At 44.3% G+C, this 57,671-nt stretch carries 34 protein-coding genes (1 of these 34 running past the window's edge); 16 read left to right on the forward strand and 18 right to left on the reverse strand.

What is annotated here, in order from left to right; translation table 11 throughout:
• A partial coding sequence (locus tag R7P72_RS02185) for a hypothetical protein (RefSeq protein ID WP_318110370.1) occupies positions 1-8,087 on the reverse strand: 8,087 nt, incomplete at its 3' end.
• 382 nt (positions 8,088-8,469) lie between these two features.
• Here R7P72_RS02185 and R7P72_RS02190 point away from each other — a divergent pair.
• Complete coding sequence (locus tag R7P72_RS02190; RefSeq protein WP_025998710.1) at positions 8,470-9,444, forward strand: peptidoglycan DD-metalloendopeptidase family protein; 975 nt, start codon at positions 8,470-8,472, stop codon at positions 9,442-9,444.
• 339 nt (positions 9,445-9,783) lie between these two features.
• Here R7P72_RS02190 and R7P72_RS02195 read toward each other — a convergent pair whose 3' ends face one another.
• The 3 genes from R7P72_RS02195 to R7P72_RS02205 all read right to left on the reverse strand — a co-directional run bounded on the left by R7P72_RS02195 (position 9,784) and on the right by R7P72_RS02205 (position 11,667).
• Positions 9,784-10,422, reverse strand: coding sequence for a CatB-related O-acetyltransferase (locus tag R7P72_RS02195; RefSeq protein ID WP_005373432.1), 639 nt, complete (start codon positions 10,420-10,422; stop codon positions 9,784-9,786).
• Between the two features lie 94 nt (positions 10,423-10,516).
• Positions 10,517-11,212, reverse strand: coding sequence for a serine hydrolase (locus R7P72_RS02200; protein ID WP_318110371.1), 696 nt, complete (start codon positions 11,210-11,212; stop codon positions 10,517-10,519).
• Positions 11,209-11,667, reverse strand: a complete 459-nt coding sequence (locus R7P72_RS02205; RefSeq protein WP_318110372.1) for a serine hydrolase — start codon at positions 11,665-11,667, stop codon at positions 11,209-11,211. Before R7P72_RS02205 ends, R7P72_RS02200 begins: the two co-directional genes overlap by 4 nt.
• A 360-nt stretch (positions 11,668-12,027) precedes the next feature.
• On the opposite strand from R7P72_RS02205, the gene R7P72_RS02210 reads away from it, so the two are divergent.
• The gene (locus R7P72_RS02210) at positions 12,028-13,431 is read left to right on the forward strand and encodes a PLP-dependent aminotransferase family protein (RefSeq protein WP_005373437.1); all 1,404 of its coding nucleotides are present in this window, start codon (positions 12,028-12,030) and stop codon (positions 13,429-13,431) included.
• 514 nt (positions 13,432-13,945) lie between these two features.
• Here R7P72_RS02210 and R7P72_RS02215 read toward each other — a convergent pair.
• The 4 genes from R7P72_RS02215 to R7P72_RS02230 all read right to left on the reverse strand — a co-directional run bounded on the left by R7P72_RS02215 (position 13,946) and on the right by R7P72_RS02230 (position 26,707).
• Entirely contained in the window at positions 13,946-23,572 is a 9,627-nt protein-coding gene (locus R7P72_RS02215; RefSeq protein WP_213907156.1) for an Ig-like domain-containing protein, read from the reverse strand.
• A gap of 120 nt (positions 23,573-23,692) precedes the next feature.
• Positions 23,693-24,307, reverse strand: a complete 615-nt coding sequence (locus R7P72_RS02220) for a phage tail protein (RefSeq protein WP_005373442.1) — start codon at positions 24,305-24,307, stop codon at positions 23,693-23,695.
• 146 nt (positions 24,308-24,453) lie between these two features.
• Positions 24,454-25,401: a formyltransferase family protein gene (locus R7P72_RS02225; protein WP_246535126.1), complete on the reverse strand. Its 948-nt coding sequence runs from the start codon at positions 25,399-25,401 to the stop codon at positions 24,454-24,456.
• A gap of 7 nt (positions 25,402-25,408) precedes the next feature.
• Entirely contained in the window at positions 25,409-26,707 is a 1,299-nt protein-coding gene (locus R7P72_RS02230; protein WP_182038394.1) for a hypothetical protein, read from the reverse strand.
• An 868-nt stretch (positions 26,708-27,575) separates the two neighbouring features.
• Between R7P72_RS02230 and R7P72_RS02235 the strand changes: the two genes are divergently transcribed.
• Complete coding sequence (locus R7P72_RS02235) at positions 27,576-30,749, forward strand: AAA family ATPase (RefSeq protein ID WP_017819913.1); 3,174 nt, start codon at positions 27,576-27,578, stop codon at positions 30,747-30,749.
• Positions 30,750-30,883: 134 nt separating this feature from the next.
• On the opposite strand, the gene R7P72_RS02240 is transcribed toward R7P72_RS02235, so the two are convergent.
• The gene (locus R7P72_RS02240) at positions 30,884-31,357 is read right to left on the reverse strand and encodes a DUF1842 domain-containing protein (RefSeq protein ID WP_005373450.1); all 474 of its coding nucleotides are present in this window, start codon (positions 31,355-31,357) and stop codon (positions 30,884-30,886) included.
• A 283-nt stretch (positions 31,358-31,640) separates the two neighbouring features.
• On the opposite strand from R7P72_RS02240, the gene R7P72_RS02245 reads away from it, so the two are divergent.
• From R7P72_RS02245 to R7P72_RS02255, 3 genes are all read left to right on the forward strand, one after another.
• Positions 31,641-33,332 carry an FAD-binding oxidoreductase gene (locus R7P72_RS02245; protein ID WP_005373452.1) on the forward strand — a complete coding sequence of 564 codons (1,692 nt, stop codon included), beginning with the start codon at positions 31,641-31,643 and terminating at the stop codon, positions 33,330-33,332.
• An 87-nt stretch (positions 33,333-33,419) separates the two neighbouring features.
• Positions 33,420-33,746: a hypothetical protein gene (locus R7P72_RS02250; RefSeq protein WP_005373454.1), complete on the forward strand. Its 327-nt coding sequence runs from the start codon at positions 33,420-33,422 to the stop codon at positions 33,744-33,746.
• Between the two features lie 471 nt (positions 33,747-34,217).
• Positions 34,218-35,507: a linear amide C-N hydrolase gene (locus R7P72_RS02255; RefSeq protein ID WP_005373456.1), complete on the forward strand. Its 1,290-nt coding sequence runs from the start codon at positions 34,218-34,220 to the stop codon at positions 35,505-35,507.
• A gap of 146 nt (positions 35,508-35,653) precedes the next feature.
• Here the strand turns inward: R7P72_RS02255 and R7P72_RS02260 are convergent, their stop codons facing one another.
• The 5 genes from R7P72_RS02260 to R7P72_RS02280 form a co-directional block, all read right to left on the reverse strand.
• Complete coding sequence (locus R7P72_RS02260; protein WP_005373458.1) at positions 35,654-36,697, reverse strand: GMP reductase; 1,044 nt, start codon at positions 36,695-36,697, stop codon at positions 35,654-35,656.
• 436 nt (positions 36,698-37,133) lie between these two features.
• A complete protein-coding gene (locus tag R7P72_RS02265; RefSeq protein ID WP_005373461.1) occupies positions 37,134-38,675 on the reverse strand; it encodes a bifunctional ADP-dependent NAD(P)H-hydrate dehydratase/NAD(P)H-hydrate epimerase in 1,542 nt (513 codons plus the stop codon).
• 86 nt (positions 38,676-38,761) lie between these two features.
• Positions 38,762-39,199 (reverse strand): PAS domain-containing protein, encoded by a 438-nt coding sequence (locus R7P72_RS02270; protein WP_005373463.1) that lies wholly within the window; start codon positions 39,197-39,199, stop codon positions 38,762-38,764.
• Positions 39,199-40,203 carry a response regulator gene (locus R7P72_RS02275; RefSeq protein WP_005373466.1) on the reverse strand — a complete coding sequence of 335 codons (1,005 nt, stop codon included), beginning with the start codon at positions 40,201-40,203 and terminating at the stop codon, positions 39,199-39,201. Before R7P72_RS02275 ends, R7P72_RS02270 begins: the two co-directional genes overlap by 1 nt.
• 367 nt (positions 40,204-40,570) lie before the next feature.
• A complete protein-coding gene (locus tag R7P72_RS02280) occupies positions 40,571-41,479 on the reverse strand; it encodes an aldo/keto reductase family oxidoreductase (protein ID WP_005373468.1) in 909 nt (302 codons plus the stop codon).
• A 95-nt stretch (positions 41,480-41,574) separates the two neighbouring features.
• Here R7P72_RS02280 and R7P72_RS02285 point away from each other — a divergent pair, with 95 nt between their 5' ends.
• The gene (locus tag R7P72_RS02285; protein WP_005373470.1) at positions 41,575-41,988 is read left to right on the forward strand and encodes a helix-turn-helix domain-containing protein; all 414 of its coding nucleotides are present in this window, start codon (positions 41,575-41,577) and stop codon (positions 41,986-41,988) included.
• Here R7P72_RS02285 and R7P72_RS02290 read toward each other — a convergent pair.
• On the reverse strand, positions 41,969-42,583 hold the full coding sequence (locus R7P72_RS02290) for a hypothetical protein (RefSeq protein WP_005373472.1): 615 nt from the start codon (positions 42,581-42,583) through the stop codon (positions 41,969-41,971). The two genes, R7P72_RS02285 and R7P72_RS02290, sit on opposite strands and share 20 nt — an antisense overlap.
• Positions 42,584-43,053: 470 nt before the next feature.
• Here R7P72_RS02290 and clcA point away from each other — a divergent pair, with 470 nt between their 5' ends.
• Together clcA and R7P72_RS02300 are read left to right on the forward strand one after the other, a co-directional pair.
• The gene (gene clcA / locus R7P72_RS02295; protein WP_005373473.1) at positions 43,054-44,457 is read left to right on the forward strand and encodes a H(+)/Cl(-) exchange transporter ClcA; all 1,404 of its coding nucleotides are present in this window, start codon (positions 43,054-43,056) and stop codon (positions 44,455-44,457) included.
• A 261-nt stretch (positions 44,458-44,718) separates the two neighbouring features.
• Positions 44,719-45,666 (forward strand): TDT family transporter, encoded by a 948-nt coding sequence (locus tag R7P72_RS02300; RefSeq protein WP_005373475.1) that lies wholly within the window; start codon positions 44,719-44,721, stop codon positions 45,664-45,666.
• A 45-nt stretch (positions 45,667-45,711) separates the two neighbouring features.
• Here R7P72_RS02300 and folE read toward each other — a convergent pair whose 3' ends face one another.
• The gene (gene folE, locus R7P72_RS02305; protein ID WP_005373478.1) at positions 45,712-46,365 is read right to left on the reverse strand and encodes a GTP cyclohydrolase I FolE; all 654 of its coding nucleotides are present in this window, start codon (positions 46,363-46,365) and stop codon (positions 45,712-45,714) included.
• A 287-nt stretch (positions 46,366-46,652) separates the two neighbouring features.
• Between folE and moeA the strand changes: the two genes are divergently transcribed.
• The 5 genes from moeA (at position 46,653) to R7P72_RS02330 (ending at position 52,407) form a co-directional block, all read left to right on the forward strand.
• A complete protein-coding gene (gene moeA / locus R7P72_RS02310; protein WP_005373480.1) occupies positions 46,653-47,888 on the forward strand; it encodes a molybdopterin molybdotransferase MoeA in 1,236 nt (411 codons plus the stop codon).
• A 9-nt stretch (positions 47,889-47,897) separates the two neighbouring features.
• Complete coding sequence (gene moeB / locus R7P72_RS02315; protein ID WP_005373481.1) at positions 47,898-48,647, forward strand: molybdopterin-synthase adenylyltransferase MoeB; 750 nt, start codon at positions 47,898-47,900, stop codon at positions 48,645-48,647.
• A 176-nt stretch (positions 48,648-48,823) separates the two neighbouring features.
• A complete protein-coding gene (locus tag R7P72_RS02320) occupies positions 48,824-50,929 on the forward strand; it encodes an LruC domain-containing protein (protein ID WP_213907154.1) in 2,106 nt (701 codons plus the stop codon).
• A 12-nt stretch (positions 50,930-50,941) separates the two neighbouring features.
• Positions 50,942-51,436 (forward strand): hypothetical protein, encoded by a 495-nt coding sequence (locus R7P72_RS02325; RefSeq protein WP_213906157.1) that lies wholly within the window; start codon positions 50,942-50,944, stop codon positions 51,434-51,436.
• A 140-nt stretch (positions 51,437-51,576) separates the two neighbouring features.
• A complete protein-coding gene (locus tag R7P72_RS02330; protein WP_213907153.1) occupies positions 51,577-52,407 on the forward strand; it encodes a sulfurtransferase in 831 nt (276 codons plus the stop codon).
• Between the two features lie 165 nt (positions 52,408-52,572).
• Here the strand turns inward: R7P72_RS02330 and R7P72_RS02335 are convergent, their stop codons facing one another.
• On the reverse strand, positions 52,573-53,574 hold the full coding sequence (locus tag R7P72_RS02335) for a sugar-binding transcriptional regulator (RefSeq protein ID WP_005387670.1): 1,002 nt from the start codon (positions 53,572-53,574) through the stop codon (positions 52,573-52,575).
• Positions 53,575-54,040: 466 nt separating this feature from the next.
• Between R7P72_RS02335 and tal the strand changes: the two genes are divergently transcribed.
• Together tal and tkt are read left to right on the forward strand one after the other, a co-directional pair.
• Entirely contained in the window at positions 54,041-54,991 is a 951-nt protein-coding gene (gene tal / locus R7P72_RS02340; protein ID WP_005373488.1) for a transaldolase, read from the forward strand.
• 125 nt (positions 54,992-55,116) lie between these two features.
• A complete protein-coding gene (tkt, locus tag R7P72_RS02345; protein ID WP_042522667.1) occupies positions 55,117-57,108 on the forward strand; it encodes a transketolase in 1,992 nt (663 codons plus the stop codon).
• A 141-nt stretch (positions 57,109-57,249) separates the two neighbouring features.
• Here tkt and R7P72_RS02350 read toward each other — a convergent pair whose 3' ends face one another.
• On the reverse strand, positions 57,250-57,671 hold the 3' end of the coding sequence (locus R7P72_RS02350; RefSeq protein ID WP_005389027.1) for a methyl-accepting chemotaxis protein. The gene runs 1,141 nt beyond the window's last position; only the last 422 of its 1,563 coding nucleotides appear in the window; its start codon lies off the right edge, out of view — the gene reads right to left on this strand; the stop codon is at positions 57,250-57,252.

The raw sequence follows: 57,671 nt of genomic DNA on the forward strand, positions 1-57,671 counted from the left end.
TGGCCGATGGCTTGGTGCTCAGGCGTAAACGTCACGTTAGTCAGCGTTGGCAGAGACTGCGCCAGTGTAAAGCTCTGGCTTTCACTCACTTCAATGCCCGCAGAGTTCGTCCCTGTCACAATCACGGTATAAGTGCCGTTGGTTTGGTGACTCATATCAATCGCGTCACTGGTCCAATTGCCACCGGCTTGTACCGTCGCACTGCTGCTTTTCAATACCGTCGCGCTGCCTTGGGCTTTTACTTCAAGACGCAGGGACTGACCGTCAAAACGTGTCGACGTGCCTTCGAATTGTAGCGTGGCGGCATGCGTTTCATCCACACTGCCCACTGGCGCAATAGCTAAGGTTGGCGTGATCGGTAATTCGTGAGCGGTGTTATCCTCACCTATGTTGCCAGTCAAATCTTTAAATTGACTAACAACCAAGTCGACACTTAACAGCGCGGTGCTCGGAACTTGTACATCACCAACCCAGACCTTTTTATCTGCCGTTGCTGACAGAGAACTAATGCGATTTCCGCCAAGCGTAGCGGTCGCCTCTTGGAGCTCTTTATCAAACTGAAGCGAGACACTCACGCTTTGCCCCACGCTCTGATGCTCAGGGTTAAATGTCACATTGGTCAGTTTTGGTAAGGTTCCTTCAACCGCGATATTTAAACTGCTTCCTTTTCCAGGAATGGTGTTGGTACTTTGGTAGCTATCATCCTCTACCTGTATTGTTATGTTTTTATCTTGCTTTTCTGGACTGATGTAATTAACCGTCCACGTAACGTTGTCTGACGTGGACCACGTATCTTGCTTTAACGTTCCTGTTGCGCCGTTATCACTAGCGACAAGGTGGACATCTGAGATATCAAAGTTAGTAACTTCTTCTGTAAAGTTAAACGTAAGTGTAATCTCTTCACCTCCAAAAAGAGGGGCGCTTGAAGCAGTAGATATACTTAGCCCGGGAACGGTTGCCGCTTCCACATGCGCGTCAATAGAACTTTCACTCTTGTTATCCACCTTGTCTGTTGCTGCCACCGTGATCGTATGATCGCCTTTAGGTAACAAATAGCTTATGACATAAGGCCCCGCTTCGGTTGTCGGCTCAGTAATCGCTTGAGGAGCCACAGTGCTGCCACCACTCACCGCTTTTGACGTGACGAGATTTAAATTTTTATCTGTAATGTATGCGCTAATTTCTAGCTGATACTTATCGTTTGTCGGTACCTTAGAAATTTGATTAGCACTTAAGCCCGAAATACTTGGAGCGTCATAATCAACAATAGATTCGATAACCTTTCCATCATAACTTTTGCCCAGTAATTCAAAGCTTGTATTCTCTCTTCCAACTGAGTCCGTCACCGTCACCTTAAGGGTGTATGACCCTTGGTTATCGACGGCAAAGTTCATCATTCCATTACCACTAGATGAGATAACATCACCTGAGTAACGCAAGGAATCACCGAGGCTTGGAATAAGCTCCACAGAATATTGTGAAGCTTTCACTCTTTCTCCTTCCACAGTAGATACCGTAAACGGCTGGCTCGCCTTGGTAAAAAACAGTTTGCCCCCCTGCAAACTCGTAATTCCATCGAAATCAACCGTGACTTTAGGAACACTAATATCAATGACTTTTCTGATGTCTGAATATAGCCCAACACTATCTGTCGCTTTGATATCAACCGTGATTGAACCACGCCCCTCTAACTGAGATTTCGGTAGTTCAAAGTACGTAGATGAACCGTTCCCATCCTCTACTCTTTCTTCTTGATAGCTTGGGTTTAAAATTGAATAGTTTACTTTTGCCAGGCTGCTACCAGTGTCTGTTATGTCGAAACGAAAACGAACATTATCTGGATTTGTTGGCGATTCAGTTACGATAATCTCATCGCCAACACTTGGAGATGTATTGTCAACTTTAATATCAACGGTCGCTTCACCGACTCTCGACCAAACATCCGTTGCTGTAATCGTCGTCCTGATCGTTTTTCCATCCGCATCGCTAGGAAGTTCACTTGTAAATGTTGAACACTTGTAGGTTGGATCATCTGCACACACCTCTAATTGTGCAAACTTCTCCGGATTATCTTTATAGTTGTAGGATTCCGTTCCAAACCTGGCCATCACATTGTCTAGCCTAGAGTTTTCATACAGCTTAATTCTGAACTTGGCGACAAGCTGCTGACCATTAATGGTTGTGTTTCCAACCGGATCAGTAATTTCAACGACTACCGAACCTTTAGGTAATTCAAGCAATAGATCGTGCTCTGGCGTCAAGTTTCCTGCTAAATCAGATAAGTTCTTGATTTTGTATTCTTGAGTTGTACTCAGGCCATCAATAATATCGGCATAGGATTCAGAATACGTACACTTGATATTTCCAACACCTTTGGCACAAGTCGTTGGTGTATAAGCTTTGTTGCCAAGATTACGAACCAACTTTGGATATTCATCTGAACTTTCGGTATTCACGCCTGATAAAGCATCATTAAAAGAGAGCTCAAATGTGAGCATCTTCTTCTTCAAAGCTTCATCAAACCAAACATCACTTCCTTTAAAACTGTATGAGTTACCATCTACGACTGTCGGTGCATCAATATCCACCATCGAGAAATTGAACTTGTTGATCGTTTCACGCCCATTTGTACCCAAGGTTTTAGTGATCAAAGTAACAGGTGCTTTGGTCATGTTTTGCCCAACATTGACACTACAACTGTAAGGTTCTTGCGATACGTTGATAACACCAGAAGTTGGTTGCTCATTAGTTGGTGGCGCATCTAGAGAGTTGTATTCTTCACGAACCCAACACTCTAACGTTTTGGCTTTGACCGCACTCAATGTAGTAAAGGTGACATCAAGAACACCATCAGATAAGTAATTTTGGAAGTCCAGCGGGCTTTCAACCGTTAGAACCACGCCTTCACGCTGTACGCTAAAGGTTTGGTTTACTTTTCCAACCTTTCGGTCTTTTTCATCAAGGTAACGAACTTTGTTATAAACTTTGATATCAAGTTCATAATTACCATCTTTGGCAATTTGTGTAGAAAGCAACGTTGCAGTCCAAGTGCCATCTGCGGTTTCTGAGAACGTAAAGTTAGTCCCGTTTTGCTCTCCAGAGAATCTATACGTTGAGTCAATTCGATCAACGCCACTATCATCAACAATATCAAGCGTAAGTACGATATTCCCATCTTGATAGATGGTGTTGTTTGTAATTGGCGTTCCATCCGTGTAACTCATCGCCAGCGTCACCTGCGGGATTGAGTTGTACACTTTGACGGTAAAATCTTGCTCATCACTGGTTAAGGTTGTGTTGCCACGAACATCAGACCCTTTTAAACGAATCTTGTGTGTACCCGTACCTAAATCACCAAGGCTCACTTTGAGATCCTCATTGATTTTTGTACCAGGAGAGCCAGGTAATGGTTCCAGATCGCTAAACGTCCAATACTCTAGGCTTTCTCTATTTACGCCATTAATTGAAACATCACCGTTTGCATTTAGGTCTAGCGCCGTTAGGTCAAAGACATAGTTACCTAAGTAGTAGTCATTCGCATTGAAACCACTTAATCCTAATGTTGGCCCATCACGATCAAGAATAACCTTGTGCGTGTTAGAACTAGACTCAAAACCATATATATCGGTTGCTTTTACATACAATGACGTTGTTTTTTCATCTTCAGAAATGTCTATTTTATCTGTGTCACTCTTGATAAGAGACATGACAAACTCTTTAGATGAATCCGTTGGCACAATTGTCTTAATTGGCGAATCTTTACCACTTTGATACAGCGAGACTTGCTCAAGGTCTGAATCGTCTATTACGGATTTAAATCGCACATTGAACTCACGCCCTATGACATAGTTCTCTTTAGACAATGTGTCTTCAACCCAAGGCGTATTTAGGATGATTTCAGGGCCTTTGTTATCGACTTGGAAGGTAAATTTCCCTGTTGTACTAACATTGGCAGGGTAAGCGTTGTCCGTCGCAGTGACGTAAAATTCATTCCATTCATCGTAATCAAATGCTTTTGAAACCAGTTGGACTTTGACGTCAGGCTGTTCACCAACTAGGTATGGTACGTCACACGCCTCTGTTAGAGGGTCACAGCTTTCTAATGTCAGAGCCTGACCAGATCCGCGGCGTAAATCTATTTTTACGTTATTGCCTGAGCTTAACGTCCCCCAATCAATGACAGGTGCCCATTGGTTATTACCACCTAAACGGCTTTGAACCTGCTCACTTTTTACAATAGGAGCTTCAGAGTCGATACGAATATTGAATCTCGGAGCGGTGCTAGTTAACTCTGAAACGGAGTTACCTAAGTTGTCCTCTGCTGCTGCAACAACTAACCAATCTCCATCACCAGGATAAATCGTAGAGCCTTGATTTGAACAAATCTCGCCCGTACATAGTTTGACTTTAAACGCGTCTTTCGAGTTACTTGCAAAGTTTTCTGGTGTGTATGTTACTTTTTCACCGGTTTGCTGGTAGAAAACAAGGCCCCTCGAGGCAAGCTTATCACCAACAATATCCTCAACCTTGAAGGTTAATTCATGAGTATTGTTCGCATTTAAATAAATACCGTTTTCTACACGTTTACCATCGACATCATTGGGTGGAAGGTAACTGGCCTTAGGGAAGTCGTTATCAATAAACACCGATTCTATAAACGGAGATTTACCATTGTAACCATACGCATTGCCATGTGGGTCCATAGCACTGGTCTCCACGGCAAACTCTATAATATCTTTTAGTTCACTAGACTGGGAGTTAAGGGTGAAGAAGTACTCTTTTCGATAAGTATTGCTGCTGTCTGAGTTTTCTACGATGTTGATGTCCAGTGGTATTTCAATATTTGGCTCATTGGCTTGATACCACATCGTGCTAAACTTCGGGCCGTGAGCGTCGGTTCCTACAATACCAGAAGGATCGTCTAGGACAATTTTAGAAACAACCTCGCCAGCGATATAAAGCCTATTACCAACCATCGTCTCTCTACCGCTTTCAATGGTTAATTTTGGCTGCGGAGGCAAGGTATCGATACTGCTACCCTCTGTATCAAAAATGTTCTTACCATTTAAGTCAGGATTAGCCATCGAAATATCATCAGCATAGAGCTGCGCGATATTGGTCTCAATACCGTATTTGCTCGCCATGATTTCATAATAGGATTGCGCCAGATCTTTTCGGTAAGTTTCAGCGCCAAACGTGTAAGAATCGAGCGTAACTTGACTTCCTCCTGCCCCTACACCATTTGCTTTTCCATCGTAGCTAAAATCATCGTAAATAGCAGATGCAAAATCTAATGAGTTATTTCTTGGCATTCTCTCGGCAATACTATCAATTGCTTCAACAAGGAATCGGTGTAGATAGTCATTTGATGGCTTGTCTGGAATCGCTTTAGTCGTAAGCATTTCATTGGTTGCATAAGACACAACCGTTGGGTCAAACCCAAAGAATGAGTTGTTATTCGTACCTGATAACGCGTAGCGCACCTCATCAAGAATTTGAATCGCACGTTCTGAAGTTTTCTCTCCCGCTGTCACTTGATCCCACTGGAAATCAAACAAACCAGTCTGATATGTCGATAGTTCAGTAATATAGTAAGTTTGAGAACCTTTGAGCTTAAAATACACACCAATATTGGCCTTGTTTAAGTCAACCGTAACTTTCTTGGTCCCTGGATCTCTTTTCCATTGGTAATAGTATGGCTCACTGCCTTCGATACCAATTAAACGAACACGCATGAAATCATAATTCACTACGTCAGTTGTGGTTTCACAACTCGCTACGTCAAGAGCCATGGACTGGTCACTTTCCAGTTGCTGGATAGTGGTACAACTTGCAAGTGAAGTGAATTCACCACTTGGGCTCAACCCTTCAAGTTGAGCTCGCGCACCAATAAATGGTGTCACCACTTTTATGGTTGGTAGGTCAAAGCTACTTCTAAAATATACTTCTCTTGGAGTGCTTTCGTTATCAGACTCATCGATGGTTTGAATGACTAACTTTTGACTACTGTTTTCTGATACCGATTTAAAGCTGTCACCCAAAATATCTCTTACAAAAGGAATGTAATAAATGACATCCTCTACTCGCCCATTGCTATCTAACAGCGTTTCGTGCGGAATTTTTGCGATGTAATCGTCATCGGATGCGGTTGTGTCAATAACTTGCTGAAGTGAGTAGTTGTTATCGTTGTTTTGGCTTACGTAGTACTTGACGACGAGCTTAAGCTTATTAGCGTTGGAGCCTAAAACCGTATCGGTGTTTACGTCTGAAACTTTCACACGAACATAAGGGATTTTATTCTCTTTCAATAAATTAGCGTTGAAGTTACTAAAATCTATCCCTTTTAATGAGTTCTGAATCCCTAAACTTGCGTACGCATAGTCAATCTTCAGGAAATCGCGGCTTGCTTGAACATTGTCTGGGGTGTACGTATCTTGAGAGTAGATACCATCGTAAGTGGTTCGTTCACCATCTAAACCCACATTTACGTACGTCATTGACGTACCTTCAGGATAGGTTATCGTCTGTGCTGGCGCTTGATCGTCACGACTTACTGCATGCTGCGCAGCGCCCGTATTCCCTTTGCTATCCTTCGCTCGAACCTCAAAGACCGTCGTAGATAGGAATTCATCAGTTGGGTAAGCCTTACTAAACTCACAAGCATTTCCAGACTCTACAGTGACAGGAGAACATGTGACGCCCTCATGTAAGCCATCTTTAAATGAAATACTGACCGAACTAATCTCTTGCGAGCTTTCTTTTACAACCCCTTTCAGAACGTATTCTTTAAGTTGGTTATTAATTGCACTCGCCGATGTAATATCGATAACAGGCGCATCGTTATCCCATTCAAAGTTGATATGAAGACCCGAATGGCTGCCTGGAATTAACTCATTACCCAGTACATCCGCTGTATATAAGACTAACCGTGCTGCTGTTACGTTTGAGAGCCCTGTGGCAGGGTTCATATCTACACTATCGATCTCTTTAGTATTAATGTTAACTTTAACGTTGGTCTCTCGAAGGCCAACTTCAAAATCATCAAATTCAACCGAACAGAATGTGCTTCCAAAATCTTGTATGTCGTTACATTGAAATTCACCAGACCAAGAGCCATTAATCTGATACTGAATAAAGGCGGATACGTCTTCTACACCGATATCATCAACAATTTTTAGGTCAACTTTATCGGTGCCTGCAAGTACATCACGGTCAATGCGTGTCACGATAGGCGCTGTGGTATCAATCTCCGTCCCATCTCGCGGTGGAATGATGCCATCTGTACTGCCATATGTACCTAAGTCATTAAGCTTCTTACTAAAGTCGACATAGTCGGCAGCATCAGTACCAGAAATATTGATACTTGGGTCGTTTACCACGATCAAAACGTGCTGAGATAAGTCACGTGTGTAAACGTCGCTGTTTATCTTTTTCTGTCCAAAGCTGAGGGGAGTCACTGCTCCTGAAGTCTTGCTCACTTCAAGACCATCAAGAACACCATCTGCAATAACATCCCGATATTGGATGTCAGCGAAGTGCATCGAAGTGTAGACGTTATCGCTGTTGCCGTATTTTTTTATAAGATCGTAAGAGTAAGACGAGTATGCTGTTAATAAAGCACCGTATTGATGCCCAGCACTAGCAAAACTGCTTTGCCCACCTTTGGTAATATCAATAGGTTTGGTCTCATTTACGTCAAAACCATACATGCTATTGATACTATCCAAAGCGGTTGAAAAGGCACTTTCATCTGTGGCCCCCTGAGAAATTTTGTACTTTGCCAAGCCTGCTGCCAAGTTCGACAGCGGAGTAAGCATTAACTTTTGCTCACTCCCCTCTTTAAAGTTCACAACACCTTCAAATTTAAGTGTCTTCGCATTGCTCACAGATACCGTTTCATTTGTAAACGGATCGGTATAACTCCCCTCTTTTGCAACAACAAAAAGAGGCATTGACGACGATTCAAACTCTAGCAGATAGTTTCCGAAGGCATCAGACGTCGTGTTAGCCAACTTCCGACCTAAGTTTCCATTTTTGAACTCGAAAACCTCAATCTTGGCGCCATTGACTGGGGCGTCAAACACCATACCGGAAATGCTTCCTTTGCTTCTAGCTGGAGGTGTGTTGTCTCCTCCATCACCACCACCACATGCACTCAATAAAAGAGATGTAAGCGTAAGACCTAATGTTAATTTCAGCGTATTTTTAGCGAACATAGTAATTTGGAAAAATATATTTTCCCGAGATTATATTATTGAAAAATATTTTCTCAACGTGACATTAACACCAACAAAATAGGCATAAACACCAAGCCAACCGTCACTTTGACTGAATTATTAAAATTATTTTTACATCCTATAATTATTAACTTAGTTAAAACAGAGGAATTACTCATGCTTTAATGCTAGTTTTTATTTAAAATATTATACTCTACGCACAACTGTCAGTATTGATAAACCAACAAAACTAATGACTATTTTAATAATAAAAAGAAGTGTGCAAGCTCCTACCGTAGCCCTTATCACTACTGCGTTAATCATATTGATTAGCGTATCGCTTTCTCACTACTTCCTCACTCCTGTGGATAGGCTACCTACCATCAAGCCTTTAGAATTCGAAAGTGAGAATGTGCAGCCATCAATTAAAAAGAAGACTCGTAGGCAAAAAATCACTATCGGTGTTGTTGAATACTCTTTTGTCGCTTCATTATTAAAATCAGGAGTGAGTCAAAAAGAGATCAACTTGCTATTAGCACTTATCAAAAGCAAGTTTAATATTATTGACTCTATTAAAAGAGGTGATAACTTTATCTTAAGAACTAAATTAAATAGTAAAAATGAAACTTACATTAGTTCTTTTTACTATTTAGGCAGTAAAACTGATTTATTTATTATCAATGATGGTCACGGTAACGTATTTGATGAGCATGGTGTGTCGATAAATAATCAGTTCATGTTTTCTTCACCCTTTGATAAAAACTACAGAGTGAGCTCTGACTATGACTTAAAGCGAACACATCCAGTGACCAATATAACGACTCCGCACTTAGGCACTGATTATGCCACACCTGTAGGTACACCGATTCGTAGTATTGCTGATGGCATCGTTTTAAAGTCCCGCTACAACCGTTTTGCAGGCAACTACATTAATATCCGCCACACAAATGGCTCTGTATCACGCTACCTACACTTATCTCAGCGCAACGTCCATGTTGGTGAGAAGATCAGCCGAGGACAAGTGATAGGGAAAACGGGTAACACAGGAAGAACAACAGGGCCGCATTTACATCTTGAACTGCACATCAATGGTGTTCCGGTTGATTACGAGCGATACATTCAAAGGCACCCAAACACTGACGTAAATATAGAAATGCTGATTGCAGCGAGAAAAGAAAAAGCAGAGTTAACAGCGGAATGGCAACGGTATGAGCAGTCAAATAGGTAACAACAGCCACTTCGATTCGCTCTTTCTTCATTTATCTGAAGCGAGTCCTCGTAACCTTCTGAGCGCTTCGTAGTCTGTCGCCACTAACCAATTTCAGGATCAAAAAGAGCCGCTACATGCGGCTCTTAATGATTATAATTTCCCGATATTCCATCGGTTTCCCCTTTACCAAACACGTTGTCCTCTTGTTCTTGAACGCAAATGGTACGCGCCCTATCATGTTCACGTAAAAGATCAATAAAAGAATAAAATGATTACTCATTGTATTGGCTAGATATCTAATACAAAGAGGCCCAACAATACCTCTTTCTTACTTTCTAAACAGTGACGCTGTCACGATTATGAGTGGTTTCTATCATATTCAGCGCTTGCCTTTCTCAGCCCTTCTAAATCGTCTGAACATAAAAACCTCTTCAGGCTGTCGATTTTCTTATCAGGCCAATCATATATCCTAAGAGCAAGCAGTTCGTCTATCGTCTCTCGAGAAAAGCGATATTTGACATGCTTAGCTGGTGACCCCGCAACCATGCTGTAAGGCTCAACATCTTTCGTCACCACACTGTTTGCCGCAACGATTGCTCCTTCTCCGATAGTCACACCCGGCATTATCATGGATCGCATACCGAGCCAGGCGCCATCGCCAATATGAGTATCTCCTTTCCCGACGTACGCTTCTTCAATAAAGTCCATAAATGGGTACAAGGAGAACCAATCAGCTCTATGTGTACTGTTTCCCCCCATAACAATGACAACTTCCGCTGCAATACAGACAAAGTCACCTATATGTAACTTATCAATCTTCCATTTTGGTTCCCAATCTCGGCTGAACTCATCGCCTTGTAGATATCTTACAACAGACTCTTCAAAACCGGCGTCCCAACAATCACTGTAATAACTATGTTTACCTTTAATCGTTATATTTGGGTTCGTAACAACTTCATGTAGCAAAGTCACCTTAGACCAATGCTTAGTTTTCATGAATACTCCTATAAATACTATCTAATAAAACACTGTAGATAGTATGTATCTAAATAAGCTCTAATAATTACGTAGTGCCTATTACCACTAAAATTTACTTCACCACTGAGCTAATAATATGGTAAGCAGCCTCTACTCTTTCTGCATTAGGGTAGTTTTTATTCGCCAGAATCACTATGCCTATTTTTTCAGAGGGTACATACGCGACATATGCCCCAAAGCCACCTGTTGAGCCCGTTTTGTTATACCAAACGTCACGACCGAGAGTACCAGATACACTTGCTTGAACCGGTTTAGCTTTGAGAATTACATCGCTGGAGTTACCCTTCAATAATTGCGAAAGTGAAACGGGGTAATCATAACCCTCCCATCCTACGGCTTGTGTAAACGTGTCGGTATCAAAATACTTAGTATGAGTTCTCTCTAGCGCATTTTCTATATCAGTATTAAGTTGCGCTTGACCCATATTTGCTTCGATATATTGAAGCATATCTAAGCTTGTTGATTTAATACCATAGGCTTGTGCATCAAGAATACCTGGATTAACTCTAACGGGTTTTCCCTCAGAACTATAACCAAAAGCATAGTTGTTAAGCTTATCCTTTGGTACATCGACAAAGGTATTGGTCATACCGAGCTCAGGCAGGATGACGGTTTCCATCATTTCCGTATAGTCTGACTTCATACTCAAGGCACCGATGTAGCCAAATAGACCAATACTAGGGTTTGAGTACTTCCTCTTAGTACCGGCTTCGTACTCCGGTTTCCACGTTTTGTAGTACTGCATCATTTCAGCGTCGTTCGTACTTCGCTAGGGAATTGCAATGGTAGACCACCTGCAGTGTAGGTGGCGACATTAACTAGCTTGGTATTACCCAGAGCACTATTCTCTAATTCTGGAATATAATCTTTGACCTTGTCATCCATGTCTAGCTTACCTTTTTCTTGGGCGTACCCAGTCAAAGTAGCAGCAAAAGTTTTACTGATAGAGCCGAGTTCAAAAATTGTGTCGTTGGTGACTAAACTCCCCTTACTTACGTCAGCCAAACCGTAATTATAAAAATAACGTTTACCATCAATCGTTACTGCAACAGCCAACCCCGGAATGTCGTATTCGTTGATTAATCCTTTAGCGCATTCATCAACTACGCTCTTTAATTGACTGCTAACCGTTAACTCCGTTTTCGCAAACGTGACGAAAGAAGTGAGCGATAAAATGGCCAGCAAGGCATTGTTTAACTTCATTGAACCCTCAATTTTTTAATTTTAACTTATAATTAATTTCTAGTTTATTCCAAGGCTTTTAACTTTTTATATAAAAGTAATCCTGACTTGAAGAACTCCAATCGTTAACCCTCGATGAATAACACTGTGTCTTCAAATTTTTAGTGCGATATAAACAGGTCTAAACCTGACCACCGTTGATAGGTAGGCCGGTTAGATACGAATGTAAGTAACATCCGTTTCCAAAATGGGGAAATAGTGTACTCAATTACGCTTTCTCCATATCACGATAACGGTATACTAGGTAGATATACTTGGTATATACAGATCCACATCCTCACAACGCTTTAGAACCACTTTTCAACGTCTACAGAGAAAACGATGCCATTTTCACTACACTTCGAAACTGGAAAAGTCACCAGCCAACAACTTTACTCCGAGATATACCAAGGGATATTAGAAGGCAGATTACGATCAAATGAGAGATTACCATCAACTCGCATGCTGTCGAAAAAGTTAGGCATAGCAAGAAACACTGTCATTTCGGTGTATGAGCGACTTCAGTTCGAGGGGTGGATAGTAAAAAAGGCAGGGTCTGGCACGTACGTAAGTAATGCTCTAGAACAAACGGTGAATCAAGATAAGAGACCAATAAAACACTACCAACTAGGGGTGTTTGGCACTAACGCATCGAAGAAGCCAGAGATCATCGCACCAAAGAATCTAGACTATGACTTCACTTTAGGCGTTCCTGATCATCAGAGAATAGCAAAGCATATTTGGCGACACTCAAGACTGAGTAGGCTCAATGCATTAACTCCAGAGTTTGCACATGGCGGTGATTTACAAGGGTTAGCTTGTTTACGAGAGTCTATCTGCGAGTATGTGAGACACTCGAGAGGCGTAATCTGTGACCCTGAAGACATCATCATTACTCAAGGGTGCCAGCAGGCAATAATGACGACTCTCCTTACATTACTCTCTCCCGGGGATCTCGTGTCGACGGAAGATCCAGGATATCCTGTTTTTCGGAATCAAGCTCGATTACTTGGCGCGCAAATAGGCTCCGTGCCGATGGACGACCAAGGTGTTGTCGTTGAATCAATCCCTTCTAATGCCAAAATTATTTATACAACGCCTAGTCATCAGTTCCCTTTAGGCTTTAGCTACTCAGCTGACAGGAAGTTAGAACTGCTGAGATGGGCAGAAGTTAATAACGCAATCATTATCGAAGATGATTATGATTCGGAATATCACTATCTCAATACCAGTAAGAAAGCTCTCAAGTCACAAGACAAAAATGACTGCGTCGTTATGATAGGCAGTTTCTCTAAAATACTATTTCCCGGCATACGCATTGGCTATATGATTCCGCCAAAGTCTTTAATAGAGCCAATTTCAAATATGTTATGGCACTTGGGAAGAAGTACATCTGTAGTGTCTCAAATCCTACTTGACGAATTCATGCGTGACGGTCATTTCTCTCACCATTTACTCAATATGAATAAAATCTACAGCGAAAGGTATAATAAGCTAACTCAATTAATTGACAACATAGATTGCTTACAACGTATTCCAAGCCAAGGTGGATTGCATATAGCAGCTGAAGTATCGGGATGCGCGACACAAATGATGAATAAATTTGCTTCATCAAATGTAGCGGTTTACCCATCATCGCATTTTTCTATCAACAATCATTCTAATGCCCTCTTATTTGGATTTGGCATTATTCCTACCCAAAAAATAGAAAAAGCATTTGATATTATTCAATCAATATTGGATTAAAACAGATATAAAATTATCGTTTTGCTCGGTATCAATTTATCGTCGCAGTTATCAGCATCAGGGCGACAGCCAGCGTGGAACGCTTTTCAACCCAATAAGGTTTCAATACGAACTGTGTCGCTCTGACACGCTTGGTTTGGCTTCAGCCCCAACACTATATTTCTTCGACTGTAAACGTACTAGGTTCAAAGTAAAGCGACGTATCACGCTGACATTTGCAGCACTACCAACAACCCTATTGCGTAAATCATCTTCTTTTAAGTTAAGTTCACATCGAGCATTCAATGAACCTTATTTTTCTAATATCGAACCGTAAGTTCTGTTTAACACTCTATCAAAACACTATCTTTCGCTAGATGTTAAAGAAGAAAAGACTTCAAGGTAATTAAGGATTTGTTATAGACTATTGACCTACATAATAAAGAGCACAATCACGACATTAATCTCCAGTGATTTACCATACCGCTTCATGAGCAATTGGGATATAAATTATCGAAAAATACCAAACCATAAGTTAATACGCTGCTAACGGCTCAAAAAAATAACGAAGTTGTAGCGCAATTATATCAACATCATTTTCATGTAAAAAATAACGAGCGCCTTGGACACCGATCTCCCAATTATCTGAGAGGTTGTAGCCAACTTCTGCACCAATATATCCATCAAAACCATCCACTTCCGTCGTTATCTTGCTGCCTTGATACGTACTTTCAATATCGGTATCCCAGAACAAGCCCCCCAAACTCAGTTTTGCGGACCATGAATTGTATTGCCAGAACTTATAACCGATGTCGAAGCCCATGCCCTTAACAAGGAGTGGGGCTATAGATGCGACATTGGCGTGATAGTCTTCTGGTGAAGTAGTAGCACTACGCAATGTAGCACTACCTTCACCCATATCAATATAACGAATAGTTCCAGACCATTGATCAGAAAAAGTATATCCCAACCCGACAGAGCGATAGAACCCGGTGTTGTCAGTAGAGATTACGTTATCACCTTTAACAGCATCACGCTCATCTGCATGGCTTGACCCCATTTGAACATCAACATACCAGCCCGCTTGACTACTAAAACTAAACACAGCAATTAGTGCTAGAGCACTGTTTCTTCCATAACGTTGCATGGCTCCTAACAAAATCAAAAGCATCAACACCATGCCACCCAATGATCCTGCTGAAGTATTTTCAACCTTTACATCTCTTACCAACTTAACGGTCACTATAACTTTCCCCGCGTCTTGCAGGCCTTGGCTATCCTGAATGATATATGTCAACACATCATTGCCTTCAAACCCTGAGGTAGGGGTATAGGTCACGCTCTGATCTGCATTCATGACCGCCTGCCCATACTGCGCTTGGACTGAAACCAACTTCAATGTGTCGTTATCCGGATCGGTATCGTTAGCAAGGACATAAACCGTGACAGGGGTACGATCATCGGTGGTAATATTATCGTCCACCGCATTCGGATTCTGACTGTTTACCACATTTACCGTCACCTTCGCCGATCCCGTTCCACCATTACCATCCGTTACGCTATAAGTGATCAAAGCCTCCCCGTAGTACTGTGGTTGAGTGACATAACTTAGTTTGTTATCAACCACACTAACACTACCAATATCTACAGAAGCGCGACTTACCTTCAGCCCATCAGCATCAGCATCATTGCTCAATACATCGATCGTCACCGTACCATTGAGACTAACAAACGCATTGTCGTCAATCGCTTGAGGGAGTGTATTATTGCTTACACGAGCGGCAACGACGCCAGGGTCAACGACACTGCCATTAGCCAATCCGTCATCATCGTTCGGACCACCGTCTTCAATGGTAAGTTGTACACACCAGTCACCTTCAGTCAGACCCTGTGACCATGAACTGTGCCCTGGTGGCGGACAATAACCAGCCTCGCCAGCACTAGAAGAAACCGTGTTTTGAGCATCCTCAATAAAGTCTATCCACCCCTGTTCAGCGTTATACTTTCGGTACACTGCATTTGCTGGAACAGGTAAACGCTGAGGCAAAACTAATTGATAGCTTTGGCCGGGCAGCGGCAAATTAGTTACTACAAAATCAAAGATTCCCCCTATGCTCTTCATGTTGATATCTTTAGGAAGCTCCTCATCCAGCAATAAAGCTCCTCCTGTTGCGTTAGTCAGAATGGTTATTCCTTTGCGTAAACAGACACCTGGCTGCCCCTCAATGAGGAAGCGATCTTTTTCTGACACAACCTGTTGAATTACGTTACAGTCAGAAATTGCATCAAGATAATCAGGGATACCATCACCATCACTATCATTATGACCTTCTTGATCATCCGGGATTAAGTCGCCATCACTGTCTTCACTCCCGAGCTCCGCCAATGTTTGTACCACTTCTAAATAGACATTCCGTGTCACTGATAATGGTGGAGTGCCATTGTCAGTAACTGTCAATTGCAAATTGTAAATCGCTGAACTCAGTAATTGCGGAGAGAAAGTCAATGTTTCGCTGTACATCTGCCCCGCAATCGCTTGGTTAAGTACATCGCTATCACTACTCCATCTGAAACTGTGTATATCGGACATATTGGCATCACTAACACTGCTCGTGATTGTGACCGGTTCAACACCATTTTCAATTTGGCTCCGCTGCTCCCCCGTCTGAGATACACTTACCGTGACCTTCGGAGCCACATTCTCTTCAAAGATTGTCAAGGTGTAACGACGCTTACTACCTAGATTAAGGGTGCTGTCCAGATCAATCACTAAGGTTTCAACGCCCTCATTTTGTCCATCATTAAGTAGTTCGAACGAAAGTTTGCCTTCGGTACCACTAGGTATCACCACTTCACCAGAGGTGAGCGTGTGGTCATCACTGTCCGTGCTTCCTGAAACCGTATAAGGTATGATTACTGGGTAGCTCGGCGAAGGACCGTTAAGGTGTATCGATACGCTATGATTGGTGCCTTCCGTGGTTTGCGCATCTTTGGAGATACTTATCAGTGGATACACTGTTACCGTTTGACTAGCTTCAGCGACGTTTCCATCAGAGTCTTGAGTGCGCCAATAGACCGTATTAGTTCCAGGTCGGAAAAAGGTCGTGCTGTCGACCAATGAAACAGGTAATAGCTTGCCTGTACTATCTCGTGCCACAGCAGAGCCTAATGCAACTTTAGTAAAGAGCGAAGTTGCGTTCACTTCGATATCTGAAGGTGCGGCTATTGTTGGTGCGTCCAATTTCGCACTTTTAATTGTCACGATTGCTTTCGCGGTGGCCTTTCCACCGTTACCATCTTTCACACTGTATTGCACTGCCACTGTACCAATTGAGGTCGTTACCAATTGGATTTGACTGCCCACAATCGTTGCCGTTCCAGATGTAGGTTTAACCCATTCCAGTTGTAATGTATCTAGATCAACATCGCTGTCGTTGCTGAGTACATCCAATAAGTAGCTACCATCGTTACTCTCGGTAAAGACATAGGTATCATTAACCGCCACTGGCTCATCATTAACGTTGATTACCGTGATGCTAAACGCTGCTAAAGATGTGCTTAGCTCACCGTCTGAGACACTAATAACAATATTATTGGTGCTGCCAACATGCTCATTTTCCGGCGTACCACTTAGCAACCCAGTTGCTCTATCAAAGGTTGCCCATGATGGTTTATTGCGGATTGAAAAGCTCAAGCTACTACTATCAACATCCGATGCCTGCAGCGCAAAGCGGTACGTACTGCCTTCGTTGACGGTAAGAGCAGGAGTGCCACTGATCACTGGCGCGTCATTGACATTGTTAACCACAATACTGAATCTATTGAGCATTGTGGTCGTGAGACCATCAGAAACCGAGATAACAATGCCCTGATATTTGCCAACATCACCATTATCTGGTGTACCACTAAGCGTGCCTGTTGATGCATCAAAGCTAGCCCAAGATGGCTTGTTCACGATACTGAAGGTGAAGGCTTGGCTGTCAACATCTGACACTTGTGGCGTGAACAGATAGGTGCTGTCTTCATTCACTTGTGTTGCTGGTGAACCAGAGATAACGGGTGCATCGTTAACGTTATTCACAGTAATCGAAAAAGCTGACAATGAGGAAGAAATAGAGCCATCGGATACGCTAATCACGATACCTGGATAAGTCCCCACATAACGGTTACTTGGCGTGCCAGAAAGCGCTCCTGTTGTCTTGTCAAATGTAGCCCAAGGTGGCTTGTTAGCTATCAAGTAGGTCAGAGTATCCGCTGGGTCATTGTCCAATGCCGCGGGCACAAACTGATACACACTATCTTCATCAACTTGCGCCGATGGGGTACCCGTAATCACTGGCGCGTCATTAACGTTATTCACCGTGATGGTCACTAACGCCACTCCAGAGGTAAGTTCTCCGTCACTTACGCTGTAAGTGAAACTGTCCTGACCAAAGAAGTTACTGTTACCCGTATAAACCGCGTGATTGCCTGTGACGGTAACATTACCGTTGACTGGCGATTTTACAATTTGATAGCTCAAAGATGAGCCTTCTGCATCGTTACCATTTAAAGTAATGGTCAGCGGTATTTCTTCCTCTCCCGTAGCACTGATATCGGTCGCGGTTGGTGTATCGTTGACTGCATTAACCGTCAAATCGACACGAACCTCTGTCGAGTCGAGATCACCGTCGTTGACCTTGAACAAGAAGAAGTCGGAGCCATTGAAGTCCGCTTCTGGTGTATAGCGCCAACTATTATTGGTCAACTGCTCTAGCACGCCATGACTGACTTGCTCAGTGATAAGATACTGCAGAGTGTCATCATCGTTATCAATATCTGAACCAACCAACGTGATCACCAAACTATTGTCTTCATCAAGCGTTTGTGACTGTGCTTGCGCCATTGGTGCGTCGTTGACTGGTGTTACTGTCATGGTCACTGTTGCGGCGTTAGATACAGCACCTGCTAAGTCTGCCACCGTATAGGTGAAGCTATCTTCACCGAAGTAGTTCTCATTGGGGTTGTAAACAATCGCTCCTGACGCCGTCACGTTCACACTGCCATGTGCTGGCGTATCGACGACTGTGACACTAGTGAGTTCAAAACTGTCTCCAACATCGGCATCACTATCATTGCCTAATACATTGACCTCGAAGGAGCCTCCCTCTAGTAGTTGTGCACTGTTATCAACAGCAACGGGGGCATCATTCACTGGCGTAATATTGAGCGTGACGGTTGCAGGCACTGAGACTGCTTGACCACTATCGGTTAGCATGTAGGTAAAGCTATGTTGACCATTAACGTTCGCTGTTGGCACAATCTTTAAGGTCCCATCGACATTGACACTGACCGTGGCAAAACTGTATACCCCCTCTCCTTGACCAAGATCTTGCAGGGTAATACTACTCGGGGTGAATGACCCATCTTCAATATCACTGTCGTTACTTAAAATATCGAGTGTCGATGTGATATCTTCATCAAAAGTAAAACTGTCTTCCTCCGCTACTGGTGAGTCATTGACGGAACCGATATTGACGCTGACCGTGGCCGCAAGAGAAACGCCGCCTTCACTGTCTGCGATCGTGTAAGTAAAGCTATCGCTACCATTTTCATTCGGATTCGGCGTATATACAAAAGTGCCTACAGTTTGATCAATGGCTACTTGTCCTTTTTGAGGCAAACTAACTAACGATAAATCACCCGTTGGGATGCCATCTTCAACATCCTCCGCTTGACTACGCGCGCTGACTGCTGCGCTTGCGGTATCTTCGTCGGTGTTGATAGTCAGCGCTTTAGCGACTGGCGCATCATTTATAGCCATGATAGTGACGGTCACTGTCGCCTCTTGCGACTCCTGCAGCAGGGCATCTTTCACGGTATAGGTAAAGCTATCTGTGCCTGTCTCATTATTATTTGGCGTATAGGTAACAACGCCGTTGCTGATCGACACCTGACCTTTAATTGGTTGCGTTTTAATCGTTGTAGAAGAAGCGACCATGTCATCATTAACATCGGAATCGTTGGCTAACAGATTAAATTGTTTCGCCGTATCTTCCTCAGTCGAGAAGCTATCATCAACTACCGTTGGCGCGACATCGTAGCGTTTGGTCACAGTATCCGTCACTGCATCAGATGCGTTGCCTGCGGCATCGGTTACCACCACGCTTACTGTCAACGTCCCCTCTTGCAAAATAGTGACGTCAATGCCCGTTACTTGCATGGTCTCCGAAGAAATTGTTTGACTAGCGCCGTCAATGGTCGTGGTACCGTCGGTCACGCTATAAGTGAACATCGCGTTCACTTCAGCTGCTGCGAAGGTAAAGCTCATCGCCTGTTCGTTGGTTTTGTTAATGCTCTCCTGATCAATGCTGATGCTATGTCCAGTCGGGATCCCCGTATCCACTGAGATCAACAACTGAGTCGCTGCTGTATTGAGGTTGCCAGCTGCGTCACTAAATTTCTCGGCTGCAACATCAATAGTTGCATCCTCAGTGCTTTCTTCTGCAGGTGTAAAGGTAGCCGTGTAACTGGCGCTACTGCCCGCAAAGTTAGAAAGAGTTCCTCCAGCCACGGTCACATCGGCTTCGGAAAAATCAGTTGCGGCTTCACTCAAGGTAAACGTGAGTGTTGCCGTTTCACCCGCTTTCAACGCAGCGCTGGAGCTAGTGATACTAACGGTTGGAAGCACAGTATCGACGCTGATGGAAAGTGGTGTAGCTGCACTATTGGTGTTACCAGAGGCATCGGTAAATGTGCCTGTGGCAACTTCAATAGTACCGCTCGTCGCACTCTCTTCCGTTGGTGTAAAGGTCGCAGTGTAGCTGCTACCACTGCCAGCAAAACCAGACAAAGTACCGCCACTAACCGTGATATCCGCCTCGGTAAAATCGCTCGACGCTTCACTTAAGGTAAAGGTAATGGTCGCCGTTTCGTCCGCTTTCAGCGCCAATTTATCACTGGAGATAGTCACACTCGGCACTAAACTATCAACGGTTATAGACAGTTGAGGCGCAGCAGTGTTGCTATTCCCGGCAGCATCGGTAAAGAAATCTGCCGCCACGTTAATCGTCGCTGTACTTGTACTGTCTCTATCCGGCGTAAAGGTGGCCGTGTAATTGTCACCGCTGCCCGCAAAGTTAGACAAACTGCCGCCAGTGACGGTGACATCTGACTCAGTAAAGTCACTTGAGAACTCACTTAAGGTGAACGTGATACTCGCCGTTTCGCCAGAGATCAAATCAAGGTCTGAGCTGCTCAAAGAAACAGTTGGCCTCACGTTATCTAACGTAATTGTTGTGCTATCTATACTGGAGGTGTTGCCCGCCGCATCGCTCTGGCTCGCCGCGACCGTCAGGGTGCCGTTGTTAAACGCACTTACATCAAACTCACTGCCAATAGTCGTCCAAGCCCCGGTATTGTCGGCCGTCACCGTACGACTGACTGAGTTGTTATTGTCCGTGATGGTCACGGTCACACTATTGCCAGCCTCCGCGCCGGAGCCAGCAATCAGCACATCATTGTCTTCTGCCGCATTGACGATACCGTCGATTGCAATCGGCGTGGAAATGGTAACAGCGGATGGCGCTGCGTTATCTAGGGTTACGCTCTGGGTGGCTACGGTGGAGATATTACCTGCTATATCAGCTTGGGTTGCAGACACAGTCAGGGTGCCATTGCTCAAGCCACTGATATCCAGCTCGCTGCCGCTCAACGTCCAGTTGCCTGAGTTGTCGGTCGTCACCGTACGACTGACAGAGCTGTTGTTATCCGTGATAGTCACGGTCACGCTGTTGCCTGCTTCCGCGCCGGAGCCAGCAATCAACACATCGTTATCTTCCACTGCATTAACAATACCATCGGTTTCAATCGGTGTAGTGATGGTCACAGCTGATGGTGCGGCGTTATCTAAGGTAATGCTCTGGGTGGTCACTCTGGAGGTATTACCCGCCGTATCCGATTGCGTCACAGCAACTATGAGTGTGCCGTTGTTCAGGCCACTGACATCAAGCTCACTGCCGCTCAACGTCCAGCTGCCTGAATTGTCGGCCGTCACCGTACGGCTGACAGAGCTGTTATTGTCCGTGATAGTCACGGTCACGCTATTGCCTGCTTCCGCACTGAAGCCAGCGATCAGTACGTCGTTGTCTTCTGCCGCATTGACGACCCCATCAGTTTCAATCGGCGTATTGATGATTACAGCAGATGGGTCTGCATTGTCCAGAGTAATACTCTGGGTGGCTGCGGTAGAAGTATTACCTGCTATATCTGCTTGGGTTGCAGACACAGTCAGGGTGCCGTTGTTAAACGCACTTACATCAAGCTCACTGCCGCTCAACGTCCAGTTGCCTGAGTTATCGGCCGTCACCGTACGACTGACAGAACTGTTATTGTCCGTGATAGTCACGGTCACGCTGTTGCCTACTTCCGCGCCGGAGCCAGCAATCAGTACGTCGTTGTCTTCTGCCGCATTGACAATACCATCGGTTTCAATCGGCGTGGTGATGGTCACTGCTGATGGGGCTGCATTGTCTAGGGTAACACTCTGGCTAGCTGCGGTGGAGATATTACCTGCTATATCTGCTTGGGTTGCAGACACCGTCAGGGTGCCATTGTTCAGGCCACTGACATCCAGCTCGCTGCCGCTCAGCGTCCAGTTGCCTGAGTTGTCGGCCGTCACCGTACGACTGACAGAGCTGTTATTGTCTGTGATAGTCACGGTCACGCTGTTGCCTGCTTCCGCGCCGGAGCCAGCGATCAACACATCGTTGTCTTCTGCAGCGTTGACGATACTGTCAGCCTCAATCGGCGTGGTAATGCTCACTACGGATGGTGCTATTGTATCAATGGTGACACTTAACGCGTTGGATGCCGAGCTAACATTATCATCGCTATCAGACGCTTTAGCACTTATTGCATGTGTAATACCAGACGCCAACTCATTGGTTGTTATCTGCCAGTTTCCTCCAGTAGCAGTGCCTGTGCCAATAACCGTTGCACCTCCACCGACTTGATCACTGTATAAAGTAACGATCGATCCACTCTCAGAAGTCCCACTAAACGTTGGTGTAGTGTCACTGGTAATATTATCAGTATTTAATGGCCCGGTATCCGAACTAGCATCTAAATCGGGTGTAGATGGCGCATTTGGCGTGGTATCGACTGTCGTAAAGTTAAATGTGGCATCATCGCTGATCCCAGCGAAGCTATTATTTGCGCTGTCAGCCACGGCACTGGATTCAATATGAATGGCGTAGGTCCGGTTCCCTGCCAGATCACTGGTTGGGTTTAAGTAAACTTTATTGTTGGTAACACTGATGCGACCAGCGCCTGGTGATGTTGTTGTGCCATCGCTTTCGGTGGCAACATTAAATACTTCAAAGTCGCGACTGTCGGTAACATTACGAATGGTAATATTGCCGCTCTTCAGCTCAATATTTTCATCGAAGGCAATCTCGATGTTGTTGCTAACAGAAACATTGGTTGCATCATCAGTGGGAGTTGAGCTCGCACTGACAAAAGTAGGCGCGGTAGAGTCTGAAACCGCAGCGTCATCAATCTTGATACTTCTGATAAGATAACGAGAGTCAGCACCCGGACTTCGGGTAAACGCCATAGTCACTGTATCAACGTCCTGCCATGCCGAATCATTAAAATCTGTACCACGGGTCAGGGTAAACAAGTCCTGTAACCCTGAGTTTGCTTCACCACCTTTTGGCAAGGTGACAGTTTCGGTCACTGTTTGAATATCATTAGAGAAGCCAGTTAACACAAGTTGATACGTTTTATCTGAGTCTCGGGCCGACCCCTGCATATAGGTAATTTCGTCGAAACTGAAGTTAGTACTTGATTTCTCAAAAAAGCGGAAGCCACGCTTGTTGAACTCATTAATCATGGTATTTGAGTAAAGAACACCAGCTACAAATCCGAGGTCATTTAGGCCAGTAAACGGAGTGCCATCCGAGCTAGTGCCCGCATCTAATACCATAGATACAGTACCTGCATTGGTAAGAGTGACTGAGGGCATACCCCCTGTGACGCCGGTCTCCACCTCACTAAAATTGGAACCTGAACCATTAGAGTAGTTAATCGTTTGCTGTGCAGCCCAGGCTCCACCGGAAAAAAACGCTGAGAACACCCATGCTGTTGTAATTGCGATCGCAACCTGACGATGTAATCTCATTTTCCTCTCCTGAAGATGACGGCCTTATCAACATGGCCGGGTTATCATAATCAACTTAAATATTTAATTTTTTTATAGGAAAGGATTAGCTAAAGATTCAGCCAATTCTTTCTTGGTTGATTAGCTGTGCGGTGGGTATACTCCCGCAGTGGCAATTAACCAATTAATCGGCAATACCGGGCTCAGAATATTAAGTGGCATTGAACCGCCTGTTTCAGTCACAGTTACAGTACCTCCGCCCGAGCCACTACCAGACACACTTAAGCCTTCGATCTCGGTCAAATCTGGTTGCTGAAACGTCGGTTTATAGAACCCGGGGGTAGAGTTTTGCGCTATATACGAATTACTATCGGGTACCTGTGTATTTGCAGCATTGGTAGCAACCTGCATCCTGCCTGTTACAGGTGCAGAAGTGCCAAGAGGGGTAAAAATTGCCGTATGTAAGTGTGCTGGCATTTGAGTTATATCAATAGTTACCAGTTCAGTACCCAATCTTTCTCCCTGATGATAATCCATCCCCCCAGGTCGTGTGCCTACACCAACTGGACTGCGGCCACGCAAATCAGGTAAACCAAAGGTAGTTCGGGCGTCACCTCCGTATAGAGTGCTAACTAGAGAGAAGAGCGCTGGATTATCTTCAATTGCCTGCATTTGCCCCGAGCACATTGCCCAATTTCTAATTGCAAAATTGCCACCAAATGCGGTTAGTGTCCCAAGATACGGTTCTGTAGCCATACTGTTCTTCCTTTCAACGTATACACTTAAGTTAAAACCAGCCCATAACGAAATTGGTGTGGTTGGTTAAAACTTTCCAATCTCGCATTACTAAATACCGTTACGGGCTTCATCACTACCGCAAAGAGCCGTATTGAGATATTTATTTACTCACAAGCAGAAGCGTGCTGGAGCAATGACATCCCAGCATCTAGCCCAGCCATTTGCGCATAGCGATAACCCGAAAACACGCCTTGCGGTGTAGCAATAACATCTATTGATATGGCGCTATCTAACGTTTTCACTTGTAACCCATGTTGTGGGCTGATCTCGAGAATTCTCCCCGCCTCAACACCGACTAAAGAAGTCTCCATTGCGCTTGCTTGCAAAACATTGGCGACACCACTTGGCAAGCTCAACATCGCACCACCGAAGTCATGATTGCCTGCTCGCACTAAGTTGACGATTTCGCGACTCGTTTGCACGTTCCAACGAATGTGCAGATCATGTTGGTTTACTGCTCGTGCTACTTCGTTGGGGTTTGATACTTGTTCACGCCAAACCAGCCCTTGCTTTTGTTGCGCGATGAGGAAGTCATACATCAGCTTAGCCGTCATTTGTGACGCTTTTTTCTGAGCACTGGTTAAGGTCTCAAACGGGTGAAATGGTACCTCTAACTCCATTCCTATAGCGCCGGAATCAGCCGATGCCTCAAGACGATGCAGGGTGAGGCTAAAGGTGTCTAAACCGTCTCTTAATTGCCAATAGAGAGGCATCGGGCCTCGATACTCGGGCAGCTTTCCCGGATGAATGTTGTACAAGTTTCCGTTGAAAAACTGACACAGCGAGGAATGAACTATGTGCCTGAACAAATAGATGACGCCATCCGTGACTCGCCAAGCATCGAGTTGCGCTATCAAAGCACTGCTATCATTGGCGGTATACTGAGCAATATGAATCGATTGAGCGCTCAGATAGCTCTGTAGCTGCTGTAAGTCTGGATTTAGTTCTCCTTCCGGTACTACCACGCCCGCCAATTTATGTTGTTGTGCCAACAACTGAATGATGGGCAAGGCGTAACAACTTCCTGTAAAAACGACGTATTTTTGCTGCATATCGAAATCATCCATGGGTGGCGACAAAACCTGGCAATCCGGTTAACTGATAATAGAAACTGACCTTATCCCCTCCCTTCGCTTCAAAGTAATGGTGTTCAACAGCTTTGGGCTTGGCATCCACATAAAAAGTCATGTCGGGATTAGGATGGGTAATACCAGAGTCGTATTGTCCGACCATCGCATCTCCGTAAGTATCGATATGGCTGTAAATGGCGAGGATACGTTTTGCCATATCTGGCACATCTTTCGGCAGCTCAATGGTGTTGCCTTGCAGCATTTTTATTCCACCATCTAGCTCAAAAATCTCGCTTCTGAGCAACATGGCTTTATTGACGTTAAGAATTTCTCCCAGATCAATTCGATCATCGATCGCTTCCGGCTGGCAATGGTTGGAATGTGCATACTCTGCTTTTTCCCATTGTTGATTAAATTCCGTCTCCCCGATGACCATCATGGCGCGCACAGATACCTGATTGGGGATCATTTCGCCTTGAATATGTAAATATTGAACCAAATGTTTCGCGATGCTGAGGAACCCTTCCCGACTAAAGCCATGCTGCATCGCTTCAAGTATCAGGAGATCAAACGTTTGAGTTGGCGAAAATTGGGTAGCATCTTCTTCCACTAAGGCTTCAATGTAGTCTGCGATATCGAGATCCGCGATCAATTGATTGAGTGCTTTAATGGCTCCGGGGTGAATATCTACTAGTGTCACCTGAAGCTGCTCTGCGCTAATTCGATCACTTTGTTTGTAGTGAGCAAGTAAAGGCAGCAGCAATGGTGCAAAGGGGCCGCAAGCTGGATAAAGCACTTTAACCTGTGACTTGTTGGCAAGCATATGTTGGATAGCTTTGTTTATACCACACGCAAAGCCTTTAATTCGGTACACATCTTTGATGGTGTGTTTACAGTTAAGTGGGGACATCACCAGCCCAGACGTGGAAATGTACTGTCGGGTCAGTTCCTCTTGAGTGAGTTTAGCCAGAGAAAGAGATTGGCAAGCGTTGCCATACATGCTCTGAAAGGCTTGCACCAGTGTTCGGTGCTCAACTTTCGTCTCCTTCAATACGAGCTCAACTGCCGCAGCGAAACTCTCTTTCAGTTGCCGTTGGCGTTCAGCCGTGCTGAGTTGGTTTGGGAGCATAGCCTCAAGTTGAGTCCGTAATGAGTACTTAAGCAGCTCATCCATTTCGGGTTCAGCAAAACCAAACTGTTGAGTTTGTTGCTGCACTTCTTCAACACCGACCGTCTCACGAGATTGAGGACGTTGCTGGTAGAATTCTATAGATGAGCCTTTTTGCATAATTCATGAACCTCACTTGCCGCTGTAGCAGTAGTTAATGATGTAACACACCTGTACTTGAGAAAAACATATGCCAGAGGTCCGCGTTACAATATCTCAGCTCCCGGCTCTAACTTCATAAACCGTACTGACAAAATTGGGCAGAAAAATTGAGATAAAAACAGTTCTAATCCTGTAAATTCAGAGAGTAGTAAATAGTTAGGGTAATAGGCCTTTCGATGTGATTCTTCTAAAGCAAGCGCTTGCCAATCCCCTCGATGGCAAGATCGTTTGACATATGGCAGCCACGCAGTCTCCTTAATAGAGGTAAGCGCGGCACTCAAGTGTGGTGTAATATGAAAGCCTTTTAACAGGCAGAAAAAGCCAATATCCATAGTATAAAGCCAACTATTTATAATATTGAAATTAAAATAATTTTTTCGGCAGTTATTTTGAAATTGCCGATATTTGATTTATAGACTAGAAAAAATCAGTTAGCCAGAATAGAGATCAAAAAAAACACTAAAAATAAGATTGTCAATTTATATCTCTAAAATTAAAGAATTTAATTTTTAAAGTTTAATGAAGTCCAATATAAGTTTAAGGTGTGCAATCTTTTAAAAGATATAAGTTTAAAGATATTTCAAAAAACTTATTAAGAAAAACATGAACTCACAAAAATAAATATCAAAATTATTAATAAAAAAACACCACTAATATAACAATGAATTAAGGTGGTTTGAAGATTAAAATGCCCATTTCATTTTCGTATATAACATTTTAACTACTAGTATTATATATGTGGTGAAATAAGATAAATTTATTCACTCAACATATCCAATCGATTCAGGTTTACTGGGAAAAGCTATACGTTACAACGGAGTGAAATATGGCAAATAGGGATGGAAGAATTCCACTCAACGTATTACGACTCAAAGAACTGAGAAAGAAATTAGGACTGAGCCAAGAAAAACTGGCGGAAGAATGCTTTCAACAGGGTTTTGTCGTATCTATTGCTTCTATAAAGCGAGCAGAGTCTGGGGCGAATGTGCTGTATCGTACCGCATCCAATCTCGCGGAATACTTTTCTGTCCCCGTAGAGGACCTTTTAATAGATCGGGCCTCAGAACCATTATTTACAAATGTATCTTCATCACCACCATATTTTTTTATTTTTGCAATCGAAGCAAAGTGTGATTTGACCGCAAAGGCTCTGCAAACCTTACTTCTCAGCCAAAACACTACACCCATAATACAAAACCGAACGTTTGTTCTTACTTGGTCTTTACAGGAATCGGACGAATATATTTTTGAGCGAATTCGACAACTAGCCCTTCAATTAAAGGTTGCTCTTTCGGCTTCGATTCGGTCTTTTATCAATGTGAAATACATGCATCGAATCACTGAGCTATCGGAACATCCAAATGCGATAACCCCAATCAATGAAATCCTAGTTAAAATCCCTTGGGGAGAAATAGCTGCTTGTCCTTGCTTTATCTCGTCCAATTGTGCCAGACCAATAAAACCTTTTCTAACAGGAGAGCCAGACTTCAACAACTGGCATTTTGTATCCTTACACCAAAACCATACTGATTGTTTCGTAGGGCGTAAACTTGAACTAGAAACATTGAATAGCGGAATCAAGCGATGGCAAAAACAAGAAGCAGGCCAAACGTATTGTATTACTGGTACCGCAGGGATAGGAAAGACCAGCCTACTCAACCAGGTCATTTCGTCTTTGAGTCGTTCTTCGTGTTTAACCACAGAGATTCAAATCCTGAATCATGGCAGTGCTGATCTCTTGTCCCCTCAAAATATATTCACTCGGGCAATTTGTTCATTTACTCGTGAAGATACCGATGATTCTATTCGTCAGCAGACTGTCGAGTCATCAATTCCCTCTTCTTTCCATCTCTGCCTTTATTGGTTAATGGGGGTAACACTCAACGAATCAGAAAAACAGCTGCTGAACTTAATGGAGTTCCAAACGCTGAAACAAACGATAGAGCAATCTATCCCTTTCTTAATTCAACAACGGCAGACCAGCAAACCGCATTTGATTATTGTTGAAGATGTCCATTGGGCCGACGAGGTAATGTTGGCATTTCTTGAGACACTGCTACCTTATATTACAAACACCAATATTTTACTCTTTCTGACGTTTAGGCAGCAAAAACGACTTAGTTCCAAACAATCTTGGTTTGCCAACGTGAATCTAATCGAACTTAGGGAGTTATCATCTGAAGAGTCTTACGAGTTAGCTTGCTCAATCACATGCCAACAGAATAAACATATCAATGACTGTATAAAGCTTGCGAAAGGCCATCCTCTATACTTGCGCCAAACACTACTTTGTTCTCAGTTTGATAAAGACGTTCCGGAGTCATTGGAACATTTAGTTTCGATACAATTAGCTCAACTTCCAGCCCAAGATCGCCAAGCACTCTGTACTGCATCTGTGTTGGGGCAGTACTTTCAACTGGAGCAACTGCGTGAAATCACTCGAATTCCCGGCTACGTACCAGATAAGTTAGTCGACGCTGGCTTAGTAAAACTCAATGGCGATCAATACCTTTTCCATCATGATTTGATTTGTAATGCTGTTTTCCGTCAAATAGACAAGTCACAGTGTTCAAAAATACACATGGCCTGCGCAAAATGGTATGAGAACCGAGATCGGTTCTTATATGCAGTCCATATCAATCATGCCAAGGGCGAAGGTGTATTTACTGTTCTTGACCAGACCGCCAAACATTACCTGAGCAATTATCAATTTGAAAAAGCACTGACTCTTATTGAATACGCTATTAAAGAGTCACCTAAAGCACAGATGGCGTATGCACTAAATATGAAAGGAAACTGCCTGTATTCGATGGGACGCATCAAAGAGAGTATTGAGGTTCTTGAGCAAGCGATTCATCACACAGAAAATGATTCTGAACGTGTTCAATACTATTTAGACCTCATTAACCCCTACCGTTTAACCGACAACTTTGTACAAGCGATGTCGATTTTAGACCAAGCCCAAGCCCTGTGCGAAAAGCTGACGTTAAATAAATCTTTGTGTGAAATTCACTCGATGAGAGGTAATATGCTGTTCCCCACTGGGCAGCTAGACGAATGTGAGAAAGAACATTTACTTGCATTAGATTACAGTCAACGAGCAAACTGTTTTCGCGCGAAAGCAAAATCGCTTGGCGGCCTCGGTGATTGTGCCTACGCACAAGGAAAAATGGCTCGCTCATACGAGCACTTAACCGAGTGTTTGCAACTGTGTGAAGAGCATCAGTTGCTTTCGATTGAAACTGCTAATCGCTACATGCTGGCAACAGTGATGATCTATCAACTGCAATCTGACGAAGCACTAAAACAGGCTCAGCATGCCTCGAATCTTGCCTATCTCACGGCAAACCGCCGAGCAGAAATTGTTTCTAGGCTTACGGCTGCATGGATCTTTCTCGACCGTAATGTCTTGGTGCAAGCTGAAAACGAAATCTCGACCGCTCTACAACTTTCAAAACAGCTTAATGCTCATCGATTTGTCGCTTTTCTTTTGGAGTCCAGTGCAAGATTGCACTGGTATCAGGGAAAAGAGGAGAAAGCCCTTTCGGACATCGACACGGCTCTAGATCTTGTTCATATCAATAAGCTACACAATTTTATTGGTCCTTGGCTCGTATCTACCAAGGCACTTATTTGTGGCGATGAATCAACGGCCCTCTCCGCTTTGCGCACTGGTGAGGCTTGGCTAGAATCTACCTGTGTTGGTCATAACTATTTACGCTTTTACCAACAAGGAATCCAAGTAGCGTGGCAGTATAAGCAGCCTACGCTACTTCGAAAATATCGCGATAAGCTGTCTAACTTCACCCAAGAAGATCCGCATCCATGGGGTGATTTTTATATTGAACAAGCGAATCTGATGCTTGCCTTACTCGACCAGTCCAGCTCCGTCTCTGAGTTGTTAAACTTCAATCAGGCCGCGCGTAAGCATCAACTGAATCAGGCTCAAATAAGTGTTGATGAGCTCGACCATTGGCTCTCCACATCTACTCAACCATGAAATATTCAATAAACGAAGAAAGTCGATTAATTGCACCGTCAAGTCATCGTGTTTACTCGATTTACCTCGTCAAACACAGATATTCGAAACCATCGAATATCTGTGTTTTGGCACAGTGTCATCGCTGATGAGATTTATGCTGGCGCAAGATCATTTTGCTCCACCTTAAAGTTCTCGATGCTAGGAACATGCTCAGGCAAAAGTAGAGTAACGCGTTGATTTGCTGCTTCAATCCATTTACCTGAACTATTTTTATATCGATAGAATGCCACGCCTGACTTCCAATCATCATTAAGTAGGAGGTTGAGCGTTACGTTATGAAGATCAGCTCCTAAAGGAGCAATGCCTAGATAAGGCTGGTAGCCCTGCAACGTCACCATGATATGACAATCACGCATCGTGCATTGATAGTTGAAACTACCATTGAGATCAGACACCACATTTAACGGTGGGTTAACGGCCTGAAAGATATGTCCTTTACCCACTATTGATTTGTCTTCGCTGGCCACGAGTAGATTAACATCGAAGCTCACTCCTCCAGGTAAGCCGTTACCAATTTGATAATGAGCAGTAAAAATTGCTTGTGATTCTTTTGAGTCCATTTTCATTGTGTTCTCCAACTGAATTTATTGTCGTTAGTGACCCATTCAATGTAGATAACACGTCATTCTGGTTCAGTATCAATTTAGGCTCAGATCTACTTGACTACATAAATTATCCACGGTCACGCAGATGCCGATCGTTCTTTTCATCAACCAGATATTGTTGCTCTCTCGCTGATGCTTTTGGCGATTTGTACAGAACAACTGATACCAAACTGATATGGTGAATGTATGCATTTGGTTTAATATTTGAACAACTATTCAATACATAAGCCAAATGGAAAAAATAATGGAACATGAATGGATGCAGGGAACTAAAGAAAACCAAGTGGTAGAACAGCACCCTAACCCTCAAATACAACGCCTCGCTGTACTTAGCGCGTACTCAATCTCAGTCAATAATGCCAAACTGTTTATTCAGAAAATGGATAAGTGCGGTTTTCCTAAAGAACGATTACTGACACCTCTTGAAAACACGGTTTCACCGGTTCCCGGTTTGAACCAATATCAAGTCGAGTCACTCATCTTCAATACTCGCTATCAACACCAACCCTTTGTCATTGTCATGTGCGAAAGTACGCAAGAAGTTCAGCAAGCCTATCTAACAGCAACTCAATTCAATCTCCCGATTCGTGTTCGCTCAGGAGGGCATGATCACGCAGGTGAATGCAGTGGTGACAACGTCATTTTGATTGACGTGAGCAGAATTAAGACCTTCCAATTGTGTGACAATATTGCCACCATTGGTGCTGGCTATCGCTTCTATCAACTGACACCAAAACTTGCAGAGCATGATCGAATGATTGCACATGGAACCTGTGCCACAGTTGGGTTGACTGGCTATATTCAAGGCGGAGGATGGGGCCCTTGGACGCGAAAATACGGCATGTGTTGTGAGCACCTAGTGAGTGCAACCGTGGTATTGGGTGATGGTACGATCACAGAAGTCTCAGCAGAGTCCAACCCTCACCTATTTTGGGCACTAAGAGGCGGCGGAGGCATGAGCTATGGCATTGTTACCGAGCTACGCGTAAAAACATTCCCTTTACCCAAAGAGATCCACCGCTTCGAGCTTCAGTGGAACCTCTATCCAAAAATCAACGGTATGCTTCAGCCAATACCAACGCACCCTACCATAGATGTGCTAAAAAATTGGGAGCAGGCTATAAAAAGCCTCGATACGCCTAAACTTCTTGGCACCAACTTGCAAATTGATGCTCTGCCTGAATCATCTAACCACTGTGATATTGAAACCATCAGCCATCACTGCACCATGTATGGCTACTGGGAAGGAACAGAACAAGATCTTCACCAATTTATAGCCGTTCAATTTGGCGCTTGCTTCCCTGATTTAGTTCAAGTCTATGAAGCACATGGCACTGACTTTGACGGGAAGAAATACGATCACTCCCTGATGAGCACATGGGGGCGCGATTCTTTGTGTCAAAACGGTTCTCCTTTCCCTCCCGATTATGACGCCCCAGCACCTCACAAAATCACTTCGCGATTGGTGTCAGAGCGAGGTCTTAAACCAGAAGGCTATACTGCACTTTTGCAAAGCTTAACTTCACCTTTGATAAAGCCAGAAAACCGCGATCAAGGGCTATTTAGTTACGTAACCTTAGGGGCGATCACTGGCGGTTTTTATCATCACTCAGACGACCTTGAAGACATATCTTTCCCCTACCGCCAGTGTCAATATACAGTCCAATACCAAACCTGGTGGAATGAAGAGATAAAGCAAAAACTAGAACTACAAAATAACCCAGTACTTGTTGATGTAAACAGAGCCATGGACTGGATTGATAAAGCCAGAGAAGCTGATATACCGGGAACCTATGGTGCCTTCATCAGCTTTAAAGATCCGGCAATTCCGACAAGCGTTTATTTTGATCGAAGCTACCGCGACTTAATCGGTATAAAAGAAAAATACGCTAAGGATAAGTTTAATCACCTTAGAACTAATAAGACCATCATTTAACATCAATATGCATCTTAAAAAGCATATACTAACAGAACGTCATTTGGCCGTTCTATCACGTATAGAAATTAAAAAAGAGGAAAAATTATGACAACTAAGGGTTCATTTTACGTTAAAAATAACTCCAACGATAAAATCACCGGATATGTGAGATTTAAAGACTCTCCGGAAATGGAGGTTCATTTCGACTTGAATATTGGCGAACAATCTGAATCTGCTAGTTTTGAATCCGGTGCCGCTACCCATGACTCCTGGTATTACAGTTTCAAAAAGGCAGGTAAAACCTATACTGGGGACAAGTCCTGTGCATACTATGCAAAAGATGAAAATAAAGGCCCCGTCGTTGTAGAAATCTTTAATGATAATTTAAAAATATCTCCACCACTTAGCGGTTCTTGTGAGAAAACTTTATAGCTGCTCACCTGATTCATCACTTCGCCCGAGACAGTTGCACAACTTCTCGGGCAGTTTCATTTCTCGGTATTTGGATTGAAGACTCTCCCCATTTTCAATCACAATCTGAAATTGTTAACTTTATGTTCTCACTTTATATCACCACTGCAAGATAATCGAATAAATACAAATCACTTTTAAAATAAACTTTAAATCTAGAGTAACCAAGATTGAAAAAATAAATATATTATTAATTTCTAAGATCAAAGAGTTTTACTTAATACATCACTTTTTATTTTAACTCTATCAACTGATACTAAACTGCTACTGACGTTTTTTGATTGAATGCTTAACTTAATAGCATGCGCTTATCTCAATGGCTAAAACCATTACTAAAGCGCAATTCATCTATATCCACGTAATCTCTAAGCATTTGATTCAGAGGGTTTCTTGGATATTCATCATTCAAGATAAACAACGGAAAGCATGGCTATGTGTACAGATGTTAATATCAATTATGGTTGCAACAACCAAACCTTATCCGCTAGAACCATGGAGTTTGCAGTTAACCTTCAGACCGAGATTTGGTTTAGAGCCCAACAAACTTACCAAATTACGACCTTTACTTCCGACAGAAAAGCCGACCGTGTTTTCAATGGTCAGCCGCCAAAACGTCACAGTAAAGAATGTGAGTTTCGAGCAAATTGGCAGGGAGAGTTGAGCTTCATACACTGCAATGCCATTACCCGGTATAATAACCCTCTTTTAACAGCTGATGGCATTAATGAATCTGGCCTTTCTGTTGGGTCACTGTACTTGCCCATTCTCAATCAAAATGTATCGACCTCTCACATCCCTGATGATGCCTTTGCATTAGGCAGCGGCCTGTTTGGTACTTTTATCTTGTCTACGTTTAATACTGTGGACGAGATGGTGACCTACTTCACCACCCACCCCGTTTACGTGTTTAACTCGACTATTTCAACTGGTGAAACAGAGAGTGACAACATGGCTTTGGACCAGCATTTCGTGATTCACGATGCAAATAATGACAGTGCCGTCATTGAGTTTCTTAACGGTAATATGCATATCTATCGAGCATTCAAAGAAAGCGATATGTTCAGCAAAGAGGAAAATCAGCAAGCACGCTATCAATGTACCGAATACGACTTTGATGATTATAAAGTGGTTGTGGACCACTCCTACGTTGGAGTAATGACTAACTGCCCAAATTACCATTGGCATGTCAATCACCTCTCTTATTTTTCCAATTTGCGCAACTACAACCCAGAACCGAACAATGAAGCAACCATGCAACGTCATGTCCAAGTGCCTGGCCCACTTCAATCAATCAATGGCGCTGGCTTGATGGGTCTACCCGCCGACCCAACACCGCCGTCTCGATTTGTACAAACCTATGCAATTAAGCAGTTAAGCGAACAACCAACTAACTTCGACGAAGCCTTCTCACTCGGACAAAAGCTACTTAATCGCGTTGATATACCTTTGGGCATCATGGCGAATGAGTTTGAGACATCCGATAACCCTGAAGTCTTTTTTAGTGATATTACCCAATGGAGCGTTATTAGACATAACAGTCATCAATCACCCGCGTTCTATCTGCGTACTTACGGAGACATGACTTGGCGAGTCGCTAATGTCAAAGACTATATTGGGTTAAATAGAGACTGTCAGATTTCAAGCGTTTTACAGCTCATGCCAGTTACAACATCATTACCGTTTGAACAAGTCGAATCTCGACCAACTATTAAAATCGCTTAGAGTTAATTTTGAAGCGCAAACAAATGAGAAGCAAAAAGCCAGAGTAAGAAATCAATCTCACTCTGGCTCATAGCTGCATATAGTATAGTTTTATCTGCTATAGATATAACGTATGGTTGCTTTTACACTTGTTACATTCAGTCGATTTACTCTTTACCGAACACGTTGTTCTCTTGTTCTTGAACGCGGATGAATGTAGTACGCTTGGTTAGCTCTTTAAGCTTTGCTGCACCTACGTATGTACATGTTGAGCGAACGCCTCCAAGGATGTCTTGAATAGTGCCGTGAACGCTACCACGGTATGGCAATAATACGGTTTTACCTTCAGCCGCACGGTAGCCAGCGACACCACCTGAGTGCTTATCCATCGCGCTCTTCGACGACATGCCATAGAATTTCATGAACTTCTCGCCGTCTTTCTCGATCACTTCGCCGCCTGACTCTTCGTGACCCGCTAGCATCCCACCTAGCATTACGAAGTCCGCGCCACCACCGAATGCTTTCGCTACGTCACCCGCACAAGAACAGCCACCGTCACCGACGATCATGCCACCAAGGCCGTGCGCTGCATCACCACACTCGATGATTGCAGAAAGCTGCGGGTAACCAACACCCGTTTTTACACGAGTTGTACATACAGAGCCTGGGCCGATACCCACTTTAACGATGTCTGCACCAGCTAGGATTAGCTCTTCACACATATCACCAGTAACCACGTTGCCTGCAGAAATGACCTTGTCTGGGAACTCAGCTCGCACGCGTTCAACATACTCGACCAAATGCTCTGAGTAACCATTTGCAATGTCGATACAAATGAAAATAAATTCATCTGAAAGTGCCATGATGTCTTTGGTTTTTTGGAAGTCTGCGTCAGATGTCCCAGTAGACACCATAACGTTATTCATGGTTACTTTATCTGCTGATTTAGCAAACTCAGCCCAATCTTCTACCGTGTAATGTTTGTGAACAGCGGTCATTACACCATGCTCAGCCAGGGCTTTAGCCATTGCAAAGCTACCAACCGAATCCATGTTTGCTGCGATTACTGGCACACCAGACCATTGACGACCACTATGCTTGAATGTAAAATCGCGGGTTAAATTTACTTGAGAACGGCTCTTAAGGGTAGAACGTTTCGGGCGAAACAGTACATCTTTAAAACCTAACTTAAGTTCTTGTTCGATACGCATTGTGTAATTCCTTGATTCATATGTATATGTGTCATCTCAGAGTGCGTAGTGATTTCGTTGGCAGACGAGTTCACTGTTCTTCGGACACAAAAAAACCGGAGCGTTGGCAGACGCTCCGGTTTTCAGCATTATAGGCTGTGATTTATTTCCTACAAGTCTGATATTTGAATTTTTTTTGTGATACCATCTTGATAATCGCATATCAAAAACGCTCCCCAAGTCACCAAAACCTCTTATTATTTATAACTATCAACAACTTGAGAAAGCACTTAAGTTAACCCATTGCGCAAACCTTTGCGTCATATCTTAAAAATTAAAACGCATCACCTCTCAAATCTGCCTAAAACTCAATCACCTAATACTAAGATGCCCTGCTAATTCGTAAAAAAGTACTCAAAAAAATCGACCAATTTTCTCAGCAATGCATGAAATCTAATTAATTTCGATAGAGCTCTTGGGTGATAGCGGTACGAAGAGTGCTAACGACATCACTTGCCAAAAGACCAATTTGACCATTCTGACTCACGTTTATATCAGCAGCATGACTGTGAAGTACCACACCTAAACGTGCGGCAACAGAAATTGGTAAACCTTTGGCTAGTAATGCACCAATGACTCCAGATAACACATCTCCCATTCCCCCCGTCGCCATTCCGGCGTTACCCGCTAGACAGACGTACATTCTCGTTCCATCGTAAATAAGCGTCCCCGCGCCTTTTAAAACCACTACACCGCCATAACACTCTTGCAGTTGTCTTGCCGCAGAGTATCGGTCACTTTCTATTTGTTGAATGGTTACATTTAGTAGTCGAGCTGCCTCTCCAGGATGCGGCGTGATCACTCGATGGTTGTCGCACACCAGAGTGCCATCGCACCGCTGGCTCAGCATCGCTAGAATATTGAGGCCATCAGCATCAACAACTTTAGGTTTCTGCTCTTGAGCCAGATATTGATAGGCTTGATAAGCCCACTCATCATCTCCAAAGCCAGGACCAAACACGAATACGTCAGCCCAGCGAATGCGTTTAGTTAAGTCGTTATCAGTATCCCTGAGTAAGTCAGCGGTGATGCTCTGGCTCATTACTTCTGGGCAACCAACCTGCAGTGGAATAAGGCTACTCGTGTGAGTAATTGCGGCAGTTAAACCCGCTCCGGCTCTAATCGCAGCGGAGGAACATAAACGAATCGCTCCAGACATCCCTTGGTTGCCACCAACACAAAGCAACTTCCCGTTGTCACCTTTATGGACCGTTGGATTTGGCTTGGGCATTAATCTTGAAACAACCTGATGATCAATACCTAATGCACTTTCTACTTCGATAGTATCAAACTTAGTATTGACGCCTAACCCACAAAAGTAGAGCTCGCCAACTCGATCTCTCGCTTGTCCAGTGCATAAGCCTTGCTTAACCCCAATGAAGGTTACAGTATGCTCGGCACGAATAGCATCACCTAAAACTGCACCTGTATTAGCACACAGACCAGAAGGAACGTCGACTGCAATCACAGGGGTATGAATTTGATTAATTTGGTCAATATAGCGACGATACTCCGAACGAACCTCACCGCTTAAACCATTACCTAACATGGCATCAATGATCACATCTGCTTCTAGCAATGCGGTATTCCATTCATCCCAATCATTGTTAACACCGTCGATTGACTGCCAATCTTGGTATGCGCGCAAAGCATCACCTTTTAGCGCAGATACATCACCAATTTGGAAAACATGTACATTGAGTTGAGCTTGTTTCGCAAGAGATGCAAATACGTAACCATCGCCACCGTTATTCCCTTTACCGCAAATCACTAGGATATTTTTTGATTTAGGATACAAATGTAAAAAGCGCTCATACACGGCCATACCAGCGCGTTGCATTAAGCTATACATAGAAACACTAGCCATTTGCGCAGCCAGCGTTTCACCGTTTTTTACTTGCTCTGCGGTGTAGAGTTTTAGGGCGAGATTAAAGTCCATATTCACGTTCTACGCATTGGGAAACACAATTATAAGTATACAAAAAAGCCAAGGCGGACCTTGGCTTTTGAGAAAGTTTTTTATCGCTATTGATTCTGAGACATCAGAGCTTCAGCCGTCGCGTCTTGTATAGACAAAAACAACGAGTTGATTTTTCCAGTCGGTGTGCGCATTGGGTTCAACGTAACATTCTGGTACATAAACTCCGCTTGCTGCGTGACTGGTCGAACATTGCGACAGCAGAATAAGTAAGGTCGTTGTCGCCATGTGATGAAGCTGCGGCAGCCTAGGTCATACACTGGTTTTGTTTTTAATTTAAACCACTCCTGTGGGATTTCAGGGAAGATATCAAATATAGAACGACCTATCGCATCATGAGACTGCAAACCACTGTGATGAGTCATAAACCCATTCCAGACCTGTACATTGTAATCTCGATCAATGACCACTAAGCCCATATCGACGTTTTGTACCATATCCACCATCCAATGGAATTGTTCAAACTCTGCTGGCATATTCAACATTAGAACTCCTCCATTAGATAAGACAGTTTGTTATCAAGCAGCGGCAAGGATTCATCCACAAACATAAACAGCAAGTCACAACGAATCGACGTTCCTTCAATGTTGTAGCTCACTTCGAATGTCATCGTGCGGCTGAATGCTCCAGTTGTAGATTCAATGATCGAGTCAATTGAGATGTGCTGACCAAGGAGTACCGGTGGACTTTGGAAGAATCGGACTTCAGACTGCTCGCCTAAACCATTTAAGAACGACCCCACCAAAATATTAGAAATATCCATTAGCAGCTCAAGCTCTTCTAGCTCTTCGCTGTCTGCTGGTACTTTCATCAACTTTTTGAGATCAGATACGCTTGAATCACTCAAAATCACTAGCGCTTCGCCAGCAATACCTTCGCCACAAAATCCCTGACAAACGCCCGATACGTTGTCATGCGACGCCAAGTCGCGTAGGGCCATGTGAAGTTCGCTCACTTCAAAGATATTGACGTTCGGCAGAGGTAGTTGCACAAACACATCAAAGTGACGCGCCAACGCATCGGCTGCTCGACCAATTGAAACGTTAGCCACTTCCATGTAAATATCGCGACGACGTAAAATCGGTAACTCAATAGAGACAGGCGTGATAATTTGAGGGCGAGGTTCTGGCTCGACCAACTCTTTAAGCGCCTTCTTGAGTTCATCTTTGGCGATCGGTTTTTGAATAAACGCTTTTGCACCCAGTGCGAACACACGCTCTTTCGCTTTAGGTTGGATATCCCCCGACACAACAACCACCGGAGTTTTATCCCCCAACCGTTGCATGTGCTCTAGTGTTTCAAAGCCATCCATTTCTGGCATGGTCAAATCAAGAAACATCAATTTAAACTCGTTTTTTTCGAGTTCTTCTAGCGCGTTTTTTCCGTGGATAGCAAACGTAATATCGGCATTCAATGTGGCTGGTAGTGATCTCGCCATCTGTTTGCGTGCTAACGCTGAATCATCACAGATGAGTACGGGAAAAGACATTCAATCACCTTTTTATATTCCACAATCTGCGCCGGAGTCTAACAGATTGTTACAGCATGTAATACGAGAAAACTGACGAGTTTTTTATTTCTTTATTATTCAATAAGCATACGCAATATGAATGAATGAGTGAACAAAATGACTAAAAAGCAAGCATCACATTCGCTGTTTAGTGACATAAAACAAACATGGGTAAAACTCCTCCACCCAAAGTAAGCAAAAAGTTGCAGCTAACATCCAAAGCCCATTTTTGCTCGAATTTCATTCTTTCCATTTCCATAATGGGTAAACAGTAACGCGCTAAAACTAAAAAGGCACCCTGCTAGAGGATGCCTTTAATAACAATTTCATCGATAAGATATCAATTCTATGGCACACCATGACCTTTAGAAGCCACCCATACGCGATACCATTGCTCTCGAGTAAGTTCGATGTTCAATGCATTAACTGCAGTTTGCACACGCTCGATTTTACCAGAGCCAATGATTGGAATAGGGTTAGATGGCAAACGACGTACCCAGGCATAAATTACTTGGTCAATACTCGCTGCGCCCACTTCTTCACGAATTGCTTCTAATTCGTTACGGACACGAACAGCTTGCTCACTGTCACCACTAAAAATTGAACCTCCACCGAGGCAAGACCAAGCCATTGGTCGCGTACGCAACATTTGCATTTGTTCAAGCGTTCCATCGTGAGCAACCTCAAAGTTAAGTGGGTTGATTTCCACTTGGTTAGTAACCAACGGCTTACCTAAGCGAGATTGCAGCAGTTCAAACTGGCGTGGAGTGAAGTTAGACACGCCAAAGTGCTTCACTTTGCCGACTTTGTGAAGCTCAGAAAATGCTTCTGCAACCTCGTCCGCATCCATTAACACGTCAGGACGATGAATTAAAAGTACGTCGATTTCATCCACATTCAAACGTTCTAGCGAGTTATTCACCGATTGGTAGATATGTGCTGAGCTCGTGTCGTAGTGATTGATCTTACGCTCTGGCGTTTTATCGCCACACAAATTGATGTCGCATTTCGTCACGATCTGAATTTGCTCACGAACACTCTTGTCTAAAGCTAACGCTTCACCAAACAACGCCTCACACTCGTAATTACCGTAGATGTCGGCGTGATCGACTGTCGTAATGCCTAACTCAATGTGTTGCTTAAGAAATGACAAACGCTCTTGAGCCGTCATTCCCCACTCAACTGCACGCCAATATCCTTGAACCAGCTCTGAGAACTCTGGGCCTTTTGGTGCAGTTACTACTTTTGCAACCATGGGTTTTCTCCTTCAATTGATCTGCATTCATCGTAGTCTTGTTTTCGTACCGGCTCAACGGGTAAACTTTCGCAATTCGAACTGGAGTACGAAATATGTCTTTTGCCCAACGCCTAGCCACCCTGATCGGAGAAGAAAGCATCAGCGGGTTCGCTCGACGCGTCGATGTGTCTGAAGCTTTAATACGCAAATACCTTAAAGGCAGTGAACCTAGCCTAACTAAAGCAAATCAAATTGCAATGCGCGCCAATTGCTCTCTTGAATGGTTAGCAACGGGATGTGGTTATTTATATCGCCGTGCTGAAGTCGTGGATATGGATGCGTACAAACTTGCCTTTCAACACGTTATGAATCAGCCGTTGTCAGACGATGCAGAAGAGATACACCGCAAGCTAATCGCAGGCTATCAATACCTGCGCGCTCACAAAAAATCGGATGGTTTTTTGGATGAGTCTGCAATGGCGACCTTCCTATCTCTCCATAAAGAATCTAAAAACGAGTCACTTTGACCTCGATAATTTCGCCATCACTGCGCAATTGCACATTTAAGGACGGTGATGGCGTCAGAAACTCGTCCGGTTTTACCCAAAGCAAACTTCGAATCGTTTCTTGTGGATAGCGGTTCATCAACAAAATAACTTCTTTATCGACAAGCTCGGAAGATTTCTTTTCCAGAGCTTCAACGACATCATAGTGTTCTTGTCCGATAGTAACTCTGCGTAAAACTAACCCATCCTTTCTTAAGTTGAGAAGTAAGTCATTCAGACGCTGCCACTCGTATTCAGTAAGAAACGAGAACTGAGCACTTTCTCTTCTCAAAATCACTTCACCATACAAGTGCTGCTGGTAGTACGAAAAATCATCCAAACAAAATGCGCTGATAAACGTTGAGTTGTCTCGCAGCTGCACTTCGCAACCATACCAGCTTCCACTTTTTTCTATACGTTCTTTTAGATTGGAATATGGCATTGCTGACAACGTGTCTTGCCACCAGCTCGGCGTTGAAAGTGCCGGAAACGTTACCGAACAACAACATAAAGAAAGTAAGAGTCGAAGATAAAAGCGCATGCACTGCTCTAGTTGGTTGACATCGAACCAAGACATTACTGACTGCAAGAAAATGTTCAAGAGAAAAATAGTGGCAGGTGGCGATGAAAGTTATGGTGATGAAAGTTATAACGCAGAAATTAAGAAGGCGCACATGTGCGTGCGCCTCTACCTCGTTACTCAATCGTGAGTGTGCGAATCGGCGATGTCTATTGATGCATCCCGAACATAAAACGAGGACTTACCGTAGGGTTTGAATCCATCCAAATTGTGTGTAAAACCTCACATCCCTCCTTCTGAAGCAGTCATGTTGCTTTACATTTAAAGCATGGTTCATTTTTCTCAAAAAACAAGTTTTTTATCCTAAATTATGAGAGCAATAGCACAATCTGAGTGAATGAATAATATCGCGACACTTCGAACACTCAATAGTGAAAAGCTAAATTGCATCTTTATTGATTAGGTCTAGACTCTGCGAAGCGTATACTTTCTTTCGTACCTTCCCCCAGCAACAGGAGAGCTTGTTAATGACCAAACGCGAGAGAATTGTGAAATCTGTGTTAGCGCACGTACCGAAAGATGCGATTAACCAGTTTGTCTCTCGAGGGTCAACACCATTTTCTGTTCTCATTATGGCCGCCATTGTGGGTACGTTGGCTGGTTTTGTCGGTACGTATTTCGAGCTTGCCGTTCATTTCGTTTCTGAAACACGAACAGAATGGTTAAGAAGCGAAATTGGTAATGTTCTACCGTTGTGGCTGGCAGCGGTTCTCATTAGCGCACTTTTAGCTTTTATTGGCTATTTTCTTGTGCACCGCTTTGCGCCAGAAGCGGCAGGTTCTGGTATTCCTGAAATCGAAGGGGCAATGGATAATATTCGTCCAGTGCGCTGGTGGCGAGTTCTACCAGTAAAATTCTTCGGCGGCATGGGCGCACTTGGCTCAGGTATGGTGCTGGGTCGTGAAGGCCCAACCGTTCAAATGGGTGGTGCTGTAGGTCGAATGGTGACCGATATATTCCGGGTAAAGGATGACGATACCCGCCACTCCCTGCTCGCTTCTGGTGCTGCTGGCGGTTTGGCTGCGGCTTTTAATGCCCCACTCGCAGGCATTATGTTCGTTGTGGAGGAAATGCGACCTCAGTTTCGCTACTCTTTGATCTCAATTCGCGCAGTGATCATTTCTGCCATTATGGCGAACATAGTGTTTCGCGCCATCAACGGGCAAGACGCCGTTATCACTATGCCGCAATACCAGTCGCCAGAGCTTCAAACCCTATGGCTGTTTTTATTGCTTGGCGCATTGTTTGGCGTGTTTGGCGTGATCTTCAATAAACTGATTACCGTGGCACAAGACAGTTTTGTCGCAATTCACAAAAACGATCGTAAGCGCTACTTGATTGTAGGTTCGTTACTGGGAGGCGTGTTTGGCTTGCTTCTTTTGTACGTACCCCAACTAACTGGTGGTGGTATCGGCCTTATTCCTGACATTACTAACGGTAACTACTCGGTATCCATTTTAGTTTTGCTTTTCTTTGGTCGTGTAATTACAACCCTGCTCTGTTTTGGTTCTGGTGCGCCGGGAGGCATCTTTGCACCTATGCTTGCTCTGGGAACCTTATTTGGCTATGCGTTCGGAGCAAGTGCTGATGTCTTACTCCCTGCGCTTGATATCGAGCCTGGTGTATTTGCGATTGCGGGCATGGGTGCCCTGTTTGCAGCAACGGTACGTGCACCGATTACAGGTATTCTGTTAGTGATTGAAATGACGAATAACTACTACTTAATCCTGCCATTGATCATTACTTGTTTGGGCGCTGTGATTATTGCTCAATTGTTGGGTGGACAACCTATTTACAGCCAGCTGCTGCATCGCACAATCAAAAACGAAAAGTTACGCCAACAGGATCTACCGGAGAATCAATCAACATAACATTCTCTTTGTTATCACTTCGCTCCAGACTATCGAAGGGTTTGGAGCGATAAACTCTGCATTTTTACATCTTTTCCCAAATATTCGATACCAAACTCACAAAATTATCATTCTCTGATATTTGCTCACCACCTTTCATGAGAAACCCCTCTCCATACTTGTTAGTATTCGCTACTTAAATAGAGCATTTCATCCAAATCGTCATGTTTCGTTTCATTCAGGCAAAAATCAAATGGAGTAGATTTGAACTGGAGAAGACTTGTGCAGTTTTATAGTGTCCCGCCGTCTCAAGCCGCGTTGGCACTAGGTATGATAGGTTTAGGGCAAGCTTGGGCACTCTATGTTCCTGAGATTGGTGAACCGATACGTCCATTTTTGGCGTCACTCGGCGCACTTTTACTCGCCCCTGTACTCATAAAATATGCCGCTAATCCACGATTATTCATGGTCGACATTCGTCACCCGCTGAGTGGTAGTTTAATGGCACCAATGAGTATGGCGTTACTGATCCTTGCAGATTACCTTGCCGCTGTAGCGCCTATCATCGCTTATCCACTTTGGTTTATGGCGCTTTTGCTGCATTTTACTATGATGGTGCTGTTTTTTAGCTTTCAGCTAATGAACTTCAAAATGTCCAATATCGTACCGAGTTGGTTTCTTTATCCGGTGGGGCTGATCAGTAGTTCACTAGCCGGTTCTCAACTAGGTCACAACTTATTTTCCGAAACGTTAGCGATGATGTGCATCGGCATTTATTTCTTCATGCTGCCACTCGTGTTGTATCGTTTGGTGTTTTTCGGCTCTCTACCAAGGCGAGCAAGACCGACCCTCGCGATTATGGCCGCGCCGGTAAACTTGTCATTAGCAGCATACTTGGTGAACTTTCCCTTACCTGATCCGATACTGACAGGCGCATTGGCCGGGATCGCCATCACTATGACTTTATTGATCTACTTATGTTACTTCCGCTTACTTCGCTTGAAGTTTCAACCTTCTATCGCAGCAGTAACCTTTCCTTCCGTGATCAGCGCTATCGCAATGCATCGCTTAACCTCTTTTTTTGCCGAATCGCACCCTCACTGGCACTGGCTACACGACTTTGGTTTTCTAGAGCTCAGTATCGCGACTGTATTGGTTGTTTGGGTATCGGCAGGTTACGTCAAAATGTATTGGCCAGAAATCATGAAGTCATTTTCTAAACAAGCATAAAAAAAGGATGGCGTTTGCCATCCTCTTAGAATAGTACTTGGTTACCTAGCGTAAACCGTGCAGAAATTCGGCACGCGTTGCTGGGTTGCTCTTGAAGATGCCACCCAATGCAGTTGTTGTCGTTTCGCTGGTTGCATCCATCACACCGCGAGATTTCACGCAGTAGTGTGTTGCGTCAATCGTCACTGCCACATCATCGGACTCAAGCAGCGTTTGAAGTGCAACAAGAATTTGCTGAGTCATACGTTCTTGAACTTGTGGACGCTGCGCAAAGAAGCGAACGATACGGTTGATCTTTGACAGGCCAATGATCTTGCCACGTGGAATGTAAGCCACAGCAGCCTTGCCATCGATGGTCACAAGGTGGTGTTCACAAGTGCTGGTCACCGTGATGTCCTTCACGCGAACCATCTCGCTCACGTTCATCTTGTTCTCAATCACCGTGATTTTAGGAAAGTTGGAGTAATCCAGACCAGAGAAGATTTCGTCAACGTACATCTTAGCAATGCGGTGAGGGGTTTCTTCTAGGCTATCGTCAGTGAGGTCAAGTTGAAGTAGACCTAAGATCTCACGCATGTGGTGTTCGATCTTCTCTTTCTTCTCTTCACGACTTACGTTGTTTGGACGCATTGGCGTTTCCAAACCGCGTTGCTCTAGCGCTTCTTTTACTAACTTCGCTGACTCGCTAAGACCTGACATTCCACTTCCTCTTTTGTTTTACTTCAGCCTTCGTACAAACCCAATCAAAATTGCATTCATACTTTTCGCTTTGAGTTGCTCAGTTCGTGTCTTTACACCAAGTCACATCAGATGAAGGTACTGAGCTGATTTTCTTGAGCTCCGCAGGTTTTTTACCCCTTTTGGATGGCTGACAAGGATACTCGGATTTTTGAATAATTACACCCATATTTTATAGGTGGACATTCTTACTCAGTCCCCTTTTATGGTAAAGTTGCCACAAAACAAAAGAACACAGGATTTTCTCAATGGGCTGCTGCGACGCACCTGGCTTGATGCCAATTGAAGAAGCGATGGACAAAATGTTATCGCGAATCAAACCTATCCAAACAACGCTTTCTCTTCCACTTGCTGAAGCACTCGGTTTTGTACTGGCAGAAGATATCTTGTCTCCTATCCACGTACCGCCATTCGATAACTCAGCAATGGATGGCTACGCTATTCGCATTCAAGATCTTGAGTCATCTTCTGTATTGCCTCTGGCAGGTAAATCATTTGCAGGACAACCTTTTGAAGGTGAATGGCCTCAAGGTACCTGTGTTCGCATCATGACTGGCGCAAAAATCCCACAGGGTTGTGATACCGTTATCATGCAAGAAAACACAGAAGTGACGGATGCTGGCATTCAGTTCAATCAAACTGACGTGAAGCCGCAAAACAACATCCGCCCAACAGGTGACGACATCAAACAAGGCGACATCGTACTGGCAAAAGGTGCACGTTTGACACCTCGCGATATTCCGATGATTGCGTCGCTTGGTGTTAGCCATGTGACAGTAGTACGTAAGCCAAAAGTTGCTTTCTTCTCTACTGGTGATGAACTTAAACCACTGAGCGAACCGCTAGACGAAGGTCAGATCTACGACAGCAACCGTTACGGTATTAAACCGCTTATCGAGAACTTCGGTTGTGAAGCCGTTGATCTCGGAATCATTCCAGATTGCCCAGAGACTCTAAAAGCAACCTTTGAACAAGCGCAGACATTGGCAGATGTGGTTGTGACCTCAGGCGGTGTCAGTGTAGGCGAAGCGGATTACACCAAAGACATCCTTGAGGAACTTGGTGAAATCGGTTTCTGGAAGCTAGCAATCAAGCCGGGTAAACCTTTCGCATTTGGTAAGCTAAGTACAGCTTGGTTCTGTGGTCTGCCAGGTAACCCGGTTTCTGCAGTCCTTACTATGTACGTGCTTGTTCAACCAATGCTGGCAAAACTTGCAGGCCACACCGAATGGAAAGCCCCCGAGTCTATTCCGGCAACAACCAAAACCGCCTTTAAGAAAGCGCCAGGCCGTACCGATTACCAACGTGGTATCTATACATTGGAAGATGGCAAGTTTGTCGTTGAAACAACCGGTAACCAAAGCTCTGGTGCATTCCGCTCAATGAGCCTAGCGAACTGTTTTGTTGTATTGGAACGTGAACGCGGCCGAGTTGAAGTGGGCGAAACGGTTCAGATTCAACTATTCAACTCAACCCTTTACTAGGAAGACGTTGTGGATATTCTTTCCGATCAGGAAATGTTGCGTTACAACCGCCAAATCATTCTTCGTCAGTTTGACTTTGAAGGACAAGAAGCACTCAAACAAGCATCGGTATTGATGCTTGGTGCTGGCGGTTTAGGCTGTGCATCAAGCCAATATTTGGCGACTGCTGGTGTCGGTAAAATCACGCTGATTGATGATGATATCGTCGAGTTGTCTAACCTTCAGCGCCAAGTGCTGCACCACGATGCGGATATTGGTCGTAAGAAGGTAGAATCAGCGGCCGATGCACTACGTGAACTTAATCCGCACATTGTCGTAGATACCATCGCAAAACGTCTTGATGATACCGCGTTAGAGAGCCTGATTAAGCAACACACTATTGTTGTCGATGCATCAGATAACGTCGATACGCGCAATCAACTTAACCGCCTATGTTTTGCGACTAAAACACCGCTAATTTCAGGCGCGGCTATTCGTATGGAAGGCCAAGTGAGTGTGTTTACTTACGACGACCCAACTCAACCATGTTACCAGTGCTTAAGTGCCCTCTTCGGCAGCGGTGCGTTAAGTTGTGTCGAAGCCGGAGTCATGGCTCCTGTTGTGGGTATTGTTGGCGCAGTACAAGCGATGGAGACGATTAAAGTGATTGCTGATTACGGCCAACCAAAGAAAGGCAAAATTCTGATTTTGGACGCGCTCAGCATGTCTTGGCGAGAAATGAATCTGATGAAAATGCCAACCTGTCCGGTTTGTAGTTAGTTCTAAACCTCTAATCATTCCCAAAAAGCCCAACTCGATGTTGGGCTTTTTTCTCATTTTGACAATCAGATTTAAAACCCTTCTTCTTACAAATTTTAACTTCATAAAATTCAACAATTTAAAAGTTGGCACATTCCTTTCATTGCATATATCACGAACCAATGAGAGGGCGAATTATGAAAAGGACATCACTACTACTTGGGTCTCTAATAGCGAGCGCTTATGCACAAGCGGCGCCATTTGACACATGCCCAAGCAAAGCATACCTATTCCAATCAAGCCCGGTTCAAATCTATGGCGTCAATTTGGTTACAGGTTCTACGACTCTTTTAGAGGACGACACAGGTTTGGCTTCGGGCATCAACGGTGTAGGCTTTAACTTCACTGACCGTTATATCTACGGCTACGACACCACAAACAAAAAGATTGTTCGTCTTGGTCAAGACTTCCAAGCAGAGACGCTTAATGTTTCGGGTCTTCCAACCGACCACACCTTTTACGTAGGTGACGTTTACAACCACGTCTACTACTTGTACCGCAAAGGCAAAGGACTTTTCTCCATTGACCTTTCTCCGCTCGATTCTGATCCAAATGCGACATTGAGCATCGTGAAAATTAGTTCAACAGCGACTGTGAACCTAACCGACTTTGCATTCCATCCAGGCGACGGTTCCCTTTACGGCATCGACAATAACTCTGGAGTGCTGTACCAGTTCAACCCATCGAATGGTAATACGACTGCGATAGGCGACACTGGCGAGTTAGGCACATTTGGTGCTGGCTACTTCGATGTAAACGGAAACTACTACGTGTCACGTAACCAAGATGGCAAAATCTATCGCGTTGACCTTTCGGAAGGTAACGCAGCCAATATCGCAGCAGGTATCGTTCCTGCGGTTGAGTTTGTGTCTAACGGTCCAAGCTCAAGCCAAAATGATGGCGCACGTTGTGCAAATGCTCCAGTGATTGACGAAGACGAGCCAATCGATTTTGGTGATGCTCCAGACAGCTACCACACAACACTTGCGTCAAATGGTCCTCGCCACGAGGTGGACGGTGTAACTTGGCTTGGTTCTGTCGCGCCAGATGGTGATGCCGACGGTCAAGCAAACGACAACTCTGTTGGCACCGCTGATGAAGATGGTGTTGGTTTTGTATCCGCACTTGACCCAGGCTTAAGTTCAATTGTGAATGTGACGGCTTCCACTTCTGGCTACCTATCAGCATGGTTTGACTGGAACCGCGATGGTGACTTTAATGATGAAGGCGAACAAGTCTTTACTGACCAACTACTGTCTGCGGGTAATAATCCCCTACCGTTTGTCGTTTCAACCGCTGCAACGGAAGGGTCTAGCTGGAGCCGATTCCGCTTTAGCCAACAAACCGGATTAAACTACGATGGTGGTTCGACATCTGGTGAGGTGGAAGATTACCCAATTACCATCACTGGTAATGGCTACTCAGTGGAATATTTCCCGAGTGCAGAAGATTACGCCACCGTCGCTTACGAAGATAACTGGCCATACACCGCAGACTACGATATGAACGATGTGGTCGTGAAATTCCGCATCACTGAAACCAGTCTTGCTGGTCATGTTGAGAATATTCAAATTACTGGTGACCTAGCGGCTTACGGCGCAAGTTACAAAAATGGCTTCGCAATCCGACTACCGGGTGTTTTAAGAAGCTCGATTGAAAACGGACTAACAACGCTCTCCTTCAATGGTGTAGAACAAGCATCTAATGGCTTGGAAAGTATTTCTGATGAAGCCATTTTCATCATCAGTGAAGACTTAAGCACACACGCGGCGAGCAGCTGTAGCTACTTCCGTACCGAGTCTGGCTGTGATGATAACGTTTCACTCACCTTTACCTTGAATGTGTACTTCACTGAAGGCTCTGACCGTTCAGCAATTCAAGCCATGCCATACGACCCGTTCATCTTTGCAACACCGGGCACTTACCATGGCGATGGTATTACTTTCCAACCAGGGCGTAAGTGGGAAGTTCACTTAGCAGACCAAGCACCAACAGAACAGTTTGATGACCAAAACCTCTTCGGTGTCGGCGTCGATGCAAGTGACCCTGCGCAAGGTGTGTACTTCAAAACAGCAAACAACTTACCTTGGGCACTGTTGATAGTAGAAGATTGGGATTGGCCGCTAGAGCGTGTAGACATGGTCGATGCATACCCTCAATTCCAAACTTGGGCTGAGTCTGGTGGCGAACGAAGCACAGATTGGCACACCGCTCCAACACCTAACAAATGCTACATTCCATAGGGAGATAACATTATGAAAGCACTTATCACAATCATCATGGGATTAGCACTAACGGCTTGTGGCGGTGGCGGCGGAGGTGGTAACAGTACACCACCTTCACCAACCCAAACCACCGTTGCAGAGGAAGACACAACCCAACAGGAAGAAACAACCGTAGAAGAGACTACCGTAACTGTAGAAAATGCAACCATGCAGGACCTAGTAGTACCGGATGGCTTTAGCTACAACCCAGTGACGGAGGGTACGCTCAATGTAAACATCAGTGGTTTCTCTTCACAACGTGCACACCTAAGCGTGTACAAAGAGTTTGTCGAGAACAGTTCAGGTAACTACGATGCAAAATATCCAAGCAAAGTCGCATCGGTTCCACTCAACAACGGTACAGCAAACGTCGACTTTAATGTTTCTGATAGCCAAGGTAGCCTACTTGTTGAAATTTGGTTCTATGACGGCAGTGACCCAATTCAGAAAGTGATTACTTCTGGAGACAACACTTGGACCATGTAACTAGATAGATTGAAGGCATGGCGAAAGCGACCTTTCATCATAAATCTTCAATCTCAAGCTTAAAAATCGCATCGTTCTTTTGAACATGCGATTTTTTTGTTGTAAAACAGTAAGATTATCCACCTAGCAAACTAAAGACAATGCAAGCACTGATTAGTACTGATGAACTCAATAGCTTTCTCGGCCAACCTAACGTCAAGCTCCTCGACGCTAGTATTGCGTTTCAAATCCCTTCTGAAGGCAAAAAGATTCAAGATAAGTGGATTCCAAATACTTTACGCTTCGATTACGACAATGACTTTTGTTTACCCGGTTCTTCCCTGCCGCATATGATGCCAACAGAAGAAGGCTTCAACCAAAGTGCGCAACAACTCGGTTTGAACAACGAAGATTTGATTGTGGTTTACGACAACTCTGGCACTTTAGCCGCGCCAAGAGCTTGGTGGATGTTCAAAGCTATGGGACATGATAATGTTCGAGTCTTAAACGGCGGCCTTCCCGCTTGGGTTGAAGCCGGATTCCCTGTTGAAAGTACCCTATCGCAACCAAGCGAAGAAGGTAACTTTGCAGGTAAGCTCAACCAAAATGCCTTTTTGAGTGCACAAGATGTTCTTGCTCATTCAACCAATAAAAGTGCCAACATCATCGATGCCAGAGCCAAAGCACGATTCCTTGGTGAAGTGCCTGAGCCACGAGAAGGTCTACGTAGTGGGCACATCCCAAATTCGGTTTGCTTACCGTTTCAAGAACTCTTGACCAACGGTCACATTAAACCAAACTCAGAGTTGCAACAGATATTTAGCGCACTAACGATAGATAGTGACAATTCGATTATTTTTAGTTGCGGTTCCGGTGTAACCGCATGCATTTTATTACTCGCGGCGTATCAAATTGGTCTAGACAACCTGTCGGTGTACGACGGTTCTTGGACCGAATGGGGTACAGACCACTCTCTACCTATCGAGTGTTAAGACAAGTGTCTGTTTAACAAAGTATCTTACGTTTATCTAAAGATGATGTGTTCCAATAAACTAAACGCAGCTTCTAAACCAAACTTGTCATTTCGAAATAGAAACTGGCTATGAGTGATTTGTCACCCCTCATAGCCTGACTACATCAAAAGCCGACTATTTCCGTTAGCGTTCAGATGTCGCGTTGCCGTGCATTTGCTCATCTAAGTTGAGCACGGTTAATGCGTTGCTAACGCTCGTGGCGATCACGTCTATCGCTCCAGTTCTTAATGCTCCGAGTAGAGCGAGTGGCTTGCTGTTCTCAGCTGCGATCGCAATGACTTCCGAGATCGGCCGAAACTCTTCAATACCAAGTCCAATTACTCGGTCACTCATTACCGTGTTCGCTACATTACCGTGAATATCAAAGAAGTCATAACCTGCAAAATCCCCTACCACACCTTGTTGAAGTCTCGACTGAACCACTTCATCAGGCGTAAACCAACCTAAGTCGACCATGTAACTGTTTTCGCTCATGTCACCAATACCAACCAAAGCGACATCGGCTTTACGTGCTAGGTCGAGCGTTTGTTTCACGGTTGCATTTTGCATGAAGGCCAACTTCTGTTCTCTATTTTCTGCGTATGCCGGCGCATAAAGGGTTTCAGAGGTTCCCCCATATTTCTTCGCCAACTGACGACAAATATGGTCGGCGTTATACATACCGCCACGCGGATGAATACCACCAATGCCACACACAAATTTACAATCACGCGGCGTAATAACACCAATATGGTGAGCGACAGACGACACGTTGCGCCCTTGTCCGACCGTCACCACCATGCCGTTTTTGAGCGTGCTAGTTAGATAATTGGACACCAATCCCGATACCTGTAGTCGTTGCGCTTCTTCATTCGGTTGATCAAGAGCAACAAGCGCGCGCTTAACGCCGAATCGTTCGATCAAACGTTGTTCGATCTTGGCGCTGAACACCGGATGATATTTAACGGTAATTTCAACAATGCCTTCATCACGCGCTTGCTTGAGCATTCGCCCGACCTTTGCGCGTGATATGGCAAATTTTCTCGATATCTCTTCCTGAGTCGCACCGTCTTGATAATACGCGACGGAAATCTCTGTCAACAAATCCGTGTTTTCAATGGAAATATCTTGATTAGAACTGCTCATGGTTTCTCTCGCCCTTTAAGAGGATCGATATTGTATGCAATAAGTGAACATATGCTCATTGACTTAGCATATGTTCTTTATCAATTTAAACGCTACATTTGCTCATCGCAATAACATTTTCTCACTACAATTTTTTACCCTCTTGGACAACGCTCAAGCTTTGAACAATAAGGGCAAACGTTTATTTGGGTTAACCACTAAACACACAGTAAAAAAACGTTGATGAAGTTCACTATAAGTCCATTTCAGCGATTGACTTTCAGCATAGATAGGATAAATATGGACACATCATTTACTCAGCTATCGATCAAATGTTCATAGCATTTGTTCGGTAACGAAATTTTCCGTAGTTGGCTGAGCAGATGTCTCATTAAATGCGATGAGACGGTTAGCTAACTCGCTTGCAAATGCACAAGCTGTGATAACAAAAATCACGCTTAAGCCCATTTAAATAGGATGATCGATTATGAGCAACAAGTTAGAGCAACTTCGTAAACTAACGACTGTAGTAGCAGACACTGGCGAAATTGATGCAATTAAAAAGTATCAGCCAGAAGACGCAACAACTAACCCTTCTCTTATCCTTAAAGCCGCTCAAATCGCAGAGTACGCACCTCTAATCGATGCTTCAATCGAATACGCTAAAGCACAGAGCAACGACAAAGCTCAACAAGTTCAAGACACTTGTGACATGCTTGCAGTAAACATCGGTAAAGAAATCCTAAAAACTATCCCAGGTCGTATCTCTACAGAAGTAGACGCTCGTCTATCTTACGATATGGAAGGCAGCGTAGCGAAAGCTCGTCAACTAGTGAAAATGTACAACGATGCTGGCATCACTAACGACCGTATCCTTATCAAACTGGCTTCAACTTGGGAAGGCATTCGCGCAGCTGAGATCCTAGAAAAAGAAGGCATCAACTGTAACCTAACGCTTCTATTCTCGTTCGCTCAAGCACGTGCTTGTGCAGAAGCGGGTGTATTCCTAATCTCGCCATTCGTTGGTCGTATCATGGACTGGTACAAAGCGAAAGAAGGCCGTGACTTCGAAGCTCAAGAAGATCCAGGCGTACTATCTGTAACTAAGATCTACAACTACTACAAAGAATACGGCTACAAAACTGTAGTTATGGGCGCAAGCTTCCGTAATATCGGTGAGATCTTAGAACTAGCTGGTTGTGACCGTCTAACTATCGCTCCTGCTCTACTTGCAGAACTAGAAGCAGCTGAAGGTGAAGTAGTTGAGAAACTAGTTGATTCTAAAGGCGCAGCTGAGCGTCCAGCACCAATGACTCATGCAGAGTTCCTATGGGAACATAACCAAGACCCAATGGCTGTTGAGAAGCTGGCTGAAGGTATCCGCAACTTCGCCGTTGACCAAGGCAAACTAGAAGCGATGATCGAAGCTAAGCTTTAATTGCTTACCAAAAGCGAGTAGCCCGTCTACTCGCTTTTACCATCAGCACTATTTTCAAAAAATTCTATTTGAACTTGTTTCGGCGAGTTCCCTCTATTTAAATCAAATATCGAGAAGTAATCACTATGGATCGTAAACATCTAGCAAATGCAATCCGTGCGCTAAGCATGGATGGTGTTCAACAAGCTAACTCTGGTCACCCAGGTGCACCTATGGGTATGGCTGACATCGCTGAAGTTCTTTGGCGCTCTCATCTAAACCACAACCCATCAAACCCTGAGTGGGCAGACCGCGACCGTTTCGTACTGTCTAACGGCCACGGCTCAATGCTGATTTACTCTCTACTGCACCTTGCAGGTTACGAGTTGTCTATCGACGATCTGAAAAACTTCCGTCAGCTTCACTCTAAAACTCCTGGTCACCCAGAGTACGGTTACGCGCCAGGAATCGAGACCACAACGGGTCCGCTAGGTCAAGGCATCACTAACGCGGTTGGTATGGCTCTAGCTGAAAAAGCGCTAGCAGCACAGTTCAACAAAGAAGGCCACGACATCGTTGACCACTTCACTTACGTGTTCATGGGCGACGGCTGTCTGATGGAAGGTATTTCGCACGAGGCATGTTCTCTTGCAGGTACTCTAGGTCTAGGCAAGCTGATCGCGTTCTGGGATGACAACGGCATCTCTATCGACGGTCACGTTGAAGGTTGGTTCTCTGACGACACACCTAAGCGTTTCGAAGCTTACGGTTGGCACGTAATCCCTGCAGTAGACGGTCACGATGCTGACGCAATCAACGCAGCAATTGAAGCAGCGAAAGCGGATCCACGTCCTACACTTATCTGTACTAAGACTATCATCGGTTTTGGTTCACCAAACAAATCTGGTTCACACGATTGTCACGGTGCGCCACTAGGTGCAGAAGAAATCGCAGCAACACGCAAAGAACTAGGTTGGGAGCACGGTCCTTTTGAAATTCCGCAAGAAGTCTACGCAGAATGGTCAGCGAAAGAAACAGGCGCAGCTAAGGAAGCAGCGTGGAACGAGAAATTTGCAGCTTATGAAGCAGCGTACCCTGAGCTGGCAGCTGAATTTAAACGCCGCGTAAACGGCGAGCTTCCTGCACAGTGGGAAGAAAAAGCAAGCCAAATCATTGCTGATCTTCAAGCTAACCCAGCAAACATTGCATCACGTAAAGCGTCTCAAAATGCTCTAGAAGCATTTGGTGCTCTACTACCAGAGTTCATGGGTGGCTCTGCTGACCTAGCACCTTCTAACCTAACCATGTGGTCTGGTTCTAAGTCTCTAGAAGCAAGCGACTTCTCTGGTAACTACATCCACTACGGCGTACGTGAATTCGGTATGACAGCGATCATGAACGGTATCGCGCTACACGGTGGTTTCGTTCCTTACGGCGCAACATTCCTAATGTTCATGGAGTACGCACGTAACGCAATGCGTATGGCTGCGCTGATGAAAATTCAGAACATCCAAGTGTACACGCATGACTCTATCGGTCTTGGCGAAGATGGTCCAACTCACCAACCAGTTGAGCAAATGGCATCGCTACGCCTAACACCAAACATGAGCACATGGCGTCCATGTGACCAAGTTGAGTCCGCTGTAGCTTGGAAACTAGCGATTGAACGTAAAGATGCACCGACAGCACTTATCTTCTCTCGTCAAAACCTTGCGCAACAAGAGCGCACAGCAGAACAAGTAGCAGACATCGCGAAAGGTGCTTACATTCTGAAAGATTGCGAAGGCAAGCCTGAGCTAATCCTTATCGCAACAGGTTCTGAAGTTGAACTAGCAGTAGAAGCAGCAGCACAGCTAACTGCTGAAGGTAAGAAAGTACGCGTTGTTTCAATGCCATCAACAGACGCATTCGACAAACAAGACGCCGCTTACCGTGAAGCTGTACTGCCATCAGACGTAACAGCACGTATCGCAATTGAAGCAGGTATTGCTGACTTCTGGTACAAGTACGTAGGCTTCGACGGTCGCATCATCGGTATGACTTCATTCGGTGAATCTGCACCAGCTGGCGAACTATTCAAAATGTTTGGTTTCACGACTGAAAACGTAGTGAACACAGCAAAAGAGCTACTCGCGTAATTGCAGTAAAAAGATAGTCAGTTTTCTCTATTGCGAATGTGAAAACTGAAAAGCCCCACCAGCAATGGCGGGGCTTTCTTTTATCTGGCTCCTATTCGCATAAACGCAGCCAGGACATAAACATCACAACTTTCGTTACGACTATTTGTCTTCAAATCGAAGTGCGAGCTGATAGAAATCTTGTACTTGGTCTTTCAACTGTCGGCTGTTTTGTTCAACTGAATGTGTTGCTGCCAAGTTTTGTTCTGCGGTCGAAGCGATAGAATGAATGTGCTGGTTTACATCACTAGATAGCTTTAACTGGTTATTCGCCGCTTCTGCTACATCAACCATCAGCCCACTCATGGTTTGCATCATCTGTTCAACTTCAGACAAACGCAACGCGCTTTGTTCTGCTACTTGAGAACAGGCATCGGTTTGCTCTTTGTTTGCCAGAATATCTTTCTGCCAACTTTGAATCGTTGCCAACATAGTGGAGATAGAAGCTTGGATTTGTTCAGTTGCATTGGATGTACGCCCAGAAAGCGCGCGGACCTCATCAGCTACAACAGCAAAACCACGAC

The sequence above is a fragment of the Vibrio sp. Vb0888 genome (genome assembly GCF_033338835.1).
GTDB classification, from domain to species: Bacteria; Pseudomonadota; Gammaproteobacteria; order Enterobacterales; family Vibrionaceae; genus Vibrio; species Vibrio alginolyticus.

Bases quoted from the DNA above. Each gene is read 5' to 3' on its own strand.
- R7P72_RS02190 (WP_025998710.1), top strand. From the start codon at position 8,470: ATGACTATTTTAATAATAAAAAGAAGTGTGCAAGCTCCTACCGTAGCC.
- R7P72_RS02195 (WP_005373432.1), bottom strand. From the start codon at position 10,422: ATGAAAACTAAGCATTGGTCTAAGGTGACTTTGCTACATGAAGTTGTT.
- R7P72_RS02200 (WP_318110371.1), bottom strand. From the start codon at position 11,212: ATGATGCAGTACTACAAAACGTGGAAACCGGAGTACGAAGCCGGTACT.
- R7P72_RS02205 (WP_318110372.1), bottom strand. From the start codon at position 11,667: ATGAAGTTAAACAATGCCTTGCTGGCCATTTTATCGCTCACTTCTTTC.
- R7P72_RS02210 (WP_005373437.1), top strand. From the start codon at position 12,028: ATGCCATTTTCACTACACTTCGAAACTGGAAAAGTCACCAGCCAACAA.
- R7P72_RS02215 (WP_213907156.1), bottom strand. From the start codon at position 23,572: ATGAGATTACATCGTCAGGTTGCGATCGCAATTACAACAGCATGGGTG.
- R7P72_RS02220 (WP_005373442.1), bottom strand. From the start codon at position 24,307: ATGGCTACAGAACCGTATCTTGGGACACTAACCGCATTTGGTGGCAAT.
- R7P72_RS02225 (WP_246535126.1), bottom strand. From the start codon at position 25,401: ATGCAGCAAAAATACGTCGTTTTTACAGGAAGTTGTTACGCCTTGCCC.
- R7P72_RS02230 (WP_182038394.1), bottom strand. From the start codon at position 26,707: ATGCAAAAAGGCTCATCTATAGAATTCTACCAGCAACGTCCTCAATCT.
- R7P72_RS02235 (WP_017819913.1), top strand. From the start codon at position 27,576: ATGGCAAATAGGGATGGAAGAATTCCACTCAACGTATTACGACTCAAA.
- R7P72_RS02240 (WP_005373450.1), bottom strand. From the start codon at position 31,357: ATGAAAATGGACTCAAAAGAATCACAAGCAATTTTTACTGCTCATTAT.
- R7P72_RS02245 (WP_005373452.1), top strand. From the start codon at position 31,641: ATGGAACATGAATGGATGCAGGGAACTAAAGAAAACCAAGTGGTAGAA.
- R7P72_RS02250 (WP_005373454.1), top strand. From the start codon at position 33,420: ATGACAACTAAGGGTTCATTTTACGTTAAAAATAACTCCAACGATAAA.
- R7P72_RS02255 (WP_005373456.1), top strand. From the start codon at position 34,218: ATGTGTACAGATGTTAATATCAATTATGGTTGCAACAACCAAACCTTA.
- R7P72_RS02260 (WP_005373458.1), bottom strand. From the start codon at position 36,697: ATGCGTATCGAACAAGAACTTAAGTTAGGTTTTAAAGATGTACTGTTT.
- R7P72_RS02265 (WP_005373461.1), bottom strand. From the start codon at position 38,675: ATGGACTTTAATCTCGCCCTAAAACTCTACACCGCAGAGCAAGTAAAA.
- R7P72_RS02270 (WP_005373463.1), bottom strand. From the start codon at position 39,199: ATGTTGAATATGCCAGCAGAGTTTGAACAATTCCATTGGATGGTGGAT.
- R7P72_RS02275 (WP_005373466.1), bottom strand. From the start codon at position 40,203: ATGTCTTTTCCCGTACTCATCTGTGATGATTCAGCGTTAGCACGCAAA.
- R7P72_RS02280 (WP_005373468.1), bottom strand. From the start codon at position 41,479: ATGGTTGCAAAAGTAGTAACTGCACCAAAAGGCCCAGAGTTCTCAGAG.
- R7P72_RS02285 (WP_005373470.1), top strand. From the start codon at position 41,575: ATGTCTTTTGCCCAACGCCTAGCCACCCTGATCGGAGAAGAAAGCATC.
- R7P72_RS02290 (WP_005373472.1), bottom strand. From the start codon at position 42,583: ATGTCTTGGTTCGATGTCAACCAACTAGAGCAGTGCATGCGCTTTTAT.
- clcA (WP_005373473.1), top strand. From the start codon at position 43,054: ATGACCAAACGCGAGAGAATTGTGAAATCTGTGTTAGCGCACGTACCG.
- folE (WP_005373478.1), bottom strand. From the start codon at position 46,365: ATGTCAGGTCTTAGCGAGTCAGCGAAGTTAGTAAAAGAAGCGCTAGAG.
- moeA (WP_005373480.1), top strand. From the start codon at position 46,653: ATGGGCTGCTGCGACGCACCTGGCTTGATGCCAATTGAAGAAGCGATG.
- R7P72_RS02320 (WP_213907154.1), top strand. From the start codon at position 48,824: ATGAAAAGGACATCACTACTACTTGGGTCTCTAATAGCGAGCGCTTAT.
- R7P72_RS02325 (WP_213906157.1), top strand. From the start codon at position 50,942: ATGAAAGCACTTATCACAATCATCATGGGATTAGCACTAACGGCTTGT.
- R7P72_RS02330 (WP_213907153.1), top strand. From the start codon at position 51,577: ATGCAAGCACTGATTAGTACTGATGAACTCAATAGCTTTCTCGGCCAA.
- R7P72_RS02335 (WP_005387670.1), bottom strand. From the start codon at position 53,574: ATGAGCAGTTCTAATCAAGATATTTCCATTGAAAACACGGATTTGTTG.
- tal (WP_005373488.1), top strand. From the start codon at position 54,041: ATGAGCAACAAGTTAGAGCAACTTCGTAAACTAACGACTGTAGTAGCA.
- tkt (WP_042522667.1), top strand. From the start codon at position 55,117: ATGGATCGTAAACATCTAGCAAATGCAATCCGTGCGCTAAGCATGGAT.